Source organism: Romboutsia ilealis (genome assembly GCF_900015215.1).
Taxonomy (GTDB): Bacteria; Bacillota; Clostridia; order Peptostreptococcales; family Peptostreptococcaceae; genus Romboutsia; species Romboutsia ilealis.
Window position 1 is genome coordinate 2,191,518 of sequence record NZ_LN555523.1, and the last position, 57,671, is coordinate 2,249,188.

General features: G+C 27.7%; 50 protein-coding genes and 1 other annotated feature (1 of these 51 only partly in view). Of the genes, 8 read left to right on the forward strand and 42 right to left on the reverse strand.

Annotation, left to right across the window (positions count from 1 at the left end; translation table 11 throughout):
• Positions 1–106: 106 nt before the first annotated feature.
• On the forward strand, positions 107–1,510 hold the full coding sequence (ftsH, locus tag CRIB_RS10330; RefSeq protein ID WP_180702289.1) for an ATP-dependent zinc metalloprotease FtsH: 1,404 nt from the start codon (positions 107–109) through the stop codon (positions 1,508–1,510).
• Between the two features lie 49 nt (positions 1,511–1,559).
• On the opposite strand, the gene thrS is transcribed toward ftsH, so the two are convergent.
• From thrS to queG, 11 genes are all read right to left on the reverse strand, one after another.
• Complete coding sequence (thrS, locus tag CRIB_RS10335) at positions 1,560–3,479, reverse strand: threonine--tRNA ligase (RefSeq protein ID WP_180702290.1); 1,920 nt, start codon at positions 3,477–3,479, stop codon at positions 1,560–1,562.
• Positions 3,480–3,534: 55 nt separating this feature from the next.
• Positions 3,535–3,760 (reverse strand) — a binding site (T-box leader).
• Between the two features lie 54 nt (positions 3,761–3,814).
• Positions 3,815–4,417 carry a DUF445 domain-containing protein gene (locus CRIB_RS10340; protein ID WP_180702291.1) on the reverse strand — a complete coding sequence of 201 codons (603 nt, stop codon included), beginning with the start codon at positions 4,415–4,417 and terminating at the stop codon, positions 3,815–3,817.
• Positions 4,418–4,539: 122 nt separating this feature from the next.
• A complete protein-coding gene (gene ytxC / locus CRIB_RS10345; protein ID WP_180702292.1) occupies positions 4,540–5,340 on the reverse strand; it encodes a putative sporulation protein YtxC in 801 nt (266 codons plus the stop codon).
• A gap of 392 nt (positions 5,341–5,732) precedes the next feature.
• Positions 5,733–6,668 (reverse strand): ABC transporter permease, encoded by a 936-nt coding sequence (locus tag CRIB_RS10350; RefSeq protein ID WP_180702293.1) that lies wholly within the window; start codon positions 6,666–6,668, stop codon positions 5,733–5,735.
• On the reverse strand, positions 6,668–7,759 hold the full coding sequence (locus CRIB_RS10355; RefSeq protein ID WP_180702294.1) for an ABC transporter permease: 1,092 nt from the start codon (positions 7,757–7,759) through the stop codon (positions 6,668–6,670). The genes CRIB_RS10350 and CRIB_RS10355 overlap by 1 nt, the downstream gene beginning before the upstream one ends.
• The gene (locus tag CRIB_RS10360) at positions 7,752–9,320 is read right to left on the reverse strand and encodes an ABC transporter ATP-binding protein (RefSeq protein ID WP_180702295.1); all 1,569 of its coding nucleotides are present in this window, start codon (positions 9,318–9,320) and stop codon (positions 7,752–7,754) included. Before CRIB_RS10360 ends, CRIB_RS10355 begins: the two co-directional genes overlap by 8 nt.
• Positions 9,321–9,570: 250 nt before the next feature.
• Complete coding sequence (locus tag CRIB_RS10365) at positions 9,571–10,623, reverse strand: BMP family lipoprotein (RefSeq protein WP_180702296.1); 1,053 nt, start codon at positions 10,621–10,623, stop codon at positions 9,571–9,573.
• 315 nt (positions 10,624–10,938) lie between these two features.
• Entirely contained in the window at positions 10,939–11,409 is a 471-nt protein-coding gene (gene trmL / locus CRIB_RS10370) for a tRNA (uridine(34)/cytosine(34)/5-carboxymethylaminomethyluridine(34)-2'-O)-methyltransferase TrmL (protein WP_180702297.1), read from the reverse strand.
• Between the two features lie 63 nt (positions 11,410–11,472).
• Positions 11,473–12,114: an endonuclease III gene (gene nth, locus CRIB_RS10375; protein ID WP_180702298.1), complete on the reverse strand. Its 642-nt coding sequence runs from the start codon at positions 12,112–12,114 to the stop codon at positions 11,473–11,475.
• A gap of 185 nt (positions 12,115–12,299) precedes the next feature.
• Positions 12,300–14,552, reverse strand: coding sequence for a Lon protease family protein (locus tag CRIB_RS10380; RefSeq protein WP_180702299.1), 2,253 nt, complete (start codon positions 14,550–14,552; stop codon positions 12,300–12,302).
• A gap of 142 nt (positions 14,553–14,694) precedes the next feature.
• Positions 14,695–15,600 carry a tRNA epoxyqueuosine(34) reductase QueG gene (gene queG, locus CRIB_RS10385; RefSeq protein WP_180702300.1) on the reverse strand — a complete coding sequence of 302 codons (906 nt, stop codon included), beginning with the start codon at positions 15,598–15,600 and terminating at the stop codon, positions 14,695–14,697.
• Positions 15,601–15,663: 63 nt separating this feature from the next.
• On the opposite strand from queG, the gene CRIB_RS10390 reads away from it, so the two are divergent.
• Positions 15,664–16,068, forward strand: coding sequence for a RusA family crossover junction endodeoxyribonuclease (locus tag CRIB_RS10390; protein WP_180702301.1), 405 nt, complete (start codon positions 15,664–15,666; stop codon positions 16,066–16,068).
• A gap of 62 nt (positions 16,069–16,130) precedes the next feature.
• Here CRIB_RS10390 and CRIB_RS10395 read toward each other — a convergent pair whose 3' ends face one another.
• The 10 genes from CRIB_RS10395 to CRIB_RS10440 form a co-directional block, all read right to left on the reverse strand.
• On the reverse strand, positions 16,131–17,126 hold the full coding sequence (locus tag CRIB_RS10395) for an aldo/keto reductase (protein WP_180702302.1): 996 nt from the start codon (positions 17,124–17,126) through the stop codon (positions 16,131–16,133).
• Between the two features lie 66 nt (positions 17,127–17,192).
• Complete coding sequence (locus CRIB_RS10400) at positions 17,193–18,029, reverse strand: deoxyribonuclease IV (RefSeq protein ID WP_180702303.1); 837 nt, start codon at positions 18,027–18,029, stop codon at positions 17,193–17,195.
• An 80-nt stretch (positions 18,030–18,109) separates the two neighbouring features.
• Positions 18,110–18,670 (reverse strand): ArsR/SmtB family transcription factor, encoded by a 561-nt coding sequence (locus CRIB_RS10405; RefSeq protein ID WP_180702304.1) that lies wholly within the window; start codon positions 18,668–18,670, stop codon positions 18,110–18,112.
• Positions 18,671–18,747: 77 nt separating this feature from the next.
• On the reverse strand, positions 18,748–19,665 hold the full coding sequence (gene glsA / locus CRIB_RS10410) for a glutaminase A (RefSeq protein ID WP_180702305.1): 918 nt from the start codon (positions 19,663–19,665) through the stop codon (positions 18,748–18,750).
• 259 nt (positions 19,666–19,924) lie between these two features.
• On the reverse strand, positions 19,925–21,592 hold the full coding sequence (locus CRIB_RS10415) for a nucleoside kinase (RefSeq protein WP_180702306.1): 1,668 nt from the start codon (positions 21,590–21,592) through the stop codon (positions 19,925–19,927).
• A 42-nt stretch (positions 21,593–21,634) separates the two neighbouring features.
• On the reverse strand, positions 21,635–22,396 hold the full coding sequence (locus CRIB_RS10420; RefSeq protein ID WP_180702307.1) for a sugar phosphate isomerase/epimerase family protein: 762 nt from the start codon (positions 22,394–22,396) through the stop codon (positions 21,635–21,637).
• An 8-nt stretch (positions 22,397–22,404) separates the two neighbouring features.
• Entirely contained in the window at positions 22,405–22,938 is a 534-nt protein-coding gene (lepB, locus tag CRIB_RS10425) for a signal peptidase I (RefSeq protein ID WP_180702308.1), read from the reverse strand.
• 21 nt (positions 22,939–22,959) lie between these two features.
• Positions 22,960–23,760: a hypothetical protein gene (locus CRIB_RS10430; RefSeq protein WP_180702309.1), complete on the reverse strand. Its 801-nt coding sequence runs from the start codon at positions 23,758–23,760 to the stop codon at positions 22,960–22,962.
• Between the two features lie 67 nt (positions 23,761–23,827).
• Positions 23,828–25,126: an RsmF rRNA methyltransferase first C-terminal domain-containing protein gene (locus CRIB_RS10435; RefSeq protein ID WP_180702310.1), complete on the reverse strand. Its 1,299-nt coding sequence runs from the start codon at positions 25,124–25,126 to the stop codon at positions 23,828–23,830.
• Between the two features lie 2 nt (positions 25,127–25,128).
• Positions 25,129–25,860 carry a PrsW family intramembrane metalloprotease gene (locus CRIB_RS10440; RefSeq protein WP_180702311.1) on the reverse strand — a complete coding sequence of 244 codons (732 nt, stop codon included), beginning with the start codon at positions 25,858–25,860 and terminating at the stop codon, positions 25,129–25,131.
• A gap of 118 nt (positions 25,861–25,978) precedes the next feature.
• Between CRIB_RS10440 and sleC the strand changes: the two genes are divergently transcribed.
• Positions 25,979–27,250: a spore cortex-lytic germination protein SleC gene (gene sleC, locus CRIB_RS10445; RefSeq protein WP_180702312.1), complete on the forward strand. Its 1,272-nt coding sequence runs from the start codon at positions 25,979–25,981 to the stop codon at positions 27,248–27,250.
• A 30-nt stretch (positions 27,251–27,280) separates the two neighbouring features.
• Here the strand turns inward: sleC and CRIB_RS10450 are convergent, their stop codons facing one another.
• The 4 genes from CRIB_RS10450 to CRIB_RS10465 all read right to left on the reverse strand — a co-directional run bounded on the left by CRIB_RS10450 (position 27,281) and on the right by CRIB_RS10465 (position 31,256).
• Positions 27,281–28,651 (reverse strand): DUF3298 and DUF4163 domain-containing protein, encoded by a 1,371-nt coding sequence (locus tag CRIB_RS10450; RefSeq protein ID WP_180702313.1) that lies wholly within the window; start codon positions 28,649–28,651, stop codon positions 27,281–27,283.
• Positions 28,652–28,813: 162 nt separating this feature from the next.
• The gene (gene rlmD, locus CRIB_RS10455) at positions 28,814–30,169 is read right to left on the reverse strand and encodes a 23S rRNA (uracil(1939)-C(5))-methyltransferase RlmD (protein ID WP_180702314.1); all 1,356 of its coding nucleotides are present in this window, start codon (positions 30,167–30,169) and stop codon (positions 28,814–28,816) included.
• A 35-nt stretch (positions 30,170–30,204) separates the two neighbouring features.
• Positions 30,205–30,927, reverse strand: a complete 723-nt coding sequence (locus CRIB_RS10460) for a pseudouridine synthase (RefSeq protein ID WP_180702315.1) — start codon at positions 30,925–30,927, stop codon at positions 30,205–30,207.
• On the reverse strand, positions 30,927–31,256 hold the full coding sequence (locus CRIB_RS10465; RefSeq protein WP_180702316.1) for a DUF1904 domain-containing protein: 330 nt from the start codon (positions 31,254–31,256) through the stop codon (positions 30,927–30,929). Before CRIB_RS10465 ends, CRIB_RS10460 begins: the two co-directional genes overlap by 1 nt.
• A gap of 207 nt (positions 31,257–31,463) precedes the next feature.
• Between CRIB_RS10465 and fba the strand changes: the two genes are divergently transcribed.
• Complete coding sequence (fba, locus tag CRIB_RS10470; RefSeq protein ID WP_180702317.1) at positions 31,464–32,327, forward strand: class II fructose-1,6-bisphosphate aldolase; 864 nt, start codon at positions 31,464–31,466, stop codon at positions 32,325–32,327.
• A gap of 140 nt (positions 32,328–32,467) precedes the next feature.
• Here fba and CRIB_RS10475 read toward each other — a convergent pair whose 3' ends face one another.
• The 5 genes from CRIB_RS10475 to CRIB_RS10495 form a co-directional block, all read right to left on the reverse strand.
• Positions 32,468–32,953: a hypothetical protein gene (locus tag CRIB_RS10475; protein ID WP_180702318.1), complete on the reverse strand. Its 486-nt coding sequence runs from the start codon at positions 32,951–32,953 to the stop codon at positions 32,468–32,470.
• A gap of 430 nt (positions 32,954–33,383) precedes the next feature.
• Positions 33,384–34,178 carry a hypothetical protein gene (locus tag CRIB_RS10480; protein ID WP_180702319.1) on the reverse strand — a complete coding sequence of 265 codons (795 nt, stop codon included), beginning with the start codon at positions 34,176–34,178 and terminating at the stop codon, positions 33,384–33,386.
• A gap of 90 nt (positions 34,179–34,268) precedes the next feature.
• Positions 34,269–34,961: a metallophosphoesterase gene (locus CRIB_RS10485; protein WP_180702320.1), complete on the reverse strand. Its 693-nt coding sequence runs from the start codon at positions 34,959–34,961 to the stop codon at positions 34,269–34,271.
• Positions 34,962–35,054: 93 nt separating this feature from the next.
• Entirely contained in the window at positions 35,055–35,852 is a 798-nt protein-coding gene (locus CRIB_RS10490; protein ID WP_180702321.1) for a GTP pyrophosphokinase, read from the reverse strand.
• Between the two features lie 225 nt (positions 35,853–36,077).
• Entirely contained in the window at positions 36,078–36,806 is a 729-nt protein-coding gene (locus CRIB_RS10495) for a YkgJ family cysteine cluster protein (RefSeq protein WP_180702322.1), read from the reverse strand.
• An 85-nt stretch (positions 36,807–36,891) separates the two neighbouring features.
• Between CRIB_RS10495 and CRIB_RS10500 the strand changes: the two genes are divergently transcribed.
• Positions 36,892–37,143 carry a hypothetical protein gene (locus tag CRIB_RS10500; RefSeq protein WP_071119361.1) on the forward strand — a complete coding sequence of 84 codons (252 nt, stop codon included), beginning with the start codon at positions 36,892–36,894 and terminating at the stop codon, positions 37,141–37,143.
• 186 nt (positions 37,144–37,329) lie between these two features.
• The gene (locus tag CRIB_RS10505; RefSeq protein ID WP_180702323.1) at positions 37,330–37,659 is read left to right on the forward strand and encodes a hypothetical protein; all 330 of its coding nucleotides are present in this window, start codon (positions 37,330–37,332) and stop codon (positions 37,657–37,659) included.
• Positions 37,660–37,776: 117 nt separating this feature from the next.
• On the opposite strand, the gene adhE is transcribed toward CRIB_RS10505, so the two are convergent.
• Positions 37,777–40,425 carry a bifunctional acetaldehyde-CoA/alcohol dehydrogenase gene (adhE, locus tag CRIB_RS10510; protein ID WP_180702324.1) on the reverse strand — a complete coding sequence of 883 codons (2,649 nt, stop codon included), beginning with the start codon at positions 40,423–40,425 and terminating at the stop codon, positions 37,777–37,779.
• Between the two features lie 317 nt (positions 40,426–40,742).
• Positions 40,743–41,339, reverse strand: coding sequence for a DUF4230 domain-containing protein (locus tag CRIB_RS10515; RefSeq protein ID WP_180702325.1), 597 nt, complete (start codon positions 41,337–41,339; stop codon positions 40,743–40,745).
• A gap of 140 nt (positions 41,340–41,479) precedes the next feature.
• Here CRIB_RS10515 and CRIB_RS10520 point away from each other — a divergent pair, with 140 nt between their 5' ends.
• Positions 41,480–42,382 carry a manganese-dependent inorganic pyrophosphatase gene (locus CRIB_RS10520; protein WP_180702326.1) on the forward strand — a complete coding sequence of 301 codons (903 nt, stop codon included), beginning with the start codon at positions 41,480–41,482 and terminating at the stop codon, positions 42,380–42,382.
• Between the two features lie 203 nt (positions 42,383–42,585).
• Here CRIB_RS10520 and CRIB_RS10525 read toward each other — a convergent pair whose 3' ends face one another.
• The 9 genes from CRIB_RS10525 to CRIB_RS10565 form a co-directional block, all read right to left on the reverse strand.
• Positions 42,586–43,110 carry a peptidylprolyl isomerase gene (locus CRIB_RS10525; protein WP_180702327.1) on the reverse strand — a complete coding sequence of 175 codons (525 nt, stop codon included), beginning with the start codon at positions 43,108–43,110 and terminating at the stop codon, positions 42,586–42,588.
• 421 nt (positions 43,111–43,531) lie between these two features.
• Positions 43,532–44,125 (reverse strand): AAA family ATPase, encoded by a 594-nt coding sequence (locus CRIB_RS10530; RefSeq protein ID WP_180702328.1) that lies wholly within the window; start codon positions 44,123–44,125, stop codon positions 43,532–43,534.
• A gap of 101 nt (positions 44,126–44,226) precedes the next feature.
• The gene (locus CRIB_RS10535) at positions 44,227–44,979 is read right to left on the reverse strand and encodes a patatin-like phospholipase family protein (RefSeq protein WP_180702329.1); all 753 of its coding nucleotides are present in this window, start codon (positions 44,977–44,979) and stop codon (positions 44,227–44,229) included.
• A 17-nt stretch (positions 44,980–44,996) separates the two neighbouring features.
• Positions 44,997–46,295 (reverse strand): M18 family aminopeptidase, encoded by a 1,299-nt coding sequence (locus CRIB_RS10540; RefSeq protein ID WP_180702330.1) that lies wholly within the window; start codon positions 46,293–46,295, stop codon positions 44,997–44,999.
• Positions 46,296–46,489: 194 nt separating this feature from the next.
• Positions 46,490–48,724, reverse strand: coding sequence for a DUF3553 domain-containing protein (locus tag CRIB_RS10545; protein ID WP_180702331.1), 2,235 nt, complete (start codon positions 48,722–48,724; stop codon positions 46,490–46,492).
• Between the two features lie 443 nt (positions 48,725–49,167).
• A complete protein-coding gene (locus CRIB_RS10550; RefSeq protein ID WP_180702332.1) occupies positions 49,168–49,965 on the reverse strand; it encodes an HAD family hydrolase in 798 nt (265 codons plus the stop codon).
• A 135-nt stretch (positions 49,966–50,100) separates the two neighbouring features.
• The gene (locus tag CRIB_RS10555; protein ID WP_180702333.1) at positions 50,101–51,897 is read right to left on the reverse strand and encodes a glycoside hydrolase family 3 protein; all 1,797 of its coding nucleotides are present in this window, start codon (positions 51,895–51,897) and stop codon (positions 50,101–50,103) included.
• A gap of 103 nt (positions 51,898–52,000) precedes the next feature.
• A complete protein-coding gene (locus CRIB_RS10560) occupies positions 52,001–52,840 on the reverse strand; it encodes an HAD family hydrolase (RefSeq protein ID WP_180702334.1) in 840 nt (279 codons plus the stop codon).
• Between the two features lie 290 nt (positions 52,841–53,130).
• Entirely contained in the window at positions 53,131–54,852 is a 1,722-nt protein-coding gene (locus CRIB_RS10565) for a glycoside hydrolase family 3 protein (RefSeq protein ID WP_180702335.1), read from the reverse strand.
• Between the two features lie 225 nt (positions 54,853–55,077).
• Here CRIB_RS10565 and CRIB_RS10570 point away from each other — a divergent pair, with 225 nt between their 5' ends.
• A complete protein-coding gene (locus CRIB_RS10570) occupies positions 55,078–56,289 on the forward strand; it encodes a response regulator transcription factor (protein WP_180702336.1) in 1,212 nt (403 codons plus the stop codon).
• A 48-nt stretch (positions 56,290–56,337) separates the two neighbouring features.
• Here the strand turns inward: CRIB_RS10570 and uxaC are convergent, their stop codons facing one another.
• A protein-coding gene (uxaC, locus tag CRIB_RS10575; RefSeq protein ID WP_243633522.1) for a glucuronate isomerase crosses the window boundary here: on the reverse strand, positions 56,338–57,671 show its 3' portion. Its footprint extends 112 nt past the window's final position; only the last 1,334 of its 1,446 coding nucleotides appear in the window; its start codon lies off the right edge, out of view — the gene reads right to left on this strand; it ends in the stop codon at positions 56,338–56,340.

Consider the following 57,671-nt stretch of genomic DNA (forward strand, 5'->3'; position numbering starts at 1 on the left):
ATATTAGAAATTAATTATTTAAAATGAAAAATTTATATAATAAATTTTATAAACTATGGAAATTATAAGATAAATAAACAATTTTTATTATCCGAGGTGTATGGCTATGAAAATGTGGGAAAATTTTTTAAAAAAAATAAACAAACCAGTACCTGTATTTGCTCAAACAACTAAAATTGAAAAAGACAATCCAAGTGAAGACTCTAACTCATCTAAACCTAAAACTACATTTTGTGATGTTGCTGGGCTAGAAGAGGTTAAAGAAGAATTATTTGAAATAGTAGATTTCATGAAATCTCCAGACAAATATAAAAAAATGGGTGCAAAAATACCAAAAGGAGTATTATTTTACGGTCCTCCTGGTACAGGTAAAACATTACTTGCATCAGCTGTAGCTGGTGAGACAAACTCTTCATTCTTTAATGTTACCGGATCTGAGTTTGTTGAAAAATACGTTGGTGTAGGTGCTAAAAGAGTAAGAACTCTTTTTGAGAAAGCTAGAAAAGAAGCTCCAAGCATAATTTTTATAGATGAAATCGATGCAATAGGTGCTAAAAGACAGTTAGAAAGTAACAATGAAAAGGACCAAACCTTAAATCAGCTTTTAGTTGAAATGGATGGTTTTACTAAAGATTCAAATGTAATTATAATAGGTGCTACCAATAGACTTGACTTACTAGATGAAGCTTTACTTAGACCTGGTAGATTCGATAGACATATTCACATAGGTGCCCCTAACTATCATACTAGATATGAAATTTTAAAAGTTCATACTGATAATAAGCCAATAGATCCTTCTGTAAATTTAGAAGTTTTAGCTAAAAAAACTCATGGATTTAATGGTGCTCATCTTGCTAATATAGCTAATGAAGCTGCTATTTTCGCTGTAAGAGATAATAGCGATGTAATTACTGAAATTCATTTTGATAAAGCCTTAGAAAGGGTTATTGCTGGGCTCGAATCAAAGAATTCAACTTTAATCGAAAAGGAAAAGAAAATAGTTTCTTATCACGAAGCTGGACATGCACTAGTCAGTGATTTAGTAGGAATTTCTCCTATACAAAAGATATCAATAGTTCCGAGAGGACAGGCTTTAGGCTATGTTCTACAATTACCTGATGAAGATAGATACATCTATACTAAAGAAGAGCTTCTTGGAAAAATGAAAATACTTCTTGCAGGAAAAGCATCTGAAGAAATTATATTCAATCATAAATCTACTGGAGCGAAGGATGACCTAAAGAAAGTTACCGAAATAGCTAACCAGATGGTTTGTGAATATGGAATGAGCGATCTAGGATTTATGACTTTAGATGGAAACAATAAAACATTTTTATCTGAAAAAATACAAGATGAGGCTAATAAAATAGTTCAAGATTGTTATAACGAAACATTAGATATATTAAGAAATAACATAAATGACCTACATCTAGTTTCAAATCATTTATTTGAAAACGAAACTATGACTCATGAAGAATTAAAATCATTAATAAGAAAAGAAATGTGTTAAGATAAAAAAAGAGTAATCTATATTTTAGATTACTCTTTTTGTTTATACATTAGTCTTGTATTACATTTTTTCTACTTTCAACTTCTTCAGATACAGTAGTTATAAATTCATCTAAGCTTATACTTCCTACTTCTCCGTTATCTCTTGATCTTACAGATACAGTCTTATCAGCAGCTTCTTTTTCCCCTACTATTAACATATAAGGTATCTTTTGAAGCTGAGCTTCTCTTATCTTGAATCCTGTCTTTTCTGCTCTATCATCTATTTCAACTCTTATTCCTTTATCAAATAAAGCTTTTTTAACTTCATTAGCATAATCATTGTATTTATCTGATATAGGTAATATTCTAACTTGAGTTGGAGCTAACCAAACTGGGAATTTACCAGCATAATGCTCTATTAATATACCTATGAATCTTTCTATACTACCAAATGCAACTCTGTGTATCATAACTGGTCTATGTTTTTCACCATCTTGACCTATATAAGTTATGTCAAATCTTTGAGGTAATTGCATATCTAATTGTATAGTTCCACATTGCCATGTTCTTCCTAAGCAATCTCTTAGGTGGAAGTCTATCTTAGGACCATAGAATGCTCCATCACCTTCATTTAATATATATGGTAAGTTAAGCTCTTCTAAAGCTTCTCTTAAACCATTTTCAGCTGCTTCCCACTCTTCATCTGAACCTATTGAGTTTTCAGGTCTAGTTGATAATTCTAAGTGATATTCAAATCCAAAAGTCTTGTAAACTCTATCAATTAAATCTACAACACCTTTTATTTGATCTTTTATTTGTTCTGGTAACATGAATATATGTGCATCATCTTGAGTAAACGCTCTAACTCTCATAAGTCCATGTAATGCACCTGATAATTCATGTCTATGCACTCTACCAAGTTCTGCAACTTTCATAGGGAATTCTTTATATGAATGTGGCTTAGCGTTGTAATATATTAAAGAACCTGGACAATTCATTGGTTTTATAGCAAATTGTTGCTCATCTATATCTACAGTGTACATATTTTCTTTATAATTGTACCAATGTCCTGAAGTTTCCCATAATTTTTGATTTAGTATTATTGGAGTCTCTATTTCTTGGTATCCATCTTCTCTATGTATTTCTCTCCAGAACTTTAATAATTCGTTCTTAAGTTCCATACCTTTTGGTAAGAATAATGGGAATCCTGGACCTTCTTCAGGTATAAAGAATAAGTCTAATTCTCTACCTAATTTTCTATGGTCTCTTTTCTTGGCTTCTTCTAACATGTGTAAGTATTCTTCTAAGTCTTTGTTCTTCTCAAAAGATATACCATATATTCTTTGAAGCATTTTGTTTTTTTCATCTCCACGCCAATAAGCTCCAGCTACGCTTAATAATTTAACTGCTTTAACTTTTTTTGTTGAAGGTAAGTGAGGTCCTCTACATAAATCAGTAAAGTCTCCTTGCTTATAGAAAGATATTACTTCCCCTTCTGGTAAATCTTCTATAAGTTCTACTTTATATATTTCATTATTTTCTTTTGCCCATGCTAAAGCTTCTTCTCTTGGTAATTCATATCTTTCAACAGCTATATCTTCCTTAGCTATTTTCTTCATTTCCTTTTCTAATTTTTCTAAATCTTCATTAGTTAATCTATGATCTAAGTCTATATCATAGTAGAATCCATTTTCTACAGTTGGTCCTATTGCAAATTTAGCTTCTGGGTATAATCTCTTTATAGCTTGAGCTAATATATGAGCTGATGTATGTCTGAATACATCTTTTCCTTCTTCATCATCAAACTTGAATAAGTTTAATTCACAATCTCCTTTTACTATATGGTTTAGTCCTACAACTTTTCCATTTACAGATGCAGCAACTACTGCTCTAGCTAAACCTTCACTTATAGACTTAGCTATGTCCATAACTGAAAGTTCATTTTCGAATTCTCTTACAGATCCATCTTTTAAAGTAACTTTTATCATTTTATTTCCTCCTTAATTAATTTTTTATAATAAAAAAACTCATCCCAAATAAATATATTGGGACGAGTATTAATTCGCGGTTCCACCCAAGTTGAAGTATTTAAATACTTCCTCTTGATGACTATAAGGTTGTCATCCGAACACTTTCACATTTTATAAATGTTAATAAGTTCAGCTCCAAGCTAGTTTTCAAATAGTCATATTAAGATAAGCTTCCAGCCTATGACTTATCCTCTCTGATTAATTGTTTCTATTTTACTCTTCCTTTTCATCGCTATTTTTTAGTTATTACATTAATTATATCAAATACTTAATTCAGTATCAATAACAATATTTTATATAAATATAGTTATTATTCCTTGAACTATCCCTATAAAGAAACCTAATATAAGTCCTAGTATTTCAATATGTCTTAATTCATTTTTTACAATTTGTAATATTATTATCTCCAATTCATATAAATCTAATTCATTAATTTTGTTTTCTATTATTTCTTTTATATTTATACGATTACTTGCTTTAGCTATCATTTCTTCACATAATTCATCTATGCCTTCTCTTATTTCATCTTCGATTATTTCAGAAATATAATTTTGAACTAAACTTCTTATTGTACTAGGAATAAGCACCATCTTTTCATTAAGTATTAGCTTTATTTTTACTTTTATGTAATCAATTATATATTCTTTATCTTGCTCCGTTACTAGATTATTAGTTATTTCATCAATAGATAAAAACTGCTCTTCTACTATTCTTCCTATATTAATAGCAATCTCTTTTTTTCTCTTTGGTATCATTCCAATTATCTCTATATTAAATATCGGTACTTTTATTGGATTTATTGGTCTAAATATCAATTTTATAGCTATTACATTAGTTATATACCCGATTAAACCTCCTATAATAGCTAAAATCAATATCCTAATTATATTATTCATGCTAAAATCTCCTTTAATTAGATATCAGTTTACAATTAATTATAAATATAATATACCATTAAAAAAGTAATTTTTCTAACTATATATTTTATATCTTTATAATTAGTTAGTTTAGCATGAAATTAGTTTCTATTAATATATGTTACTTTATCACCAAATATCGATTTAATTATTTCTATAATTTCTTTAGAAGAATTGTTATTTACGGAATCTATTATTTCTATTTTACCTGGACATAGAGTAAGAAGATTACTCATCAAAAAGTCTTCATAATTTAAATTTTCTTCTATAACCATGTTCATTATTTCTTCATCATTTATACTATCAATTTCATTGCCATCCTTATCATAAAGTATAAATGAATTATCTTCTTTTATATGTATTCTTAAAAGTTCTAATTTTTCTTGCTGAATATCTACAAAATATTTAAGTATATTAATAAACTCATCTTGATCCTTTTTTATGAAATATTCTTCCCATGCTAAATCTACTATAGTTGATATATAATTATTAAATTCTTTCATTCTAAATTTCACAAAACCTTCTATATTTATGTAATCTTCATTTAATATATAATCGTATATTTTATTATATAAAGATTTCTTTATTATAAAATATTTCTCTTTAAACAAATTCAATGCACACATATATATCTTTTGAATTTCTTCGCTAGATTCAAAACTATATTTTTTTAGGACATACTTTCTAAGAAATTTATTTTCCATTATGTCAATTATCAAATCAGCTATTTCTTCTACGATTTCTTCATTATATATTCTATCTTTACTATTATTTTTTAGTACTACCTCTATATAATCTTTATTGTAAGTATATTCTTTTTCAAGTTTACGGTTAGTTAATAACTTTTTTACAGATATCTCATCTTGTTTATTTAAACTTAAATAAATATCTTTATTGGTCATTTTTATCCCTCCCTTCTAATATCTAGTAAAAGTATCAAAATAAAATTCTTCTACTTTTATTATTTCTCTATATAAAGTTTTAATTCATTTTATAAACGACACCGAATGCCATTACCTTACATTTAATTATCATCTCAGTCTACAGTATAGAAAGCTAAACTTAATTAATATCTCTATTCATGAATTACTCTTCATATAAAACGCTGAATAAGTATATACATATTTATATAAACTTTAATTCTAACTATAATACTATATTTTTATAAAATTAATTACTGATTATCTACATTATATATATTCTAAATAAAAATATTTAATAGTAATAAATTATATTTATATACTCTTTATAATGAATTATCATAAAAAAAATGATAGCTTAAAGCTATCATTTTCTATCTTTCACCTTTTTTATATGGATTTCCAAGAGCTGCCGGAGCCTTAGAACTCTTAACAAATAGTATTAATACTATTAATGTCATTATATAAGGTATCATTGATAATAAGTTTTCATTTATGCTAAATGGTAATTCTGGGTTTCCAAAGTAAACAGATAATGCCGTTGAGAAACCAAATAATAAACATGCTACCATTGCCCATTGTGGTCTCCATTTACCGAATATTACAGCAGCCATAGCTATATACCCTTGTCCTGATATTAATGTAGGTCTGAATGAAGAAACAACAGCTAAACTCATTGATGCACCACCTAATCCTGCTAATATACCTGATATTATAACTGCTGCATATCTAGTCTTTGCTACGCTTATACCTAATGTATCTGCTGCACCTGGATGTTCTCCAACCGCTCTTATTCTAAGTCCGAATTTAGTTTTATATAATACATACCATGCAACAGCAACTAATATAAATACTAGAAAAACTGTAGCATATGCATTGAATATTGTATCTAATATTCCTCCTGATGGGAATAAACCATTTAACGGTCTTGGTATTTTATTTTCCATTGGTATTGTTGGTGTCATAGTTGCACCATCAAACATTATCTTAGATGCAAATAATGCAACCCCAGGAGCTAATAGATTTATTGCAACTCCTGATATAGTATGGTCTGCATTAAAAGTTACAGTTGCTAATGCATGAATTAAAGCAAATAAACCTCCAGCTAAACCACCTATTATAAATGCTAACCATGGATTACCTAGCATATATCCTGCTGCAGCACCTGCAAAAGCACCTATAGTCATCATACCTTCTATACCTATGTTCACTATACCTGAATTCTCTGAAAATACTCCACCTAATGCCGCAAATATAAGGGGTGTAGAGTACATCAAAGTTGTACTAATAATTAAAGCTATATCTTGCATTATGCATTACCCCCTTTATTTTTTTTCTCTCTGAATTTTATATATAACATTCTTAATACATTGCTTAAAGCTATGAAGTATACTATAGAACCTATAACTATATTTACTACTTCAGAAGGAGCTCCTACAGCTTGCATCTTAGTTCCGCCGTATTTAAATGCTCCAAATAGCAATCCTGAGAATATAACTCCAATAGGATTACTGTTCGCTATTAATGCGACAGCTATACCATCAAATCCATATCCTTCTGGAGCTGCTAATATAGTAATATTTTGAGCTACACCCATTACTTGTATTGCTCCTGCTGCTGCTGAAAGTATACCTGCTATAGCCATAGATTTTAATATAGATTTATTAACATCTATTCCACCATATTCTGCTCCAAACTTATTGTGTCCAACACCTCTTAATTCGAATCCTAGAGTAGTTTTAAATAATATAAATGCTATTACTAAAATAAATACTATTGATATAACTATACCCCAGTTAACCTTTGTAGCTGGCCCTACTAAATCTGTTAACCAGTGTATACCTATAGTCGCTGAATCATGTATACTAACTGATGCTTCACTATTTGGTTTAGCTAACCATGTATTTTTTATTGCAAAGTTACTTAAGTAAAATGCTATCCAGTTAAGCATTATCGCCGCTATAACTTCATTTATTCCAAATTTAGATTTTAACCATCCTGCAAATCCACCCCATATAGCTCCACCTAAGCAAGCCATTAAAAGCGTAAGTGGTATATGTATTATTGCAGGTAATTGTATTACAGAACCAACCATAGTTGCAACTAAAGCACCTATTATAAACTGTCCTTCTGCACCTATATTAAATAACCCTGTTTTAAATGCAAAGGCAATAGATAAACCAGTTAATATAAGTGGTGTTGACCTTATTATAACCCAGGCGATATACTTAGGCTTACCAAATATACCTTCTATCATCGCTGAGTATGCTTGTATAGGATCTCTTCCTGCTATCAATAATGCTATCGCTCCAACTAATAAACCTAAAACTATGGATATTAAGGAGAATAAGATAGTATTATCAACTAAAGAAAATTTCTTTTTACTCGCTTTACTACTCATTATCTTCACCTCCTGCCATCATTAAACCTAACATATTTTCGTCTGCATCTTTCGCATCGACAATTCCTACTATTTTTCCTTCATATATAACTGCTATTCTATCTGATACATTCATAACTTCATCTAATTCTAATGAAACTAATAATACAGCATTTCCTTCATCTCTTTGCTTTACTAAGGCTTGATGAACGAATTCTATTGCTCCAACGTCAAGACCTCTTGTTGGTTGCGTAGCTATAAGTAATTGAGGTTCTCCAGTAGCCTTTCTTGCCGTTTCTATATTATCAACTTCTCTACCTATTATTATCTTTTGTTGGTTACCACCTGATAAGGCTCTTGATTTAACAGTATGATCTGTAGGTCTTACGTCAAATCTTTCTATTATTTTATCAGCATACTCTTCTATAGCATGTTTATTTAATATTCCATTTTTAGAGAATCTTGGATCCTTATAGTTTTGTAAAACTGTGTTTTCTGCAACAGTAAAATCTAATATCAATCCTCTTTTATGTCTATCTTCTGGAATATTTTTTATACCATTGTTAAATATTTCCTTTGGCTTTTTGTTAAGTAATTCCCTTGAATTTACTTTTATACTTCCACTTTCTGCTTTTCTAAGACCTGTTAACACTTCTACTAACTCTGATTGCCCATTTCCGTCTATACCTGCGATACCTAATATCTCTCCAGCCTTAACCTCTAATGATAATCCATCTACCACAGATACTTTTCTACTATCCTTTACTAGTAAGTCTTTTATTTCTAGTACATTTGATGTTGGTTTTGCTTCTTTTTTATCAACTTTGAAATTAACTTCTCTACCAACCATCATCGCTGCTAACTCATCTTCAGTTGTCTCAGACACTTTCACAGTATCTATGTACTTACCTCTTCTAATTATTGTACAATAATCCGCAGCTGCTTTTATTTCTTTTAATTTGTGAGTTATTATTATTACAGACTTACCTTCTTTAGTTAAGTTTCTTATAATTTGTATAAGTTCTTCTATCTCTTGTGGAGTAAGAACTGCTGTAGGCTCATCTAGTATTAATATTTCTGCACCTCTATATAAAGCTTTTAGTATTTCTACTCTTTGTTGCATACCAACACTTATATCTTCTATTTTTGCATTAGGATCAACATATAATCCGTATTTTTCTGATATAGCTTTAACATCTTCAATAGCTTTATTTATATCAATTGAACCAAGACCTTTTGTAGGTTCAACTCCTAATATTATGTTTTGTGCTACAGTGAAAGGTTGCACTAACATAAAGTGCTGATGAACCATACCTATTCCGTTTGCTATCGCAACATTAGGATTATCCATATTAACTAGTTTTTCATTAATGTAAATTTCTCCAGATGTTTGCTGATATAAACCATATAGTATATTCATTAAAGTAGACTTTCCTGCACCGTTCTCTCCTAAAAGAGCATGTACTTCACCTTTATGTACAGTCAAATCTATGTTATCATTCGCAACAAAGCTTCCGAACTTTTTAGTTATTTTCTTCATTTCTACGACTTTTTGACTGTAGTTGATATTACTATTATTCATCGCTCTTTATTATCCTCCTTATTAAAAATTATCAGCTTCTTTATTATACTAAAATACGACTAACATAACAAACTTTTTGTTTTAATTTATTGTTTTAATTTGTTTTTTTGTGTATCATGATAAATTTTTATAAAATATTAATATATTTTATATTATTCTTTCCAAAATCTATTAAAATATTTTAAATACGTAATACATTTAAAAAGACTATCTCTTTCAATGAAGATAGTCTTTTTATACTTAATTTTTATTATTTGTTAAATTGTTCAAATTCTTCCTTATTTTCAGGAACTTTTATATCTCCTGACTTAATTTTTTCAGCTTCTGCAGTAACATATTCTAATACATCTGGTGGAACATTCTTGTTACTTGTCGGAGCTATACCAACACCATCCATAGATAATGTGTTAATTATTATTTCTCCACCTTTGTAGTTTCCTTCAACTACATTAGATAATAATTCTACTACTGCAACATCTATGTTTTTCATAGCTGAAGTTATTATATTTTCTGGTGCTAAGTAATTTTGATCTTGGTCAACACCTATAGCTTTTTTACCATTTTCTTTAGCTGCTTCTATTGCACCTATACCAACTGCTCCTGCACAAGTGAATATTATATCAACATTTTTAGAATGCATTTGGTTAGCTATAGTTTTTCCTAAAGCTGAATCTGAGAAACTATTTGCATATTGTACCATTACTTCTGCATCTGGGTTAGCGGCTTTGACACCTGTTCTAAATCCATAATCAAACTTAGCTAAAGCATCCGATTCCATACCACCGATAAATCCAACTTTGTTTGTTTCTGTCATTCTCCCAGCTATTAATCCTGTTAAATAAGCTGATGCGTTATCTTCAAATAATAATGAAGTTACGTTTTCTGGTTGTTCTCCTTCACAAACTTCATCTATTAATGCAAATTGTTGTTCTGGATAATTTTTAGCTGCTTCTGTTATAGCTGCCTGTAACTTAAATCCAACACCTACTATTAAATCCATTCCTTCATCAGCAAATGTATCTATATTTTGAACATAGTCTGCTTCTTGTTTAGACTCTAAATATTTTATTTCTAGTTTATCTTTTCCAAATTTTTCTTGAGCGTCTTGGAATCCTTTCCATGATGATTGATTAAATGATTCATCATTTACTCCACCTGTATCTGTTATCATCCCTACTTTAAATACTTTTTCACCATTATCTGATGCTGATGCGTCAGAACCTGATTTCGCTCCACATCCTACTAACATGCTAGCACTCATTACTGTAGCTAAACCTAAAGCTATAAGCTTTTTTAGTTTCATATGTATCCTCCTGATATTTGTATAATATTTAATATTATTTTACACTATTTTATGTTTTTTTCTACAAAAAAATTGTATATATTAATTTTTTTGTGTATAACTTTATATTTAATTTAATTATATTTTATATTCCATTTCATATATATGATATACTATTTATAAAAATATAGTTTTTATTATTAAATAATCGTACTATTTTTAAGTTTTATATAATAAAATTTTCCTCAATCAACCTTTATATTCTCTTTTTTCTATAATAAAAAATGATACTAAATATATAAAATAATTAGTATCATTTTTATTATAGATATGTAACTATCTCATTCCTGGATAATCTAGTTGTCTTAATGCTTCATATACTACTATGGCAACTGAATTTGATAAATTTAAAGATCTAGCTTTCTCTAAATTTAACATAGGTATTCTTATACACGTTTCTAAATTTGCTTTTATAAGTGATTCTGGTAAACCTTTAGTCTCTTTTCCAAATACAATAAATGAATTATCAACATATTTAACGTCAGAATGAGACTGCTTTACTTTTGTTGTCGCATAGAAAAATGTCCCACTTGGATTTTTTTCAACAACTTCTTCAAAACTATCATAATATTGTATATTAGCTATATCCCAATAATCAAGACCGCTTCTTTTTAAATATTTATCTTCTAATGAAAATCCTAGTGGTCTAACTAAATGTAAAGTTGCCCCTGTTGCTGCACAAGTTCTTATTATATTACCTGTATTTTGAGGTATTTCTGGTTCTACTAAAACTACATTTATTGACATTTTATCCTCCTATTTATTAACTGTATTCTATTTTATTTACAATTATATCAGAAATTCACTTTTCTAAGAATGCACTTTATCAAAGTTATTCTTATAGTATTTACAGTATTTCGTTATAGGACAAATACTACACTCAGGTTTTCTAGCTTTACAAATTCGTCTTCCATGAAAGATTAGTAAATGATGAGAATGAGACCATCTTTTCTTTGGTATCGCGTCCATAAGGGCAAACTCTGTTTTTTCAGGAGTTTGAGTATTAACTATACCAATTCGATTTGAAACTCTAAATACATGAGTATCAACCGCCATGGCATCTTGTCCAAAAGCATTGCTAAGTACTACATTAGCAGTTTTCCTTCCAACGCCTGGAAGTTTAGTTAAATCTTCTAAATTATCTGGAACTTCTCCATTATATTCATTGAATATTTTTTCTGACGTAGATTTTATTTTTTCTGCCTTACTCTTATATAAACCGCAGCTTTTTATTTCCTCTTCTATTTCCTCTATACTAAGATTTGCAAAATCCTTAGGAGTATTGTATTTTTTAAACATCTCTCCCGTAACTTTGTTTACTCTTACATCTGTGCATTGAGCAGATAATATTGTTGCTACTAATAGCTCAAATGGTGTAGTGTAATCTAGCTCACATTTCGCATCTGGATAAGTTTCTTCTAATATATCTAGTACTTTATTAATATTTTTCATATAATTCTCCCTTACACCTATTATCTATACTTCATCATTTATCATGATTAATATATAATGAATCTTATAACTTTAACACATAATAAAATTCCTTAAAATACATAGTTTTATACAAAATAATAAGAAGGCAAAAGTTTATATCTTTTGCCTTCTTATTATTTTACCCATTAATATTTTATATAAAACTACTTTTTAGATGGACTTTGTAATTCATTAAACCCTCTTAGTCTTTCTATTACTAGTCTTTTTACTTCATCAAATTTAACATCCATTAATATTTCCATAGCTTCTTCTACTCTTTCAACTGTATATATAGTAAATTTCCCTGTCTCTATTGCCTCTGTTACCTCATCAGATAAAACTAAGTTTCTGCTATTATTTTTTGGTATTATTACACCTTGATTGCCATTTAATCCTTGTTTTTTACAAGTAGAGTAAAATCCTTCTATTTTTTCGCTTATTCCACCAACTACTTGTATTTCACCTTTTTGGTTCATAGAACCAGTTGCAGCTATACTTTGTTTTAAAGGTATTTTACTTAATGATGATAATAAAGCATATAATTCAGCACCCGTTGCGCTATCTCCATCTACACCTCCATAATTTTGTTCAAAACAAATATTTGCATTTAATGAAAGTGGGAAATCTTGTGCAAAAGTCTCTGCTAAATATCCACCTAAAATCAGAACACCTTTATTGTGTATTGGTCCACTCATATTAACTTCTCTCTCTATATTAACTATACCTTTATTACCTGGGCTAGTTGTTACAGTTATTCTAGAAGGTCTTCCAAATGAATATTCGCCTGTGCTTAATACAGATAATCCATTAATCACACCTACTCTACTGCCTTTTGTTTCTATAAGTGTAAATCCATTTTCCAAAGATTCATCCATTTTATTTTCTATTCTATTTAATCTTTTTTTTCTTTCTAATATAGCATTTTGAACATCATATTTATCTACATACTCAGCATTTCTAATTTGAGCACATGCATCACCTTCAACTATTATTTCCATTATTTTGTTAAATTGAGTTGAAAGCTTATATTTATCTCCACAAAGTCTAGTACTAAACTTTATAACTTCCCCAACAGCATCGTAAGTAAAATGTTTTAATTTATTTTTTTCACATTGATATGCTATAAATCTAGCAATGCCATCTTCATTATTTTCATTTTTATCCATTTCATTATCAAAATCTACAAATATTTTAAAATACTTACTAAAATCATCATCATTGTTATAAAGTAGGTTATACATATAATTTGTTCCTATTAATATAACCTTAATATCTATAGGCATATTTTCTGGCTTTATTGATGTTTGTGTATCTACACTTATTTGTCTTGATTGAATAGCTCTTTTTAACATATCCCAAGATAATGGATATCTTAAAAGTTGATCAACATATAAAACTAGATATCCTCCGTTTGCTTTGTGAACAGCCCCAGGTATCAATTTTGTGAAATCTGTTTTTACATTTCCATTATAGTAATCGTACTCTGCTTTTCCAAACAAATTAGCTGGGCTCGGATTTATTTCAACTATTACCGGTGCTTTAAAATTTTCTCTGTCAATTCCATTATCTACAAATAGATTAACTTTATATTTCATAAAATGTTCTCTATCATACTTATCTTTTAACTCTTCTTCATCCATATAGAATAAATAAACATATTCTAATATATCATCTCTCATGTTATTTAAATACATTTTAACTTTTTCATAACCATTATATTTCTCTATTAAACCATCAATATGAGGGTCTATTACATATTTAGCAATTTCTTCTTCTAACTCTAATAAAGCTTCTTTTGCTGCATCTTCTAAATCCCTAATTTTATAGACTACTTGTATCGCAGCATTTTCTAATTCTCTTTTTACTTTATAAAATTCTTCATCAGCATAATCATCCTCAGCTTCTTCATCTTCTTTATTCTCTTCTATAGGCATAAATACCATGCCAACTTTACTATTTTTTAATTTAAATCCTTTTTCTTCTGCATATTTTTTTATCTTTTTAAGTAGTGCATCTTTTTCTATTTCATATTCCTCTATTAATTGATTTTTTCCTATTTCAAAATCTTCACTTTCGAAAGCATCTCTTAATTCATCAAGTAGCGTTTCTATAAGCTTTTCAATATCTTTTTTAAATATTTTTCCCAGACCTTTCTCAAGCCCAATTATAAGTGGTTCTCTATTATTTTCGAAATTATATACATAACACCAATCTTTATGACTTCCTTTTTTAGCTGCATATTTATTTAGAGCGCTCATAGCATATGTTGTTTTACCTGTTCCTGAATCTCCTGCTAAATACATGTTATACGCTGGATTATCAATTTTTAATCCTTTTTCCATAGCTTCTATAGCTCTTTCCTGACCTAATATGCCTTCTAGAGGTTCTATCTCAGATGTATTATTAAATTTTAGCATTGACCCTCCCCCCTTCTATCATTTTATATATTCTATGATTAATAGCTTTTAAATATTTATCTATCTAATATTAATTTTATTCATTATATAAAATATCTTGCCATTTAAATTATCTATAATAAAAAAAGAAGCCTTTGACTTCTTACTCATTCGGCTCCTCTGAAACTATATTTATATTTCTTTTTATTATATTTTTGCCTCTCCAACTAAAAGCCCTATTCCCATATTTTCTCTTAAATTCTTTATTCGATATATCATTAATTTCTTCAATATCTAATTTAAAAATTGCCTCTTGTTTAAATCTTTCTATAGAGGTTATTGGAATATTTTTATTGTGAGGACATATATCTTGACAAATATCACACCCAAAAACTTTTTTATTTTCTTTCAATATTTTTTCCTCTTCTTCTTCAAGCTCTCCTTTTTTTTGTGTTATATAAGATAAACATCTTTTAGGATTCATTTCGTAATTTCCTAAAATAGCATTTCCCGGACAATATTTTACACATTTTCCACATTTTATACATGTTTTTTCTAGCGGAGTATCACTTTTAAACTCATAATTACTCATTATATATCCTATAAACACATATGAACCATATTCATCTGTAATTATATTATTATTTATTCCAAAATATCCTATACCAGATAAATATGCTAAATATCTGTCTACTAATGGACCATTATCAGCAAATATCTTATACTCAAAATTATCTATATTGTCTGATAAATAGTTACATATTTGTTGCAACATATCTTTAACTACTATATGATAATCCTCTCCATAACAATACTTTGATAAATTACATTCATCAAAATCTCCAATATAGTAAGGAAATGCACATACTATTATAGATTTTACATTTTCCATTGTTTCTTTTGGATTAACTCTATTTTCTATAATAGGTTCTTCCATACCAGTTATATATCCATTCAATAATCGCTGTTTTATTATCTTTTCTAAGTCGTAGTAGGGACCTACTCCAGCTATCCCAACACAATCTATTCCTATAGATTTACAAAAATCTTTTAATTCTTCTTTCTTCATAAAAAACCTTTCATTAATTAAATATTAGTTTTATAATAACTAGAGTATAAGGGTGGTGATATTTTGATCAAATTAACGATACCAGGTAGACCTATTAGTAAATCAAACTTCAAACTTCACAATGTACATGGACAAGCATGGATGCCATCAAAAGGTAAACATTCAAAATATTTAGCTTATGAAAACATGATTGCTGGATTTATAAATCAACAATACTTTGGCGATATAATTGAAGAAGACTTAATAACTATACTAAAATTATATTTCCCAAATAAACGCATGGGTGATTTACATAACTATCCTAAAAGTATATGTGATGGTATAGAAAAAAGTGGAATAATAAAAAATGATAAACAACTTAAACCAGTGTTATTGTTTGACTTTATAGATAAGGATAATCCTAGAGTTGAAATAGAGCTTTATCCTATTTCAGAATACGATGTATCCTATGTTGTATCTAAAAAGTAATTTATATATAAAAGAGAACTTAAAACTTAAGTTCTCTTTATTATTATCTATACTCTATACTTTTAGTCAAGCTTAGATGATACTTCTTTTAACATTTCTCTTATAGGCAATTCATATGGACATTTAGTCTCGCATAATCCACATTCTACACATGCACTTGCTTTAACTTCTAACAATTTATATCTTTCCTTAGCCCAATCCTTTAAATTATATCTTGTATAATACCCTTCTAACAAGAAGTTTTGAGGTATATTTATTTTTAATGGACATGGTAGGCAATATTCACATCTCCTGCAAAATCTTTTTCCCATTATAGTTCTTATTTCTTGTATCTTAGATTCATCATCTTCTGTAATATTAGTATCTCGTAGTACTGATACATTCTCTCTAACTTGCTCAATATTTTCCATACCAGGTATAACTACATCTATATAATCTTTTGAAAGTATATATTTTATCGCTAACTTTGCATCATCTATAGCCCCACCAGCTAAAGGTTTCATTACTATAATTCCTATACCTTTTTTATTAGCTTTTTTAAAAACTTCATCCGCTTGATCTTCAATTATATTATATGGAAATTGTATAGTAGAAAACTTTTCATCTTCTATTGACTGTTCTATAGTTTCTAAACTATGACTAGTTATTCCTATATATTTTATTTTACCTTCTTCTCTTGCCTCTAATAGAGCTTTATATGCTTTATTTTTATCAAATATAGTTTTGTATTCTTCTGGCTTAAGATTATGTATTTGATATAAGTCTATACAGTCTGTTTTTAAATTTTTTAAACTTATTTCTATATCTCGTTTCATTGATTCATAATCTCTAGACATACTTTTAGTTGCAATAAAGAATTTTTCCCTTTTACCATCTATAGCATTTCCTATATACTCTTCACTTATAGTATACGCTCTAGCTGTATCTATAAAATTAATATTATTATCAACTAATTCATTTATAACCTTATTAGTCTCTTCTTGTGTTATCCTTTGAATTGGTATTCCACCAAAACCAACCCTATTTACTTTCATATTAGTTTTACCTAATAACCTCATCTATCTCCCACCTTACAATATATTTTCTTATTATATTATAAGGTTATTTTATTATATAATCAAAATCTATTTATTTGATAATATTTCTTTTATCATAGCGATTTCTTTTTTATGACCTTCATCCTCAAGAGGTGTTTCTAGGAAGAATGGTAGTTTATTTAATTTAGGATGGCTCATAAAGTTTATTATAGCATTTAAACCAATCTCACCTTCTCCTATTACTGCATGTCTATCTTTTTTTCCTCCAAAAGGCATCATACTATCGTTTAAATGTACAGCCTTAAGTCTATCTAATCCTATTATCCTGTCAAACTCAGCTAAAACTCCATCTAAATCATTTACTATATCATATCCTGCTGAAAATATATGGCATGTATCTAAGCATACACCTAACTTTTCATTATGACTTACTCCATCTATTATTTTTTTAATTTGCTCAAAAGTAAATCCAATTTCAGTTCCTTTTCCAGACATAGTTTCAAGAAGAACAGTTATATTCTCTTCACCTGTTAGTGTTTCATTTAAAGCATCTACTATTCTTTGTATACCAAAGTCTATTCCTACACCAACATGACTACCTGGATGGAAGCACATATACTCTATTCCTAAAGAATCCATCCTTTCTATATCTTCTTTTATAACTTTTCTACCAAACTCATATACTTCATCCTTTGATCCACCTAAATTCATAGTATAAGGTGCATGTGCTAAAAGTGGTCCAAAATTATATTCTTCTCTTATTTTTTGAAATTTTTCTACATCCTTTTCGTCAAATGCCTTAGCATTTCCTCCTCTTGGATTTCTACTAAAGAATTGGAATGTATTTGCTCCAATATCTACTGCCATTTGAGCTGCTTTAGCAAATCCTTTTGATATTGAAATATGTGGTCCTATTACAAGCATTTTTAATCTCTCCTTACTAATTAAATTTTCACCTTACTAATATACCCAAAAAAATAAGTATCAATTTTTATTGATACTTATCATAAATTACACGCTTCTTTTTTTTGTACTGGTATTGAAACCATAACTATATCATATTGCGACTCTTCATCTTCTAACTTTCTTTTATGTACAATTTCCTCTATTTTATATTTTATAGTATTATTAAGTTCTCTAAGTTCATTTTGTGTAAGAGATATATTATGATAATCAACTATATTTTTTTCTTCTAATACTTGGTCTTCTGCGGCTTGATAAAATAATTCTATTATAGCATCGAATTTTGATAAAAATACTTCATCATCTTCTCCTCTTAGAGATATGTTTATTACATTTTTATCTATAACTATATTCTTTGCTTTTGGATAATAGTATTTTTCTACAATTCCCGATTTAATCTTCTCTTCTACTAATTCTAAAATACCCACTTTATAAAGTGTTTTTATGTGATAATTTATTTTTGCATGAGGTTCATCAAGCATTTGAGATAACTGTTTTGCTGACAACGGTAAGTCATTAAATGCTTTTAAAATATCTATTCTTTTCGGATGTACAATAGCTTTAATACATTCTAAATCTCTAAGTACAAGTACTTCTTTCATTCCCCAACCCCCTGAAATATTTCAATCGTAAGTTAATTATATAATAGTGTTTTTTAGTTGTCAAAAAATTCTATAATTTAAAATATATTTAACTCTAACTTTTCAGATAAATCTTCTAAAACCTTAATCCCAGCTATACTATTTCCTTTTTTATCAAGTGCTGGTCCATAAACTCCTATACCCATTTTTTCTGGAACAGAAGCCATTACTCCCCCTCCAACACCAGATTTTGCAGGTATTCCAACCCTTATAGCAAATTCACCTGATGCATCATACATTCCACAAGTAACCATGAATGTTTTAATCATTCTAGAAACTTTTTCACTAATCAATCTTTCTTTGCTTTCTATATCTACTCCGTACATTGCAAGATTTATTCCAATTCTTGCTAAATCTACGCAATCTATTTCTATAGAGCATTGTTTAAAGTATAAATCTAATATTTCTTCTACATCGCCATTTATAAATCCGTCATTTTTTAATAAATATGCCATAGCTCTATTTCTATCTCCAGTTAGCTTTTCTGATTTATAAACTTCGTAGTTTATCCCAATGCTATCATTATTAGCTAATCGTCTAAAGAACTGTAACATTCTTTCTTCTTTTTCTTCTAAGCTATTACCTTTTATAAGCGATGTAGTTACTATTGCACCTGCATTTATCATAGGATTCGAAGGTTTTTTTGTATCATTTGTTTCCAATTTCATTATCGAGTTAAACGGGTCTCCACTTGGTTCCATACCTACCTTAGAAAATACACTTGTCCAATCATTATCCATTAAAGCCATAGCTAAAACTATAGGCTTAGATATACTTTGTATTGTAAATTTAGTATTGTAATTTCCAGCTGTATATATTTTATTATTATTATCAATTATGCATATACCTAAATCACTTCTTTTTGCATTTTTTAATTCTGGTATATAGCTAGCAACCTGACCATAGTTAGTATATTTTTTATTCTCATCTATTACTTGTTTTAATAAGTTATTCATTACTTCCTCCTTAGTAAATAATATTTATAAATGTATTATGTAATGTAAAAAGGAGCATATCAAAATATATTTATTTATAATAATAAACTCATTGTGCTAGTTAATTCTAGTCATTAAAAATACTAGATTTTATGATAAAGTATTTTCTTAGCTAAAAAGCTATCTATTATATTTTTAATATATACGATATATTAACTAGCACAATGTATTAATAAATATAATTATAAATAAATATTCTAATATATCCCTCTCTTACTTATTAGTCTACTATCTTACTTCCACCTATAAATTCCCTTAATATGGATGTAGAAGGTATATCTGATGTATCTTCTAATTCAATAAAATACTGTAGAAATTTAAGAAGTCTGTTAGCTTCTATATATGCTTCGTCATCACTTTTTATTTCTTCTAACAATGGTTTAGCATATTTTTTTAATACTGCTAACTCATAAACACATGCTGAGTTAAATATTATATCCGCTTCTTCCTGATATGGAAATATATTTATCTTTTCACCTCTTCTTACAGAATCCCAATTCATAATCGTATGTTTAGCACTATATCCTCTAAAGTTATGATCTCTTACCATTCTTCTTATAAGCCTTAAATCTGTCGTAGGTATTCTATTATAATCATCTAAGTTTATTTGTGTCAAAGCACTAATATATATTTTAAATTTATCTTCATCCGGTATCGATGATGTCAATATTGGATTTAATCCGTGTATACCTTCTAATATTATAGGTTGATTTTCTTTTATTTTTAACTTTTTATAATTTTCTTCTCTTTTCCCTGTTTTAAAATTAAATTTAGGCAGACTTACTTCTTTTCCATTTAATAAATTTTTTAAATCTGAATTAAATCTTTCTAAATCTATTGCATATATTGATTCAAAATCATATTTACCAAATTCATCTAAAGGCGTATCCTCTCTATTTAAAAAGTAATCATCTAATGATATTGTTATAGGAGTTAATCCATTAACCTTAAGATGTATACATAATCTATTGGCAAAACTAGTTTTTCCAGATGAAGATGGTGCCGCTATAAGTACAACTCTCTTTTTCTGTTCCTTTATCATGTCTGCTATTTGAGATAATTTTTTCTCGTGTAAAGCTTCAACCATTCTTATGACTTCTCCATATTGATTGTTTTCTATTACTTTATTTAGAGTTATAACTTTATCTACATCTATTACCTTAGCCCATTCTTCCGCTTCTCTATAAATATCTGCAAGCTTTGGTTGCGGTACATATTTTATAACTTTTGTTTTATCAAATTCACTCGGACCTAATAATATTACTCCATTTTTATACTGTTTTAAATCAAAAGTTTTTATATATCCTGTTGAAGGTAGCATATGCCCATAAAAATGATTGATATAATTATTACATTTATATATTTTTACATCGTCATATTCTTTATATCTTAATAACTCAGCTTTTTCATACATCCCATGATCTTCAAATATTTTAATCGCATTTGACTTAGTTGTAGATATCTTTTCTATTTTATAATTTTTATCTATTATATCTTGCATCTTGTTTTTAATATTTTCAATGTCAAAATTTTGAAGTTTTGTATCTTTATGAACTTCACAATAAAGTCCCTTTGATAAAGAATGCTCAATCGTAACTCTAGCTTTATTAAATAATTCATTACAAGCCATTATAAATATAAAAGACATTGTCCTAGCATATACTCTTGAACCATCTGCATTTGTTGTATCTAAAAATTTTATATTACAATCTTCTTTTACTTCATAACTTAATTCTCTTAATTTGTTGTTTATATTTGCAAGTGTTATATATCCCTTAAATTTACTATCGATATCTTTTACTATATTTTCTAAAACTATGCCTGAAGAACCATCTTCTAAATAATACTCTCTTTCTTCGTTATTAACACATATGTTTATACTACTCATAATATATACTCCCTTCTTTCAATATAGTAAAAAAGGAGTATATCATACCCCTTTTTTTATTCTATCTAATATATCTATAGTCTCTTTAATCTGATTATGATTAATTTCTAATATTAAGTACTTTACATTAACACTTAATAATCTCTTGATTTCATTTTCTTGCAAAATACCTCTTCCTATACCTAAATGGCTATCATCTATACCATTATTGTCACTTAAATGAATTATTTCTAATCTATCATTTAAATTGCTGATATAGTCACTGCTATTTATTAAATTATGACCTGTGTCATAGCAAAAACACAAATTTCCATTTTCAATTTTATTAAATATATATTCAAAATCATCATATATATATCCAATATTTGAAAAATCTCCACTCTTAGAATAAGTATTCTCTATAGATACTCTTTTATTACTCTTTTTTAATAAATCTTCAAAAAATGAAACACTGTTGTCTAAGTATTTTTTTCTATTTTTATATAGTCTTTCAGATAGTACATAACCTAAATGCATATTAAAATATACTATATTTAAATCTTTTAGTTGGTTTTCCATGCTATTTATGAAATCTATCCATGAATTTCTTATATATTTTATATTCTCACAAGAATTAAGTTCCATTGGAAGATGTATTCCTAATGATAAATTTAATTTCTCAAACTCATTTTTATATTTATGTAACTTAATACATTCATCTAAATTATCTAAACCTACTTCTATATGGTTAATTCTATCAACTTCTCTACAAAGTTCTAATGCTTTATCTAAATTAAATAAAAGAGCAGATATACCTAATCTCATATACTTACCTAACTTACAATACCTATTTTATTAAATGGGAATAATCTTATCATAACTTTCCCCATTATATCTTTTTCATCAACTAGTCCAACACTTTCATATCTACTATCTAAACTTTTTTCTCTATTATCTCCCATAGCAAATACTTTACCTTCTGGAACTACCATATCTATATCTCCGCTAGTATAATTTTCATGTATATATGGCTCATCTAAAAGTTTATCATTTACATATACTTTAGAATCTTCTATCTTTATATGTTGTCCTTCTGTCGCTATAACCCTTTTAACTAAATCTTTTGGTTTTCCATCATCTTGCAGAAGATTAGTTTTAAATACTATTATATCGCCATCTTTTGGTTCTCCTATTTTATAAGACATTCTATTTATTATTAAATAATCATTTTCGACTAATGTTGGATACATAGATTCCCCTCTAACTAAAGTAGGTCTTATAAATTGAGTTATTATAAAAGCAAATACTAATGCTGTAGCTATTACTTTTATCCACTCAATTAACTCCTTCTTAAACTTTTCACTCACTCACACCATCTCCTTATAAAATTAATGATTTTCATGGCTTCCTATCATATGGATAGCCATCTCATTAATATCATCATATTTATTTGAACTAATACCTAAGTCCAAAAGCTCACATGCTTTAACTAAATCTCTCATAACTTCCATTGGACTTCCATAAATCTCTTCAATTTTCTCTTTACTTATACCCTTAAAACCATGCCCTACAGGACTTTCATTTCTAAGCCTTATCAAGCTTTCCAACCTATCGTTATTTAGTATTTCTAATACCTTTTCCATTCTTTTAGTTTTCTTTATATGTCTATTTATGTACTGAGTTACCCCTTTAATTAGATTCCCACTATAAATATTATACTTCTTTTTTAATGTATATAGTATATTTTTCTTTGATACCATATATCCATGCATTGATACTTTATAGTTTTTAGATTCTTTAGTACTCACAAATATATACTTAAATAATGCTTCTTTTAACCTATAAAGTCTGCCTATAAAATCTATATATTCTTCATTTACAATTTGAATTTTTATATTCTCAATTAATTCAGATAATATATCTTCTGGTTCCCCCTGTTCTAAATTATTTAAATTAGTTATCAATTTTTTTATTTCGCTTCTAGTTAGCATCTGGCTACTCATCTTTTCTATCGATTCTAAAGCCCTTTTAAATTCAAAGTTAACAGAATATTGACATGATTCGATTAAAAAATACAAATCTCCATCTATAATTCCAGCCTCTTCTAATATATCTAATACTGCATCATAATCATATCTTTGTAAAAATTTTGATATAGCATACTCTTGATTTTCACTTAAAATCTCCATAACATACCTCCATAAAATAGTTTTATATTTTATTATTGAACTATATTGGAGATTTTATTAAATAATTTTAGTAATTTATCCTTAATCCTTTCGGATAATGATTTTTTAAAATGCCATTAGATTCTTTTCCCCATCCAAGACCTATACCTTCTACACAAACTAAAACCCATCCTCTGCTTTTTCCTGTTTCTATAGTGTTTCCTCTTAAATAGTCTAAGATTTTATCATCTTGTACACTAAAGTTTTCTACATTTTTTACATCTTCCATCTTCAGATAATGAGCTAATGCATGAGATGGCTCGAATCTATTTTTCTTTAGCATACCTAAATGCAGTCCATATCTTAATACTTTTAACTTTTTAGTATCTGGGTGTTCTTCAGGTAGTAAATATAAATTTTCTCCTCTTATATCAAACCTACTTTCTATAGATATATTTAAGAATTTCTTTTCAAACTCTCTATAATCCTTTACTTCTTTATCATTATTCTTTATTTTTATATATTTTACATTACAATCTTCATTTTCTAATTTTTGAATTTTAGCAACAAAATGACCTTCTCCGCTTGCTTTATGAGGCCATATTCTTTGCATTTCAATTAATTTAGCATCTTCATGTTCAGATATAAACTCAATTATCACATCTTCATTCTCTTCTTTTGCAAATGTACAAGTAGAATATACTAATATTCCACCATTTTTTAACATATCATATCCATCTCTTATAATATCTTTTTGTATACTTTGACACTCTAGAACTTTAGCATAACTCCAATCAGTTATAGCAACCTCATCTTTTCTAAACATACCTTGTCCTGAACAAGGTGCATCAATTACTACCTTATCAAAATATCCTGTAAATACCTTTCTCAAATTATTAGAGTCAGTATTTGTTATTATACAATTTTTAGCTCCAAATCTCTCTAAATTTTCTCCTAATGCTCTTATTCTAGTAGGATTTATTTCATTTGATACTAATAATCCTGTATCATTTAGCTTTGATAATATATATGTAGATTTTCCTCCTGGAGCAGCACACATATCAAGAATCTTATCTCCTTCTTTTATATCAAGATGAGGAACTACACTCATTGCAGATGGTTCCTGCAAATAATATGCACCTGCTTCATGTAATGGACTTTTACCTGGTCTATCTATCTCCTCGTTATAATAAAATCCTTCATCCGCCCAAGGTATAGGCTTTAAACTATATAAATTTAAATTTAATAATTTCTCTTTATTTATTTTTAAAGTATTAACTCTTAATCCTGTTGTTTTCGGTTCATCATAACTTTTTATAAAATCATCATATTCATCCATAAGAAGTTCTTTCATATCATCTAAAAATCTTTGTGGTAGTTCTTTCAATTCTAATCGTCCTTTCTTTTTTTATGCATAATAACTTTATGTCTTTTTAAAAATTTCTTTCTAGAATTATTGGTATATTCATCTAATTTATCTAAACTAATTTTCCATAAATATACTATATAAGCTATAAATACTATAATAGACCATCTATATTGTATCATCAATATAAAATCAAAAACTCCGTGTAATAAAACAGGCAATATTATAGATACTATTAAGTATTTTCTTTTTTTAGCTTTAGAACTAGTGAATCTATATTTTGAAATATAATATCCCATAATTACAGCAAACATCATATGTGCAGGAACTGATATTATCGATCTTATGACTCCCACCTCAAAAGCTGATGTTGGATCCTCAAATAGTATATATATTATATTTTCAACAGTTGCAAATCCTAAGGATAAAAATACTGAATATATAATTCCATCTAACCTTTCATTAAAGTTTTTTTCTTTTAGTAAGTTCGGTATAAGAACTAAAGCTTTTAATCCTTCTTCAACTAGTCCCGCAACTATAAAAGACATATAGAAGATATAAGTTTTTCCTATAAATATATTTATTTTTATAAGTGTTTCTTCTGTATAAATTGCTAGTATACTTACTAAAATACCAATTATAAAAAACTTACTTAATATACATATGGGCTCCTTATCATATTTATCTTTTAAATATATCCATAATATAATTGTTACAACTGGTGCTATAGCCAGTATTAATAGATCTAATTTCATAAATTAATCCTCTCTTTATATTTTATAAATATATTATTTCCATTTAGCTTAACAAAATAATAACTATCTTCATAGTATGAATATAGAAAAGTATTATTTAATATGAAGAGGTGATTATATGCAAGATGGTTTCCTAACAGTTAGTGTTATTGATAGTTCAACTAATAGGCCTATAGAAAATGCAACTGTAAATATTTATAAAAATCCTGAATCCGGGGAGAGACAAACTCAAATATATCAAAATTTAAAGACTGATAACTCTGGTCAAGTTACTGGTCTTACATTAGATGCACCTGACATCCAATATTCTCAGCAACCATCAGATGTTAGACCTTATAGTCAATATACTGTAGAAGTAATTTCAGATGGATATGAAACAGCCATTATTGATGGAACTCAAGTATTCCCTACTGTAGAGGCTAGACAAAACGTACCTCTAAACTCTCAATCACGACGCAGACACTTCTATTATAGACAAAATGAAAATGTTTATGATATAGGAGATAATACTCTGTACGGAACATATCCTCCTAAAATACCAGAAAGTGATTTAAAACCATTACCAGCACCAACAGGGTTTGTAGTCTTAGACAATCCAGTTATTCCCGAATTTGTAGTTGTTCATGATGGATTACCTAATGATAATTCTGCGCAAAATTACTGGATTCCATTTAAAGATTATATAAAAAATGTAGCTTCATCTGAGATATATTCTACTTGGCCAGAACAAACTATATATGCAAATGTAATAGCCATAATATCATTTACTCTAAATAGAGTTTTTACAGAATGGTATAGAAGTAAGGGACTTAATTTTACAATAACATCATCTACTGCATACGATCATAAGTTTATAAACAATAGAAATTTCTTTGATACTATAGGTGTTGTTGTAGACAATATATTTAATACATTTATAAAAAGACCTCCTTCAGCTAGACAGCCTCTTTTAGCTCAATACTGTGATGGCAAAAAATCTCAATGTCCTAATCAAATGACTCAATGGGGAAGTAAGGATTTAGGAGATCAAGGAATGGACTATGAAAGCATTTTAAAATATTTTTATGGTGATGAAATAGTATTTGAAGAAGCACCTATTGTAAGTGGTGTACCTGTATCCTTCCCTGGAGATACATTACAGGTTGGATCTAGCGGAAAATATGTTAGAACTATACAAAACCAATTAAACGCAATATCAAAATCTTACCCTGCTATTCCAAAAATAAAAGAAGATGGTATTTATGGAAATAGCACTGCCGAAGCAGTTAGTACCTTCCAAGGAATCTTCGGTCTTCCAAAATCAGGAATTGTAGATTTTAAAACTTGGTATGAAATTTCTAGAGTTTATGTTGCTGTTACTAAAATAGCTTCTTTAAATCCAACAATCTAATATAAAAGACCACATAAGTGTGGTCTTTTATTACTTAAATATTTCTTTATATTCTGGTTTTAACATATGATCTATTTTATTAATATTTATTATAAATTCAGGTATACCGGCTGCATAAGGAGCTATATTATATAAATCAAAATATACTACTATATTATCATCTTGTATATAAAATTTTTGTTTATCATCTATACTTTTAAATTCATACACTCCCTTATTTTGTTCATCTGACTTTATTAATTCTTCTATTTGCATTCTTATTTCTTCATTTATAACTTTTTTATAGTCTATACCTTCTTTAAATAAATTATCTAACGTTAAAATTTTTCCATTTGTTGTATCTATATTATATGCTGTATTCTCATAATATCCATGAGCTCCTCCTGCATATTTATAATATTTTATCAATATGCTTAATATGTTATCACTATTTTTCTTTACATCAAAATCAACATTAGCAACAAATTTATTCTCTATTTCAGGAAGAGCATTATTGTATTCTTCTGCTTGCTTTTGAGATTCATTAAAAAACTTCATTATGCTATTTGTTATTTCATCATTTATATGTTTTGATATATCTTTGTTATCAGTCATTATTATAGGTATATTAATAATACTATTTATATACTTATTGTTTTTAGTTAGTGTTTGAGTATCTATATTAGCAATTATATTACTAGTTTGAATCATTTTTATTTTGTTTTTAAATATATTAAAAGGAATTTTAAATTCATATGTTAAATCTTCTTTACTTGATTTGTACGGATTAAAGTAAATATTTATTCCTTCATCTATTATTTCATAGCTTGTATATTTATCAATTTTTATTTTATTTCTATTAAACTTTAATTTATTATCTTTTATATAATCCATTATATAATCATAAATTATATCTTCATAATCTTCATTATCCTTTAATAAATTGTTTAAGAAGATTCTTTGTCCTGTATTTAAATCAAATACATAACTATCTTTCTCTTGTTTAAACTTATTGTCTTCATATCTTATTTCTTTGTATATCACAATATTTAATAAACTTTTATTTTCAAAAACTATATGATAATTTATATTAATATTAGTTTTAGTATTATTTTTATTAAGTTGAGATTCTTGTCTTTGATGATTTATTGAATCATTTATATTTCTTCTAATATACGAATTTATATATCTTTCAACTTCTTCATTTGAATAATGTATCTCTGGCATTTTTGCATTTACTAATAATTTTTTTTCATTAATTTTAATTTTTTCTTCTGTTACCTTTACCGGTTTTAATCCTTGATATAAATTCGTTTGTAATTCATCTTTTATATTAGATATGTTAATTTTACTAAATATTGTAATCATTATTATCACTAATAATATGTATTTATATTTTAAGAAGTGTTTTAGACTTTTCATATTTTGATTTTCCTCCTAAATATAATTCTTTTATTATATTTAGATTTTTTGTATTTTTTATCCCTATAAAATATAAAAATAACTTATTATTAATCTTTAAAATTTAAATTTTCTATATAAAAATAAAAAACTTAAGACTATATCTTAAGTTTTTTACTTTTATTATTTTTTTATAAGCTTTACTATAGTTTCAACGTGTGGAGTATTCGGGAACATATCCATACACTTTACTTTTTCTAATTCATATCCGTACTTTTTAAATTCAACTAAATCAAGAACTAGAGTCTTTGGATTACAAGATATATAAACTATTTCCTTTGCTCCAAAATTAGATATATCTCTTACTGCATCTTTGTGTACTCCTGGTCTTGGTGGATCTACTATTATTAAATCTGGCTTATCCTTTAAATTCTTTACAGTTTTTGCTACATCTCCTGCAACAAATTCACAGTTAGTTAATCCATTTAGTTTAGCATTTTCATTTGCAGCTACTACAGCTTCTTCTATTATTTCTATTCCATATACCTTCTTAGCTGCTTTAGCCATAACTTGACCTATAGTTCCCGTTCCACTATATAAGTCAAATACAACCTTATCATTGTGGTCTCCTACAAACTCTCTAGCTATAGTGTAAAGTTCTTCTGCTCCTTTAGTGTTAGTTTGGAAGAATGAAAATGGAGAAACTCTAAATCTTAAGCCTAAAACTTCTTCATGAATATAATCTCTTCCATGTAATACTCTTAATTCATCACAGTTTACAGCATCTGCTAATCCATCATTTATTGTGTGTAATATACTTACTAATTCAGCTTCTGTATCTAAATTTAATAACATATCTTTATATTCATTCATATTAAAATCAACTTGAGAAGATGTTACTATATTTACCATAAGCTCATTAGTATTTATACCTTTTCTAACTACAAGATTTCTCAAGTATCCTTTATGATTTACAGTTCTATAGTAAGGTAGTTCTTTTTCATTAAAGAATTCTACTGTTGAAGTTAAAACTTTTATAAAGTCTTGGTCAACTAAGAAACATCCATCAACTGTCATTATATCTATATGCCTTCCTTTTTTATGAAGACCTAATGTTAATGGTCCATCCTTCATTTCATCTCCAAAAGTATATTCCATTTTATTTCTATATAATTTATTTTGAGGACTACCTTGTATACCTAAGAATTTAAATCCAAATAAATCTTGTTGTAAAAATAAATCCATAACTTGTCTTTCTTTTATTTCTAATTGCTTTTCATAAGGAACAGATAATATGCTACATCCTCCACATTCATTAAAATGCTTACATGGTGTTTCTGTTTCTATCGGAGAGTTTTCTAATAACTCTAACATCTTAACATCTGCTTTTCCACTTTTCGTTCTTTTTACAGCAGCTTTAACCTTTTGTCCAGTTATTCCACCTTTCATATGTATATCTCTGTTTCCATATCTACTTACAGATGTTCCTCCGAACTCCATTTTATCTACTTCAAACTCTATAACGTCTCTTCTTTTCACTAATGCTACCTCCGCTTGTTGTTTATATTATCAAACTATCTTTCTTCTATTAACTTAACTTCTTCTTCAGTTAATTCTCTATACTCTCCTAATTCTAAGCTTTCATCTAACTTTAATTTTCCCATAGAAATCCTTTTTAAGTATACTACTTTTTTGTCTACACTCTCAAACATTCTTTTTACTTGGTGGAATTTACCTTCATGAATTGTAAGTTCTATTTCGGAAATATCATCACTTTTTAATATTTTTAATTGTGATGGCATTGTTTCATATCCATCATCAAGAATTACACCTTTTTCAAATGCAAGTATATCTTCTTCCGTTACTTTTCCTTGTATTTTTGCATAATAAGTTTTTGGTACATGCTTTTTAGGAGATAACACTCTATGAGAAAGTTGACCATCATTAGTAAGAACTAATAATCCTTCTGTATCCTTGTCCAATCTTCCTACTGGAAATGGTTCAAATACTAGATATGACGAATCGATTAAATCTAATACTATTGGGTCATGTTTATCAAATGTAGCTGATATGTATCCATCTGGTTTATTTAACATTATATAAATAAATTCTCTATATACTATTTTTTCTCCATTAAACATAACTTCATCATTTTCAGAATCAACCTGTATTCCTGGATTATTTATAACTTTTCCATTTACAGATATTAGTCCTTGTTTACAGTATTTTTTTAATTCCGCCCTACTAGCTACTCCCACATTTGAAAGTAACTTATCTACGCGCATTTTTTTTCCCATTAAAAATGTTCTCCATTCTCATAGTATTTTTCTTTTTCAAAAACTGTAAACGCTAAATCCATATTCTCTATGTTTAAATTTTCCCTTATATTATCTGTTATTATTTTTGCAACGGTATCTTGTACCTCGTGACCTCTATCAAACCAAGCTACCTCTACAAAAGGATATACGTCTGCTATTTTCCCATTTCTTATAGCTACAGATTTTATACATTCTATCTCAAAATAGTCTCTTGGACATTTTACCGCATCTACTAATTCATCTATCATTTTTTCACTTATTTCACATATTTGATTTTCATTTATTCCTCTTATCTTTATTTGTGGCATAACATTTTTCCTTTCTATATAATAAAAATTTATAATTCATTCTTATTTAAGTATTATTATACTTTTAATTTCAAGTTATTACAATTTACTATGTACTTTTTTTCCATAAACGTTATAATATTAATTGATGGGTAAATTTTAGAATTTAGTAATTAAATCAAAATTATAAACAATTTTGAATTTAACTTAATTAGGGAGGTTTTAACTATGTTAGTTTCTGCAAAAGAAATGTTAAATAAAGCTAGAGAAGGCAAATACGCAGTAGGTCAATTCAACATAAATAACTTAGAATGGACTAAAGCTGTTTTATTAACTGCTCAGGAAAACAACTCACCTGTTATATTAGGTGTTTCTGAAGGTGCTGGTAAATATATGGGGGGATATAAAACTATAGTTGGTATGGTTAATGGAATGTTAGAAGAATTAAACATAACAGTTCCAGTTGCATTACATTTAGACCATGGTAGTTATGAAGGAGCTTTAAAAGTAATAGAAGCAGGTTTCTCTTCTGTTATGTTTGATGGTTCTCACTACTCTATAGAAGAAAATGTAGCTAAAACTAAAGAAATAGTTGAAATAGCTCATTCTAAAGGAATATCTGTAGAAGCAGAAGTTGGTTCTATAGGTGGAGAAGAAGATGGTGTTGTTGGTGCTGGTGAAGTTGCAGATCCAGATGAATGTAAATTAATATCTGACTTAGGTGTTGATATGTTAGCTGCTGGTATAGGTAACATACATGGACAATATCCAGAAAATTGGGCAGGATTAAACTTTGATGCTTTAGAAGCTATAAACAATGCTACAGGTGATATGCCATTAGTTTTACATGGTGGTACAGGTATACCTGCTGAAATGATACAAAAAGCTATATCTTTAGGTGTATCTAAAATAAATGTGAATACTGAGTGTCAATTAGCATTTGCTGCTGCTACTCGTAAATACATAGAAGAAGGAAAAGACTTACAAGGTAAAGGATTTGACCCTCGTAAAGTTTTAGCTCCAGGATTTGAGGCTATAAAAGCTACTGTTAAAGAGAAAATGGAGTTATTTGGATCTATAAATAAAGCTTAATTTTATTAGTTATGACCCTGTTAACTAGACAGTTATAAAATAGTAATTATTTCTTTATAAATTTTAAATTTACATTAGCGATAAATAAAAAAGAGTATAATCTAGTGATTAATCACTAAATTATACTCTTTTTTACTTTATTAACTATAAAACTTTGATGCTCCTGTTAATTGTCTTTTACCTATTAATTTAGATAAATTAGTAAGAGATGCTATTTTTATATCCTTAAAACTTACAAGAAATACAAATTTAAAATCTGTAAATGTTTCATCTATATTATATACATCAAAGTAACATCTTACATTATCTAATAAATATTTATCTTGTATTTCCTCTTCAATTTCATCTGTAGCGTCTTTTAAATATGCTCTTACATCTTCGAATAAAATGTCAAAATAAGATTCATCTATATCTTTTCCTATCTCTTCTTTTATTTCATCTATATCTTCCATATTAAATATTTCTCTAGATAATTGACAATCATATACCATTATATTTTTTTGACTTATTGTCTCTGAGATATCTTGTATATACTCAAAATCAGGGCGCAATTCTAAAACATTTTTCACATCATTACTATTTATTTTTATTTTTCCTTTTTTATTCTCTAAGTTTAGTTCTATCATTCGATTGCCTCCCACCTACACCAATAATAGTACTAATTGTACTTTTGTATAAATTTGTTTATATCTATCCATTTATTTAACTTCTATCATATTTTTATGTTCTATTTCTTTGTTATATGTAGTATTTCTATTAGTAATGCCTTCATTTGTAAATTGCATTGCATTTAAGGAATTATATTCTATAATATTGATTCAACACATTATAGCATATGTTAAATTATAAATCAAAATTTTACTTTTATTATATCTCTAACAATATATCATTTTACTACAATTAATTGATAAAAAATTTACTTCGCTTGAGCGACGTGTCTGCGAAACACTTCATTTCGCCAACGATATGTCTTTGCTACCGCTAAGGATACATCCTTTGCTCAAAAATGTATACTTAGTATGTAAATATAATACCAAGTATACATTTATATTATTATTAATCTATAATTTGATTTAAATTCACTAATCTCTCTTTAAAGTCAGCTATATAATTATCTGATAAATTAAGATACTCTGTTATCTTTCCTATATATTTTGGATTTTTAGTATTTACAAGAGTAACTGCAAAATCCATTGCTTTCTCCCTTAATTCATATGCTGTTTTTACATCATTTCTAGCATCATTTAAAATTTCAGTGTATTCATCATTTGATAGTTGTGGTATATCCATAGTCTCATATATCGATATAACCTCTGTACACATATCTGATGCATATTCTAAGTCTTGCTTTACTTTATCTAATTTTTTTAGATTTCCAACTATATTTTTAGTATAAGGAATACATTCTCTCATAGGAATAAGTGCCTTAAGCTCTATTTCATAAATTTCTTTCTTAAATTCATATACAAGCTCTTTATCACTTTTTTTAGAATCATAATTTACTACTTCTTTATTATCTCCTTCATTCTCCTCTAAAACTATATTATTACTATCATCTTTAATGTTTTCTTCAAGTTCTTCTTGTTTTGCAATCTCTGAAGTGTCTTGAACATTTTTATTTTCACTTACAGATTCTTCTATATATTCTTTTTCAAAAGAATAGTTTTGATAATGCATTGCCTCTTTTATTTGATTTAATCCACTAATGTATATATTAGTTATTACTATGGTCGTAACTAATGTAATATACATACTTGCGTATATAAATGATCTTTTTATATTATTATAATTTTTAAATAATACTATCAAAGGTATAAAATATAAAAATAAGAATACCGCTATCCATCTCATATATTCAAGTCTCCTTCTTCAATTAGGATAATCTTCCTAATTTTTGTATTTTAACATATTATTTGATAGTATTTACAAATTATTGATTTATTAATCCATTATTTTTATTAAATTAAAATCTATATAATCACAAGAAGCTAAAATATACTCAACCCCATTTCGAACTCCTTTTAGACCCATTTTAAATGATTCTTTCCCATGTAAATGTCCATATATCACTTTATCTACTTTATATTCTTCATACAATTTAGTAAATAATGATTCTTCTAATTTATCATTTGTAGGTGGATAATGAGTTATAACTATAAATTTAGAGTACCCTTTTTTTCTTGCAGCTTGAAGTGATAATCTAATTCTATTTTCTTCTCTTTTATATATTTTTTCATCATTGTCATCAAATTTAAAATCATTTGGGCAAATCCAACCTCTACCACCACATATAGCATACTCTCCATACTCATAGAAATTTGTTTGTAAAAATTTCATATCATTGTATAATTTATTTAAATTTGTTACTGTTGTCCACCAGTAATCATGATTTCCTTTTATAAAAATTTTCTTTCCAGAAAGATTGCTTATAATATCTAAATCTGGTTTAGCTTCAGTTAAGTTAATCCCCCATGAAGTATCTCCTAAAACTAAAACTAAATCATCTTCTTTAACATTAGCTTTCCAGCTACTAATTATTTTCTCTTCATGTTTGTCCCATTTATCTCCAAATATATTCATTGGCTTTTCTACTAATGTTGAGAAATGTAAATCACCTATTGCATATAAACTCATCTCATCTGTCCTTTCTAGTACTACGTTTCAAATTATATAACTATATATTTTAATATTTCCAAAAAAGACAGTTATCCTACATTGGATAACTGCCTAATCACCAACTTTATTTTTATATTCTTGTAATAAGGAGTCTATCTCCTTTTTTAATTGTAATATTTCAGTTATATCTCTTTCATTATCTATTTTATCTAATCTTCTTTGATATTTTATGGCCTTATGCGTTTCACCTACATTGTATAATTCTTGAATCTTATTTAAAACATCCCTTAATGTAACAGACTTTACTTGATACATAACTTGAGCTTTCATTATATCTTCTCTAATTTCACTCATCTCTTGATCTAATAAGAAAGCTGCATCTGCTGCCCTTCTTAATCTAACAGCTAATGTGTCCGGAATATAGTGTTCATACTTATATTTTAAAGAATGTTCTATTGTCGCCCAAAAGTTCATAGCAAGTGTTCTTATCTGTATCTCACATAAAATTTCCTTAGACCCTGCTATTGAATTTATAGGATATTTTATTATTATATGATAGCTTCTATATCCACTATCTTTAAAGTTTTTAATATAGTCTTTTTCATAAACTATAGTCATATCACTTCTCAATTTAATTAAATTCACAATATTATATATGTCTTCTACAAACTGACACATGATTCTTATACCAGCTATATCTTCCATTTCTGCTTCAATGTCTTGTATATTTAATCGTTTAGCTTTTGATACAATAGATGCTATTTTTTTAGTTCTCCCTGTTACAAATTCTATCGGAGAATATTCACCCTTCGTTAAAAATTCTTTTCTTATATTTTTAAACTTTACTTTTAGTTCTTCAACAGCATTATTATAAGGCGCTAATACTTCATCCCATTTTTCGTATTCCATATCATCCACCCTTTATCTCATTTTTCCATACACATCTATTTTAACATAAGTTGCTTTATTTTGGTATAATAAAGCAACTTACCATCCTTTAATATATAATTAACTTCACATAAATCTATTAAATAATTTATCAAAGAAATTAAACATTACTTAAATTGACTGCAATCTCCAACATAATCATTATGTTCATGAGTATTTATTCTATATCACTATTAATTTATTCCTCTAGTATAATATTTTTTTCAATCTATTAATCGCTCTATTTCTTACTTTATCATCTTTAGATACTCTTATTTTTATATTATATGCAGTATCTTCATGTAACAAGCTTTCTATAAAGTATTCAACTATTCCTCTATCTTTAAAATCTATATCTATGATTCCTTTAGCATATATATTGGAATCTAATGTCATTAAGCTATCTGCAAATTCTAATCTTTGACTTTTTGATAAGTATTTATGTTCAGGTATAAAACTTTCACAATAATTTATTCTATAGTTTACTACCTTATCACTAATATCAAACCCATATCTTGATTTTATTAAGTCTCTATATTCTCTATTTCGTTGAGTAACGTTATCTAAATTTTTATTATAATCTTCCTTTTTCCAATGCCCAAATAATCTACAATTTAAAGGTCTTACATCATATATCATACATCTATTATATTTATCTTTAAATGGACATGGTTTCTTCTCAATATATTCTAAGAAATAATAATCTACAATTTTATCTAAACACATCTTTTTTAATTCTGGTTTATTCTCTAAATAATTATATATATTTATAAATTCAATTAAATTTGTTCCAACGGATTCCATGCAACAATTTCCACATCCACTACAATCTCCATTTGGTAAATTTTTATAAATATCATTCAATCTATCAAATAGTTTTTTTTCATTTGCATAATTTATACAATTTACTACATGATTCTTTTTTATACTAGTCATTATTATTACTCCTTGTTATAATTATTAAGTTAATACAAACAATTATTATAACATATATTTTTAGAATCTTTATAGGAGGTATTTTATGAATAGATATACAAAAATAATCAATATGATGGATAGTTATTATACTAAGGATTACGAAAAAACTAAAAAGAACATAACTAAAGTTAGAGAAGTTAGAGAAGAAACAGTTAGAAAATTCTTCTTACAAGGTGACTGTGAAGTTCTAGTAGTATTCGAAGAAACAGGAAGGGAAATACTTATAGATGATTTTTCTTCTGATGAAGATATAAGAAAGTATCTTGGACCTAAATTTATAAATAAAAAAAGATAATATTTTTATATAATTAATGTATAAATTTAAATTCTGGGTCAATAATATTAATGTAAAATTAAATATTTAACTCAATCTCCCCCAATTTTGAGCCTTTGTTTCCCCCAACAGAGGCTCTTTTTATATTAAATTTATAAAATATAATGTATAATACTATCTTATAACGAACTTAAAAGAGGTGATTACATGCTAAATATAGGAAAACTATGCTTAGATACTGACTTTAATTTTAGAATTATAAGAGAAGAAGATAATGATATAGATTTATTCATAGATATAAATTATCGTAGTCTAGATATCGATACTAATGAAGATAGTTTCTTTAATTCTAGGATACAATTTCCTTATGTTAGATCATTAATACTTAGAATAAATAAGGAAAGTAATATAATGACTGTTCATTTAATGAGGGATATAGATTTATTTTCTGCTTTTGCTAACTTTGAAATTAATTATGATAACTGTATAATAAATATAAAAAATGACTTTGAAAAAGTTAGAATGTTTAAATCTTAATTTTAAATACAACTAAAAAATAAGGGGGCCTTAATAGGCCCCTTTTATATAAACTATATTATTTATATTTTAATCATGTTGAAATTTATATGTTAATTAAATTCATTTTTCAGAATATTATGCATTTTGTTCAGCTATTTTTTTTTCCTCTTTCTTTACTGAAGACTTAGTCTTATATATATCTTTATATATTTGAACTAATTCACTCACTAATGGTAATCTTGGGTTAGCTGGAGTACATTGATCATCAAATGCATCTAAAGCTAATCTCTCTATAGCTGCTAAATAAGTATCTTCTTCTATTCCGCATGCTTGTATAGTCATTGGCATATTTAATTCTTTCATTAAATTTCTTACGGCTTCAACTAAGCTCTTAACACCTTCTTCTGTAGTATCAGCTTTTAATCCTAAAGATTTTGCAATCTCAGCATATTTCTTATCTGCTACAAATGACTTATATTTTGGGAATGCTGCAAACTTACTTGGCATAGTAGCATTATATTCTATTACATGAGGTAATAATATTGCATTTGCTCTACCATGTGGTATATGGAATTCTGATCCTAACTTATGAGCTAGTGAATGATTAACACCTAAGAATGCATTTGCAAATGCCATACCTGCTATACAAGAAGCATTGTGCATTTTTTCTCTTGCTTCTTTTCCTTCTGCTGTATTAGCTCCCTTGTATGATTTTGGTAAGTATTCAAATACCATTTGTATAGCCTTCATAGCTAAAGCATCTGTATAATCAGTTGCCATTATAGAAACATAAGCTTCTATAGCATGAGTTAATACATCTAACCCTGTATCTGCAGTAACAGCTGCTGGTACAGACATTACGAATGTAGGATCTATTATAGCTACATCTGGAGTTAACTCATAATCAGCTAAAGGATATTTTATATTGTTTACTTTGTCAGTTATAACCGCGAAAGATGTAACCTCTGATCCTGTACCTGAAGTAGTTGGTATAGCTACCATCTTAGCTATTCTTCCTAATTTAGGGAATTTATATATTCTTTTTCTTATATCCATAAACTTAAGTCTTAAATCTTCAAAATCTGCATCTTGATTTTCATAGAATAACCACATACCTTTAGCAGCATCCATTGCAGATCCTCCACCTAAAGCTATTATAGTATCTGGCTTGAATTTTCTCATCGCTTCAGCACCATTTAATACTGTGTCTACAGATGGATCTGGCTCTACATCAGCAAATACATCTATCATAACTGGATTTCTTCTTTTTCTTAAGTGGTACTCTAATTTTTCAACGTATCCTAATTGAGCCATAGTTCTATCAGTAACTATCATTACTCTTTCAACGTCAGGTAACTTTTCTAAATATTGAACTGAACCAACTTCATGATATATTCTTTCAGGTACTTTAAACCATTGCATATTTACTCTCCTTTTAGTAACCTTTTTAACATTTATTAAGTTTACTGCTGATACGTTATCTGTAGTAGAGTTATTCCCCATAGATCCACACCCTAAAGTTAATGATGGCGTGTTCACGTTATATATATCTCCTATAGCACCATGAGTAGAAGGTGCGTTTACTAATAATCTTCCTGTTCTTACTTTTTGACTAAATTCTAATATTATATCATCATTATTTGAGTGTATAACAGCTGAATGTCCTAATCCTCCAAACTCAGTCATATCTACACATCTTTGTATTCCTTCTTGAGCATCTTTTACTTTTATACATGCAAGTACTGGACTTAATTTTTCTTTAGATAATGGATAATCTATTCCTACTCCACCTATTTCAGCTACTAACATTTTAGCATCTTTAGGCACTTCAAAACCTGCCATTTGAGCTATTTTATATGGTGTTTGCCCAACTATATTAGGATTTAAAGATTTTGTTTCTGGATTTATTACTGTTTTTTCTAATAGTTCTTTTTCTTTTCCATCAACAAAGTAGCAATTATAAGCCTTCATTAATCCTACTACTTCATCATATACACTTTCTTCTACTATAACAGCTTGCTCTGATGCACATATCATTCCATTATCGAAAGTTTTAGATAATATTAAATCGTTTACTGCTTGCTTTATATCTGCTGATTTTTCTATAAAACATGGTACGTTACCTGCTCCAACCCCTAAAGCTGGTTTTCCTGAAGAGTAAGCTGATTTAACCATTCCCGGTCCACCTGTTGCTAATATTAAAGATACTCCATTATGTTTCATAAGTGCACTTGATGCTTCTAAAGATGGTTCTTCTATCCATTGAATACAATTTTTTGGTGCTCCTGCATCTATAGCTGCATCTCTTAATATTCTTGCAGCTTCTGATGAACATTTCTGAGCTGATGGGTGGAAACTAAATATTATTGGATTTCTTCCTTTTATCGATATTAATGCTTTAAACATAGTAGTTGAAGTTGGGTTAGTTACTGGAGTAACACCTGCTACAACTCCTATTGGCTCTGCAACCATCATATATCCTTCTTCATCATTTTCTTCAATTATACCAACTGTTTTTGTATACTTTATACTATTATAAATATATTCTGTTGCGAATATATTTTTTGTAACCTTATCTTCAAATACCCCTCTATTTGTTTCTTCTACTGCCATCTTAGCTAACTCTATGTGCTTGTCTAAACCTGCCTTAGCCATTGCAGAAACTATTTTATCAATTGCTTCTTGGTCTAGCTTTAACATTTCATTTTTTGCCTCGTTAGCTTTTGTAACTAAATCATCAATCATGTTATCTACACTAAATTCTGGATTTAAATTTTTACTCATATGTATATTCCCCCTTGAAATAATTTTATGTAAAAAACTATGTTAGTTAATTAACAAACTTGATATATTTAAATATTATCTTATGTACCTAACATTGTCAACATCTTTTCTTTATTTAATATAAAGGAAAATGTTTTTATTTTATTCTTAAGTATTTTAATTGTATTTTATAGTATGTTTTAAAATAAAAAAGATATAATTAATTTTTAAGCAATTATTTATTTCTTATTTTGCGCCAATATATATTCCCATAATTCTTAATATTTTTATGAGTTTATAATACATAATAAAATCATTATAAATATAATAAATGAATTTTATTTAAAATTTATAACTACTTCTTTATATCCAATTCCCTTTAATATATTTTCTATACTTATCTTTGTATTTTTTTGTATCTCTTCCATAAACCCTTCACTTATAATTTTTTCTTCATATTCCTTTTTGCAGTTACTTATCTCATCTAATGCCTCTTGTATATCTAACTTATTAAATATTGAGTTTTTAATATCATAAACATATATGTTTTCATCATCTATATAATGGTCTAAAATTTGACATTTTTTAATTTCTATTAATATTTCATCTCCCGTATTACTTACTACCTCTATATCTTCCGGTTTTACACCTCCATTTATTATTCCGTTATACTTTATAATAAATGATTTTTCCGTAAAAGGTATTTTTATATTACTAATACTTTTATCTTTTTTTATTTCTACAATATTACTATAATTATATTTTACAGTACTTATATCTAATACTTGGCTTAAGGTATTTATTACTTTTATATTATCTTTATATATACTTTCTTTTTTATATTTATTAGATATAAAATATATTCCACTTATTAATAATATTAAAAATAGAAACAATATAAGTGCTTTATTAATTTTTTTTTGTTTTTGTAACACATAAATTCCTCCTTTTGGTATAATGTTTTTGTTATTAATAAATATACTTTTGGTATAAACTAAAATATGATAATTATAATTAAATTAAGTCTTGAATATTTATAGAACTATTTTAATTATATTCTGGAAGGAGAAATAAAATGAGTTTATTAGTTTTCGGACATAAGAATCCAGATACAGATTCTATATGTTCTTCAATTGCTTTATCGCATTTAAAAAATCAATTAGGTTTCGAAGCCAAGCCTTATGCTTTAGGAGAAGTAAGAAAAGAAGCTCAATTTGCTCTAAATTACTTCAAGGTAGACGCACCTGAGTTATTAACAGATGCAAAAAACAAAGATGTTGTTTTAGTTGACCATAATGAACTTGCTCAAACTGCTGATGGTATAGAAGAGGCTAACATAGTTGAGATTGTAGACCACCATAAAGTTGAAATAAGCACTGAGGTACCTATATCTATAAGAGTTATGCCTGTTGGATGTACATGTACTATAATATATCAAATGTATAAAGAAAATAATGTAGAAGTTCCTTACGAAATAGCTGGTCTTTTATTATCTGCTATATTATCAGATACATTATTATTCAAATCTCCAACTACTACTGAAATGGACAAGTTAGCTTGTGAAGAATTAAGTAAAATAGCAAACGTTGATATAGAAAGCTATGCTATGGAAATGTTCAAAGCTGGTACATCTTTAGATGAATTTAGTATAGAAGAAATAGTTAATATGGACTTTAAAGAGTTTGATATGAGCGGAAAAAGAGTTGGTATCGGACAAGTATTCACTTTAGATATAGATTCTATACTTGCTAAAAAAGATGATTTCTTAGCACATATAAACTCAACTGACTATGATGTATTAGTACTAGCTATAACTGACATAATAAAAGAAGGTTCTTATTTAATATACAAAGCTGGAGATAAAGTAATCTCTGATGCATTTAGCGTAGATGCATCTCAAGGTGTATTTGCAGAAGGTGTTGTTTCTAGAAAGAAACAATTAGTTCCAAACTTAACTACAGCAATTAAAAATATATAGTAAAAAAGGAAGGTAAATACCTTCCTTTTTTTGTATAATTTTCATTTAATTTCTTAACCAAATCATTAGCGTAGGTTAAATTTTTAGGTTTAAAACATTAACTGCTTTTTACTATATATGTTTTTTAGGATTTATCTATATTATTTTAAAACAAAGTAATCAGATTGTAAATAGTTTATTTAATGTAATAACTTAGAAATAAATTACATTTTTTCTACATCTGAATAATCTTCACCAAAAGTCTCAACAGTTACATTTTTCATAACTTGTGGAGTCTTTGGCTTGTCTGCTCTATCAGTAGCAGTTGTAGCTATTTCATTAACTACATCCATACCTTCTATTACTCTACCAAATGCAGCATATTGACCGTCTAAGTGTGGAGAGTTTTTGTGCATTATAAAGAATTGAGAACCTGCTGAGTTAGGAGCCATAGTTCTAGCCATAGATAATACTCCAGCTTCATGCTTTAAATTATTAGTAAACCCATTGCCTCTGAATTCACCTTTTATAGAATATCCTGGTCCTCCCATTCCATTTCCATTAGGACATCCACCTTGTATCATAAATCCTTCTATTACTCTGTGGAACCCTACTCCATTGTAGAATCCTTGATTTACTAATGTTACGAAGTTTTTAACAGTATTAGGAGCTATATGTGGATATAACTCTGCTACTATTTTCTTTCCATTTTCCATTTCTATCGTTACTATAGGATTTTTCTTTTCCATGTTTATATTTTCCTTTCATTTTCATTTGATTTTAATATATGTATATATTATATACCATATTTTATTAATTTTTACATAAAATTTCATATTGTTAATGTATCTAATTGAATAGCTTAACTATTCTATTCAATAAATTTATACTAACTATATTCATTATACAATCTGTTATAAAATACTTAATATAATTTGTCCATAAATTCACTAAATTATAAATATAAAAAATTCGCTTCGCTTGAGCGACGTGTCGGCGAAACACTTCATGTCGCCAACGACTTCGTATGTTGCTTGAACCACTGCGTGGGCGAAGTATTTTTACGCTCAACACCAATTTATTGATATTACCTACATTCAGAATTTATCCACATTTTTTTAAGTATTATAATATCCTTAAGCGTAAAAAAGCTACTAAATTAATAGTAGCTTATTTTTCGTCATCATTTAATTGTATAGTTTCTTGATAATCAACACCTAATAAGTCTAGTATTTGGCTAGCTCTTTCCTTTGTTGATCCTTTTACTTCTATATAGTTAACATTTTCTGCCTTTAAGAAGCTTAATATAGCATCATCTATTTGAAGTGCTATATCTTCATCTTGCCATCTAACTCCATCTTGTATATATCCAAATTCTCTAGGAACATAAATTATCATATCATAGTTTTGTATATCTTCTATAGCTAGGCAGTATAAATCTTTTAATATTTGTATTTCCTTTTTTGTTCTTTCTTTGTTTCCTAACATGAATCTTCCGTATATGTAAGGTACAAATGTTGCGTAATCAGTAAGAGCATAATCAAATACTGATAGCTCATCCTCTAATTTCTTTTGGCCTAAGTAGATTCCATATTGTTCAGATATAGTTTCTATCATACCTTTATCTTTTAAGTATTCCGTTGAATACTCTAGGGCATAACCTGCATTTAATCCAGCTATTTTCATCTCAACATATAAATGCTGTATTAATGTAGTCTTACCACATCTTGGTCCACCTAAAACTGCTATTCTCTTAGTTGCCATAATTTATATCAACTCCATATATTTTTTCTAAATTTAAAGAACTTTTATATTATACTAACATTTAGAAGTTTATTCAATATTTTTAATATAATTCTATTTATTTACATAGAAATGTTCAGATTTTTACCTATCTCATATCCTTCGTAGTATATTTGCTTACAAAATTCTTTTTCAAATCTTAAAGTATCATCTTTATCAAATACAGTTTTAGGTCTAACAATTATTATATTATCTTCATTGCAAATATTTTTAATTTCATCTGGCAATGTATAATCATGTTTCATTGATATAACTATAATTTTATCTAATTTTTGGTTTAATAGTGGATTTAATAAAGTATTATTAACTAATCCTCCATCAAGATTATATCCATTATATAAACCTTCACTTAAATCCTTCATAAATTGATTATGTAATCCCATTGTACCTTGTGGATTAAATGGAAGTAGTGAACTATATTTTATACTTTTTAAACCTTCTTCTTTATTTAATTCTGATATATTTACTATTTTCTCTTTTGGTAATTTGTTTTCTATATTTATATAGTTTACATAAAAGTCAGGATTTGCTGTACTTTTATAATCAATATTAGATAAAACTTCGATTATAGACGAATTATCCACAGTTTTATCCACGATTTTTATAGAATGTTCAATATGAGCATCAATATCTGTCCACATTTCTTCTAACTTTTCAACATTATTTGTGAATATAAAATATCCATTTACTGCACCTATCGAAGTTCCTGATATAGCATTAAATTTATTTATACCTCTATCATATAAAGCCTTTATAACCCCTGCTTGATAAGCTCCTTTGGCTCCACCACCACAAAGACATAATCCTATATTCAAATCTCATTCCTCCTTAATTATATCTCATAAAATTTATGAAATGTTTTATATATACTATAGTGATCGTCCACAGATCCTAATTCTCTTATAGAATGCATCGCAAGTATCGGTGTTCCTACATCAACTGATGGTATATCTATATGAGTAGATGATATCGGACCTATAGTACTTCCTCCTCTTTCATCTGATCTATTAACAAATTCTTGATATTTAACACCACTTTCTTTGCAGATAGATTTATATATAGATATAGAATATGCATCACTAGTATACGCTTGATTTGCATTTATTTTTATAACAGGACCTTTACCCATTACAGGTCTATTTGTTGGGTCATGTTTTTCAGGAATATTTGGATGAACTGCATGTGCTAAATCAGAAGATATCATAAATGATGAATACATAGATGTAAAAAATTCTTCTCTAGTTTTTCCTAGTGATATACAAATTCTTTCTAGTATATTTAATAACATATTTGAGTCTGCACCTTGTTTGGTAGAACTTCCAACTTCCTCATTATCAAATACAGCTACTATATTTATACCTTTATTTCCATCAGCATTTATTAGAGCATTTAAACTTGCATGAGCCATAGCTAAATTATCAAGTCTACCACTTGATATAAATTCTTCATTAGCACCCATTAGACATCCTTTTTCAAATTCATATAAAAATAAATCAAAATCTATTATATCCTCTATATCTATACCTAATCTATTTTGTAGCTCTTTTATTAAGAAATTATCTTTTTCTAGAGAATCATTTAATAATCCCACTAAAGGAAGTAAATCTTTTTGCTTATTAAAAGCATAACCTTCATTTACACTTCTATTCATATGTATAGCTAAATTAGGTATAATACATATTGGTTTATCTAGGTTTACTATTACTTCTTTAGGCTTTAATATATTATCTGTTCTTATAATTACCCTACCAGCTACTCCTAAAGGTCTATCTAACCATGTACTTAATATTGGACCTCCATAACATTCTGTATTTAACTTTAAGTAAGATTTTTCAGCTTCTATTTCTGCATTTGGCTTTATTCTAAACGATGGTGAATCTGAATGAGAACCTATTATTCTAAATCCTTCTTTCTCTATATTGTCTGAGTTTACTGTAAATGCTACTATCGCTGATGAATTTTTAGTTATATAATACTTTCCACCTACTTTTACATCCCACATTTTACATGAGTCTAACTCAATAAATCCATTTGCATCTAATAATTCCTTCGATGTAGAAACTGCATGAAATGCAGTTGGACTATTATAAATAAAATCTATTAAGTTTCTTGCAAATTTTTTACTATTCATACCCCTACTCCTTATTTATAAAATTTTATATAAAACTTTTTAAATTATATAATTATAATTGCCTTAATTTATACATATAAAATTAAGGCAATTATTTTTACAAAACTATCTAAAATATTTTTATCATAAGTTATTTGTTGATAAATACTTATATTGTTAATAATATTTCATTGCTAAAAATAAGCTTTTATATTTTACAATACATCTAAAGTTGTATATTCTTTGTTTATCTTTTTTATCCCCTGTTGTTCAAAGGCTATAGTAACATCTGTACCCATCATTCCAACTACTGTTCCTACTCCAAACTTAGGGTGATGTACTCTTGCACCTGGTTTTATGTCGTCTATATTAGTTTCTTTTTCCTTGTCCTTAATAGTTGCATTAACTTGCTTTGCAACTGCAGTCTTATTTATAGTATTCATATATTTCTGTTTATATTTATCCAATACATTATAACTTGCTTTTGAATATGATAATTCTTTTTCTGCAGAATTTAATCTTTCTATACATTCTTTAGGTAACTCTTCCATAAATCTAGATGCAATCGATGGATTCGTTTTTCCATATAATGTTCTTTTTTGAGTTAATGTAAGATATAAAATCTCCTTAGCTCTTGTTATACCAACATAGCATAGCCTTCTCTCTTCTTCTATTTCTGAATCATTCATAGATCTTACAGCTCTTGCTATTGGGAATAATCCATCTTCCATACCAACTATAAATACTACCGGGAACTCTAATCCCTTTGATGTATGAATTGTCATAAGTGAAACTTTATCTATTTCCTCTTCTTCACTTGATTCAGATGTTAATGCGACACCGGTTAAGAATGTTTCTAGATCCTTTTCTTCACTAATTTGTTCAAACTCCATAGCTACTGATATAAACTCTTTTACATTATCTTTTCTTTCTTCTGCTTCTTCTTTATTACCTTTATATAATTCATCTATATATCCGTAATAATCTATAGATTCTATTACCTTTTCTATTAATTTACTAACGGGATACACTTCCCTCATTGTTCTTAATGTTCCTATTACATTATCAACAAATTCACTTATACTATTTCTAGCTTTTGTTGAAATATCTGAATTTGTTTCTATATCTATAAGTACAGAATATATACTTTCTTGCTTTAAATTCGCTCTGTCTTCTATTTTTTCTATAGTTCTAAGTCCTATACCTCTTCTTGGAACATTTATTATCCTTTTTATAGATATATCATCTTGTGGATTTTGTATAACTCTTAAATATGCTATTAAATCCTTTATTTCTTTTCTTTCATAGAATTTTGTTCCTCCATATATATTATACGGTATTTGACTTCTGTTTAATGCATCTTCTACAGAACGAGATTGTGCATTAGCTCTGTAAAGTACTGCAAAATCTTTGTAGGATCTATTTTGCTCTCTTGATATTTTAGCTATCATATCTGCAACAAAATCTGATTCTTCTATTTCATCTTGAGCTACTTGTATCTTGATAAGCTCTCCATCTTTTTTCTCACTCCAAAGTCTTTTTCTTTTTCTTTCTATATTATTAGATATAACCGTATTAGCTGCATCTAATATAATTTGAGTTGATCTATAGTTTTGTTCAAGCTTAACTACATGAACATCATCATAATCCTTTTCAAATTCAAGTATATTTCTTATATCAGCACCTCTCCAACCATATATACTTTGGTCATCATCTCCAACAACGCATATATTTTGATGCTCTCTAGCTAGTATCTTGATTAATTCATATTGTGCTTTGCTTGTATCTTGATACTCATCGACCATTATATACTTAAATCTATTTCTATAATAGTCTAGGACTTCTTTATCGCTTTTTAAAAGTTCAACTGTTTTAAATATTAAATCATCAAAATCTAATGCACTATTTCTCTTTAAACGATCTTGATATAGTGCATATACATCTGCTATCTTACTCATTCTATTATCATTCATGTGCATCGCCTTAAATTGTTTAGGATCATATAACTTATCCTTAGCACCTGATATAGTACTTATTATCATTTTTGGTTCAAATACTTTATCATTTAAATTTAATTCTTTTAAACAGTCTTTTACTAATGTAACCTGATCCGCGCTATCATATATAACAAAACTTCTATTGTATCCGATTCTATTTATATCTTTTCTAAGTATACGTACACAACAAGAGTGGAATGTACTTATCCACATATCACTTGCATCTGATTCTAATGTTTCTTCTACTCTCTCTCTCATTTCATTTGCTGCTTTATTAGTAAATGTTATAGCTAATATATTTGCAGGCTGTACACCTTTATCTTCTATAAGATGCCCTATTCTTGTTGTTAACACTCTTGTTTTACCAGAACCTGCTCCCGCTAATATAAGTACAGGCCCCTCTGTTTTTTCTACAGCTTCTCTTTGGGCAGGATTTAACGTATCTAAATTCATCTTCGTCCTCCTAATAATGATATATATCTATTTTAATCTAAATAATATTTTTCTTCAAATCTTAAGGCTAAGTAATATTTTAATTTTAGCCAATATAAAGTAACTCTAAAACTATCTAACTTTTAATATTACAAATTAGTATATAACTTATTATAATTTAAAAAAGGCATAGAGTAAAACTTTATCTCTTTGCCTTTTTATGTATATGATGAATTTCTCAATACAACTACAATACTTTATATTCACGTTAGCATCAAAAACTTATCCAAGTATTTTATAAATAATACACTTGCTAGATTTATTATTTGTTACAGTAACAATAACATCAAGTTCTTTCTGAATTATATAATAAAAATCAAATTTTATAATAAAACTCTATTAATAATCTATTTGGCATAAAGTACATTATATAAGATATTTTTTTCATATTTTTACTTAATATATTAATTCGTATAAACATACTGTTCTATGCCTTTTGCTACTCCATCATTTTGAACTGTGTCTGTTATTTTATTTGAATATTTTTTAACCTCATCACTAGCATTCCCCATAGCTATTCCACATCCTACAGTTGATAGCATCTCAATATCATTTTTACCATCACCGAAAGCATAAGTGTTTTCTATTTTAATGTCTAAAAAATCTATAGCTTTCAATATTGCACTTCCCTTAGTATTTTTCTTTAAATATACTTCAACAGCACTTTTATTTACACTACTAAAATAATCACATTCTGGGTTAATTTTGATCAATGATAAGCATAGTTCTTTAATTTCATCATTTGGACATAGCATTTCAAATTTATGAACGTCAATTTCTTCAATATTAAACTCATCTTTAAAATACGTTCTATTAACACCTATTTCATCATAATACTTATAAAAATCCTTACAACTTTCTTTCATATATGAATATAGCTCTCCTTGAAGTATATACTGTATGTTGTTATTTTCAAGTTGTGTAACTATATTTTTAATAAATTCTTTTTCTATAGGTTCACTATAAATAGTTTCATTATTTATTATTACATGTGCCCCGTTTGATAAAATAAATCCATCAAATCCAAAATTTAATATCTTTTCATCTAAAAGTGCAAAAGGTCTTCCTGTAGATATAAAAACATAGTCTCCTTTTTCTTGAACTTTTTTTATTGCCTTTTTTACATTAGGAGTAATATCTTTTATTCCACCCATACAATCTATTAATGTTCCATCTATATCTAAAAAAATTGCTTTTTTCATTTTTTAACTCCTATTATGTATCTTTTATTAATCTATGATTATACCTTTAAAGTATATATACTTACTTTCAAACATAAAAAATAAACGGTAAACTATTTATATATTTACCGTTTATTCATCAAGTTTATCTATATCTTAGTTTACAGCACAACTGCTAAGTTGAGCAGATATTCCATATTTAGTATCTCCTAATCCACAGAATGCATCTACTGAACTTACACCTTTAAACTCTGATCTTCCTAGCATTTTATCAACTAATGAACTTAAAGTAAAATCTTTGTTATCATAAGCATTTATATAAGTCTTAACTTGAGGTACATCCGCTAAGTGGAATGGGCATTGTAATGATATAAATATTGTTGGTACTTCATTTACATAGAATGGTATATCTGGAGTACCTTTACTTGCTGGCCATTGTATTCTTTGGTCAGTATTTGGATTAACTATTGCTAAGTTTATTATTAAATCATAATTATCTGTTAAGTCTGTTATAGGTCTCTTTTGAGCATATATATTTCCTATAGCAGCCATTCTTTCTTCTGGTGGAAGTTTCATTATCTTATCAGCTGGTGATTCCCATATAGAAACTTCAAATCCTTCCTTCTCTAACATTTCTTTCATTACTTGAGATGGCTTAGGTCCTTGAGCACCTATTAATGCACCAAATCCACCTTCAGTACCTTTTACATCAACAAGTAAAACTCTCTTGTGTTTTTCTGGTGATATTGGGAATATATCTTCAGTATTCTTAACTAAAACTATACCTTTATCAGCAACTTCAGCAGCTATAGCTTTATTTTCTGGTAAACCTATTTTAGCCATTGCTTCTTCTTTAGGCATCATTATTTCAGTTTTAGCTTTTTTATGAAGCCCTAAAGCAGCTTTAGTTCCTAATATTCTAGTTAAAGCTTCATTTAATCTTTCATCAGTTATTATTCCGTTTTTGTATCCATCCATCATGTATCCGAAATCTTCATCTGGATCATTGAAGAATAAGAATATATCTGAACCTGCAGCTATAGCTGTTGGTAACATTTCACTTCTCTTCATAGCTGAAGTCATAGCTACCATGTGAGATGCATCTGTTACAACTAATCCGTTGAAATTCATTTTACCTCTTAATAAGTCAGTTAATATATACTTACTTAATGTAGCTGGCATATATAATTCTTCAGTAGTAGCTTCTGGATTGAAGTATTTTACATACTCTGGTAAAGCTATATGTCCTGCCATTATTGATGGAAGTCCAGCTTCAAATAATCCTCCATATACTTTTCCAAATGTAGCATCCCACTCTTCACATGATAACCAGTTTGGAGCAAACGATAAGTGTTGGTCTCTCTCATCTATACCATCTCCAGGGAAGTGTTTAGCAGCTGGAGCTATTCCACTTTCCATTATACCTCTCATGTACTCTAAAGAGTATTCTAATACCATGTCAGCATCTCCTGACCAGCATCTATTAGATATTATTGGATTTCTCCAGTTTCTGTTTATATCAACTATTGGAGCAAATGACCAGTTACATCCTATTGCAGATGCTTCAACTCCTGATACTCTACCCATTTCATAAGCATATTTTTTATCATTTGTAGAACCTATTTTTACTTCATATCCTACATATGTACCATCTACACAAGCACCATTACCACCTGCTTCAGTGTTAGCAGCTATTAATAGAGGTATTTTAGAGTTTTCTTGAAGTATTTTATTTTGATCGTATACTTCTGAAGCTGTAGCTGGATTGTATCTAACTGCACCTATGTGGTAGTTATTTACCATCTCTTTTAAATATTCTTCATCACGGCTAGCTCCCATGTTTACGAAAAGTTGTCCTATTTTTTCTTCTATAGTCATGTTTGCTATAGTTTCTTCTACCCATTTTATTCCTTGCTCATCAAGGTTATAAGGTTTTGCTTTTAAGTTTACCATATCAATTAACTCCCCTATTTTTTAATATATTTTATATTAGTTTATATATAAAATCATGTCTAATAATCAATAAAATTTCTTAGACATGTTATAAAGCGTTGTTTTACTTTAATGAATCATTAAATTCTTTTATAAGTTTATTTTGATATTCTTCATCAAAAGTTCCATTCATTAACTTAGGAACCGCTTCATTTACTAATCTATCCCAAGAAAATTTTTCTTTTCCTACTAATATTGGATAGTATCTTACATCATTCTTTTGAGCAGCTTGTAAATCTCCAGGTGCATCACCAACCATTAATACATTATCAGTATCATATCCTTTTTTCTTAAGCTCAGCTATACAGTGTTGCTTAGTTCCTGCTTCTTGTCCAAGTAATGCAGTTAAGAATTTTATATAATCATGTCTTCCCCATTCATCATTTAAAGCTTCTCCATTAGCAGATGATACAACCGCAACGTCTACTTTCTTAGATAATGCTTCTAGTCCTTCAGAAACACCTTCAAATGGTTCATCACCTTTTGGTAATTCTTCTATTGACTTATTTACATTTAAAGACCACTCATGTGTCATCTTTAAACCTTTACTATCAGTCTTTTCTATTTCTCTTAATAACGAATTATTAGATAACTCATTAGTAGTTTCAACCCAGTTTAATATGCTATCTAAATCTTCTATTTCTACGCCTTCTTTGCTTATTATTTTAAATGTCTCAGCTAATCCCTTAAATCTATTTATCCCTCTAGTTTTTGTATAAAGATTTAGGTCATACCAAAGATTTAATATATAATCTTCTCTTTCTGTTAAATTCCAAGTTTTTATCATCTCTGGAGCAAAGCATCTTCTATGTTTTATTTCCATAGTGTCCATTGCACAACCATCAGAGTCTACACATACTAAAAATTCATTCTTTTTTTCATATTGCTCAAAAACGTTACTCATAATATATTCCTCCATTAGTTGTTAATAATATTTTTTCTCTTTTATATTAGTATACTAACATACTTCTTTTAAAAAAAGCAATCATTTTCCTTTTTTTTTGACAAAATTATATCATTAAAAATAAAATAAATTTATATAAAAAATTTAATTCACTTGAGTAATATATCAACTAAACATTTAACATTCAAAATATTGTAAAATTATAGTAAATAAAAAAAGGTGTTCAAAATAATTTTAAACATCCTTTTTATTTTTATTAAATAATATATTTCTTAATAAATTTTATTTTATTATAAACGAGTATCCCATGCTCCACAGAATGCATCTACTGGACTTACACCTTTAAATTCAGATTTACCCATTATTTTTTGTATTACTTGATGTATTGCTTCATCATTATCAGAATAAGAGTTTATATAAGTTGGTACCATTGGCACATCTATTAGATGGAATGGATTATGAACAGATACACACACTGTTGGTAATTCTGTTACATACCAAGGTATTTCTGGTCCCATCGGTAAATTCCATGTTATTCTTCTTACATTACTTGTAGAGAATCCTGTAACACTAATAAATAACATTACTGCATCATATTTACTTACGAATTCTTTTACTGGAGTAGATGCTAGTAATTGCTTACCATTTAACCCAGCTTCATTATCAAATACATCAACTTCAAATCCTTGTGCTTCAAGTTCTGCTTTTACTCTATCTTGTAATGTAGCCTTATCCATTTTATTAGGAGTAAATCCACCATTCTCTATAGTATAAAGCATTATTCTCTTATGAGTTTGTGGTGTTATCGGTAATTGATTTTTAGTATTTTTAACTAAAGTTATAGCTTTATCCATTATATCTTTAGCGACTTCTTTATGTTCTTCACATCCAACTACTGATAATCCTTCTGCTGGAGGTATTAATGTTCCATTAGCCTTTTTAGTATGTAATTTTAACATAGCTTTAAATGCTAATATACGAGTAACAGCTTCGTCTAATCTTTCCATAGTTAGTATACCTTTTTCAAGACCAGTTTTTAAAGCTTGTGTATCTTCATCTTTATCTCTGTAGTATAATATCATATCACAACCAGCTGCTATAGTAGTTGGTATCATATCTTCTCTTCTTATCATAGATGTTAATCCAACCATATGAGTTGCATCAGTTATTATTAATCCATTAAATCCTAATTGCTCTCTTAATAATCCTTGTAATAATTCTGGAGCTATTGTAGCAGGCATTATTTCATTATCTTTTATACCTGGCTTTAATTTTCTTTGATATTCTGGAAGTCTTATATGACCTATCATTACAGATTCTACACCTGCATCTATCATACCTTTGTATACTTTTCCAAACTCTCTATCCCATTCTTCACAAGACATTAAATTATCCGTAGTGACAACATGCTGATCTCTTTCATCTAATCCATCACCTGGGAAGTGCTTCATACAACTTGCAAGGCCTGCATCTTTTGCACCTCTTAAATATTCTTTTGACATTTCAAGAACTTGTTCAGCATCACTTGAGAAACATCTGTTATATACAACACTACTTCTCCAGTTTTTGTTTATATCAACTATCGGAGCAAAAGTCCAGTTACATCCTATAGCTGCAGCTTCTTTACAACCATAGTATCCCATTTTGTATGCATTTTCTTTATCTTGTGTAGCACCTATTGCAACGTGATATCCAAAGTGTGTTCCACCACCTACTCCACCATCTCCACCTGCTTCTATATTTGCAGCTATTAATGCTGGTATTTTGCTATTATCTTGTATCACAGCATTTTGACGGTGAAGATCTGCTGCTGGCATATTATTATATCTAAATCCACTCATTCCATATTTTGCTATACGTTCTTTTATTTCTTCTTCAGTGTTGTTCCATAGCATATCTACGAAAACTTGGCCTATTTTTTCATCTAAAGTTAATCCCGCTAAAGTATCTTCTACCCATTTTATATCTTCATCTGATAAATAAAATGGTTTTGATTTTAAATCTATTTTCATTTTAAATCCCCCTTACTTTATTGTTATATACCCTAGGAATTCGTATTCCTCGATAATAATTATACAATATATATTCTTTATAAGTTAGCATATTTCTGTATATTATTAGCACAAAATAACACATTATCATATTAAAATACTAGTATTAATAAAATAATATATATTATATTACATATAAATTTGATAACATTATAGTATAATAAATAAATTTTTCGAGGTATCCATATGACAAATGAAAAAACCATAAATTTATTAAAAGATATGTTAGATATTACATTAGATTTGCCACTATTTTATATAGAGGATATTAAAAATAATTTAAAAGAAATAGAAAAATATTTACCTTCTTTACTTACTATAAATAAAGATTATTTTAATAATTTTATTGATTTTATTATTACTACTAAAGAACAAAATATCTACTCTATTACAGATTCTATATTTGCTAATTATGTTGTAGTTTGTTTAGATGAAATTAATAAAAACTATATATTATTAGGACCCTATCTACTTATAGCAGATTATAAAGATCTTTTATCTGAATATAATCAATATGATTTGACTTTAGATGAGATTAACGCATTAAAAAACTATCATAAGGATTTACCAATATTAAATAAGCATAAAATATCTAATATAGTTAAGATAATATTAAAAAATATTTATACTAAAAACTGTAAATTTAAATTTATAGAAAAAAATAATTTATTTAATTTAAAATCTAAAGAAAGTAAAACTCATCGCGAATTAATTTCATTTATAGAATCAGACTATTTAGAAAAAATTTCAGCTACAGAATATAAATTATTTTTTGCTATAAGACAAGGAGATAAACTTTTTGCTTCTAAATGTTTTGATAAATTATTACCTCAAACAAACATTAATTCAAATGATTTTGTTAATATTAGAGATTATAAAAACAAACTTATTTACTACAATACTTTATTAAAAAAAGCAGGTGAATTAGAAGGAATTTCTACTGTGCATTTACAAAGCTTATATAATACTAATTTAGATAAAATAGAATTATCAAATGATTTTAATGAGCTATATAATTTGATATTTAATATGATTGTTGATTATTGTGATACTATCAGTGACCATAAATTAAAGTATTATTCACCTTTAGTAAAAAAAGCTATAAATCATATTAATTTAAATTTAAATAATGACTTATGTGTAAAAGATTTAGCTGATTTATTTTATGTATCCCCAACTTATTTAGCTCGCCTATTTAAAAAAGAAGTTAATTCCTCTATAGTGGAATATATCAATACTCAAAGAATTAAACAATCAACCTGTCTTTTAAAAGATCGTAACTTACCTATTCATCAGATAAGTCAAATGGTTGGAATATCTGATTATAATTATTTTTCTAGATTATTTAAAAAGTATATGAATAAAACACCATCGCAATATAGAAAAAACAATACTTAAAACTAAAGGCCACTTTAAAATTTAAAGTAGCCTTTAGTTTATAATTATCTATTTTTGTAAATACTTGTCTATATTGTTGTAACATATATTTTGTATTATTTCACCTAATATTTCCATATCAGCTGGATATTCACCATTTTCTACTAATCCACCTATGTAGTTACATAAGATTCTTCTGAAGTACTCATGTCTTGTATAAGATAAGAAGCTTCTAGAGTCAGTAAGCATACCTACAAATTGACTTATAAGTCCTAATTGAGATAGAGCCATCATTTGTCTTTCCATTCCGTCCTTTTGATCGTTAAACCACCATCCAGAACCAAATTGTATTTTCCCAGCTATGCCTCCACCTTGGAAGTTTCCTAGCATTGTTCCTAATACTTCATTATCCTTTGGATTTAAGCAGTATAATATAGTTTTTGGAAGTTCATCAGTTATATCTAATGAATCTAATAATCTAGATAAGCTAGTTGCAACTTCTCCATCATCTATACTATCAAATCCTACATCTGCTCCTAATTTTTTGAACATTCTAGTGTTGTTATTTCTTAATGCACCTATATGTAATTGCATTACCATTTTACGCTTGCTATACATTCTTCCTAAGCTTATCATTGTTAATGTAGAGTACTTCTCTATTTCTTCTATAGTTAAAGTTTCTCCTGATAAAGCTTTTTTGAATATAGCATCTACTTCTTCTTCTGTTGCATTTCTAAAGTAAACTCTCTCTAAAGAATGGTCTGTTATGTTACATCCATTTTCAACGAAGAAGTCTAATCTTTTTTCTAATACGGTTAATAAAGTTGCATAATCTTTTATTTCTGTATTTTCAACTTCTCCTAATTTACCTATATATCCAACAAAGTCTTCTCCATGTATTTTTACAACCTTATCTGGTCTAAAACTTGGTCTAACTTCGCAATCAAAGCTTTCATCCTTAGCTATTGCTATATGGTATTCTAAGTTATCTATTGGGTCATCAGTTGTACCTATGTATTTAACATTAGAGTTTTTTATCATTGCCCTAGCACTGAAACCTTCACCATTTATTATTTCATTACATCTATCCCATATAGATTTACAAGTTTTTGGAGATAAAGTTTCTTCTATTCCAAAGTATCTTTTAAGTTCTAAGTGAGACCAATGATACATTGGGTTTCCTATTAAGTATGGCATAACTTTTGCAAATGCTTCAAATTTCTCATAATCAGTAGCATCTCCAGTTATGTACTTTTCTTCTATACCAAAACTTCTCATTGTTCTCCACTTATAGTGGTCCCCACCTAACCATATCTCAGTTATGTTATTGTATCTCTTGTCCTCAGCTATTTCCTTTGGGTTTAAGTGGCAGTGGTAGTCACATATTGGCATTTCTTTAGCAT

What these genes read in the sequence shown, in the direction of transcription:
- CRIB_RS10400 (WP_180702303.1), bottom strand. Translation starts at nt 18,029, where the DNA reads ATGCTTGTAATAGGACCACATATTTCAATATCAAAAGGATTTGCTAAA.
- CRIB_RS10360 (WP_180702295.1), bottom strand. Translation starts at nt 9,320, where the DNA reads ATGAATAATAGTAATATCAACTACAGTCAAAAAGTCGTAGAAATGAAG.
- nth (WP_180702298.1), bottom strand. Translation starts at nt 12,114, where the DNA reads ATGAAAAATATTAATAAAGTACTAGATATATTAGAAGAAACTTATCCA.
- CRIB_RS10405 (WP_180702304.1), bottom strand. Translation starts at nt 18,670, where the DNA reads ATGAAAGAAGTACTTGTACTTAGAGATTTAGAATGTATTAAAGCTATT.
- ytxC (WP_180702292.1), bottom strand. Translation starts at nt 5,340, where the DNA reads ATGACCAATAAAGATATTTATTTAAGTTTAAATAAACAAGATGAGATA.
- CRIB_RS10540 (WP_180702330.1), bottom strand. Translation starts at nt 46,295, where the DNA reads ATGAATAGTAAAAAATTTGCAAGAAACTTAATAGATTTTATTTATAAT.
- CRIB_RS10520 (WP_180702326.1), top strand. Translation starts at nt 41,480, where the DNA reads ATGAGTTTATTAGTTTTCGGACATAAGAATCCAGATACAGATTCTATA.
- CRIB_RS10525 (WP_180702327.1), bottom strand. Translation starts at nt 43,110, where the DNA reads ATGGAAAAGAAAAATCCTATAGTAACGATAGAAATGGAAAATGGAAAG.
- CRIB_RS10500 (WP_071119361.1), top strand. Translation starts at nt 36,892, where the DNA reads ATGAATAGATATACAAAAATAATCAATATGATGGATAGTTATTATACT.
- CRIB_RS10365 (WP_180702296.1), bottom strand. Translation starts at nt 10,623, where the DNA reads ATGAAACTAAAAAAGCTTATAGCTTTAGGTTTAGCTACAGTAATGAGT.
- CRIB_RS10555 (WP_180702333.1), bottom strand. Translation starts at nt 51,897, where the DNA reads ATGGTAAACTTAAAAGCAAAACCTTATAACCTTGATGAGCAAGGAATA.
- CRIB_RS10565 (WP_180702335.1), bottom strand. Translation starts at nt 54,852, where the DNA reads ATGAAAATAGATTTAAAATCAAAACCATTTTATTTATCAGATGAAGAT.
- CRIB_RS10570 (WP_180702336.1), top strand. Translation starts at nt 55,078, where the DNA reads ATGACAAATGAAAAAACCATAAATTTATTAAAAGATATGTTAGATATT.
- trmL (WP_180702297.1), bottom strand. Translation starts at nt 11,409, where the DNA reads ATGTCAATAAATGTAGTTTTAGTAGAACCAGAAATACCTCAAAATACA.
- CRIB_RS10490 (WP_180702321.1), bottom strand. Translation starts at nt 35,852, where the DNA reads ATGGAATACGAAAAATGGGATGAAGTATTAGCGCCTTATAATAATGCT.
- CRIB_RS10355 (WP_180702294.1), bottom strand. Translation starts at nt 7,759, where the DNA reads ATGAGTAGTAAAGCGAGTAAAAAGAAATTTTCTTTAGTTGATAATACT.
- CRIB_RS10460 (WP_180702315.1), bottom strand. Translation starts at nt 30,927, where the DNA reads ATGGGAAAAAAAATGCGCGTAGATAAGTTACTTTCAAATGTGGGAGTA.
- CRIB_RS10415 (WP_180702306.1), bottom strand. Translation starts at nt 21,592, where the DNA reads ATGAGTAGTATAAACATATGTGTTAATAACGAAGAAAGAGAGTATTAT.
- CRIB_RS10350 (WP_180702293.1), bottom strand. Translation starts at nt 6,668, where the DNA reads ATGCAAGATATAGCTTTAATTATTAGTACAACTTTGATGTACTCTACA.
- CRIB_RS10530 (WP_180702328.1), bottom strand. Translation starts at nt 44,125, where the DNA reads ATGGCAACTAAGAGAATAGCAGTTTTAGGTGGACCAAGATGTGGTAAG.
- adhE (WP_180702324.1), bottom strand. Translation starts at nt 40,425, where the DNA reads ATGAGTAAAAATTTAAATCCAGAATTTAGTGTAGATAACATGATTGAT.
- CRIB_RS10420 (WP_180702307.1), bottom strand. Translation starts at nt 22,396, where the DNA reads ATGAGATTAGGTATATCTGCTCTTTTATTTAATTTAGATAAAGCATTA.
- CRIB_RS10440 (WP_180702311.1), bottom strand. Translation starts at nt 25,860, where the DNA reads ATGAAATTAGATCTATTAATACTGGCTATAGCACCAGTTGTAACAATT.
- CRIB_RS10395 (WP_180702302.1), bottom strand. Translation starts at nt 17,126, where the DNA reads ATGAGGTTATTAGGTAAAACTAATATGAAAGTAAATAGGGTTGGTTTT.
- CRIB_RS10505 (WP_180702323.1), top strand. Translation starts at nt 37,330, where the DNA reads ATGCTAAATATAGGAAAACTATGCTTAGATACTGACTTTAATTTTAGA.
- CRIB_RS10485 (WP_180702320.1), bottom strand. Translation starts at nt 34,961, where the DNA reads ATGAGTTTATATGCAATAGGTGATTTACATTTCTCAACATTAGTAGAA.
- thrS (WP_180702290.1), bottom strand. Translation starts at nt 3,479, where the DNA reads ATGATAAAAGTTACTTTAAAAGATGGATCTGTAAGAGAATTCGAAAAT.
- ftsH (WP_180702289.1), top strand. Translation starts at nt 107, where the DNA reads ATGAAAATGTGGGAAAATTTTTTAAAAAAAATAAACAAACCAGTACCT.
- CRIB_RS10480 (WP_180702319.1), bottom strand. Translation starts at nt 34,178, where the DNA reads ATGAGATGGATAGCGGTATTCTTATTTTTATATTTTATACCTTTGATA.
- fba (WP_180702317.1), top strand. Translation starts at nt 31,464, where the DNA reads ATGTTAGTTTCTGCAAAAGAAATGTTAAATAAAGCTAGAGAAGGCAAA.
- sleC (WP_180702312.1), top strand. Translation starts at nt 25,979, where the DNA reads ATGCAAGATGGTTTCCTAACAGTTAGTGTTATTGATAGTTCAACTAAT.
- CRIB_RS10495 (WP_180702322.1), bottom strand. Translation starts at nt 36,806, where the DNA reads ATGACTAGTATAAAAAAGAATCATGTAGTAAATTGTATAAATTATGCA.
- CRIB_RS10560 (WP_180702334.1), bottom strand. Translation starts at nt 52,840, where the DNA reads ATGAGTAACGTTTTTGAGCAATATGAAAAAAAGAATGAATTTTTAGTA.
- glsA (WP_180702305.1), bottom strand. Translation starts at nt 19,665, where the DNA reads ATGAATAACTTATTAAAACAAGTAATAGATGAGAATAAAAAATATACT.
- CRIB_RS10430 (WP_180702309.1), bottom strand. Translation starts at nt 23,760, where the DNA reads ATGGAGATTTTAAGTGAAAATCAAGAGTATGCTATATCAAAATTTTTA.
- CRIB_RS10550 (WP_180702332.1), bottom strand. Translation starts at nt 49,965, where the DNA reads ATGAAAAAAGCAATTTTTTTAGATATAGATGGAACATTAATAGATTGT.
- CRIB_RS10465 (WP_180702316.1), bottom strand. Translation starts at nt 31,256, where the DNA reads ATGCCACAAATAAAGATAAGAGGAATAAATGAAAATCAAATATGTGAA.
- queG (WP_180702300.1), bottom strand. Translation starts at nt 15,600, where the DNA reads ATGAAGAAAGAAGAATTAAAAGATTTTTGTAAATCTATAGGAATAGAT.
- CRIB_RS10450 (WP_180702313.1), bottom strand. Translation starts at nt 28,651, where the DNA reads ATGAAAAGTCTAAAACACTTCTTAAAATATAAATACATATTATTAGTG.
- CRIB_RS10340 (WP_180702291.1), bottom strand. Translation starts at nt 4,417, where the DNA reads ATGAATAATATAATTAGGATATTGATTTTAGCTATTATAGGAGGTTTA.
- CRIB_RS10380 (WP_180702299.1), bottom strand. Translation starts at nt 14,552, where the DNA reads ATGCTAAAATTTAATAATACATCTGAGATAGAACCTCTAGAAGGCATA.
- CRIB_RS10475 (WP_180702318.1), bottom strand. Translation starts at nt 32,953, where the DNA reads ATGATAGAACTAAACTTAGAGAATAAAAAAGGAAAAATAAAAATAAAT.
- CRIB_RS10545 (WP_180702331.1), bottom strand. Translation starts at nt 48,724, where the DNA reads ATGAATTTAGATACGTTAAATCCTGCCCAAAGAGAAGCTGTAGAAAAA.